Source organism: Streptomyces sp. NPDC002790 (genome assembly GCF_040295505.1).
Lineage (GTDB): Bacteria > Actinomycetota > Actinomycetes > Streptomycetales > Streptomycetaceae > Streptomyces.
The window spans coordinates 1-50,986 of sequence record NZ_JBEOVM010000042.1 but is presented as its reverse complement, the minus strand read 5'-3'; the positions used below and the strand labels follow the sequence as shown (position 1 = coordinate 50,986).

At 69.7% G+C, this 50,986-nt stretch carries 50 protein-coding genes and 1 pseudogene; 18 read left to right on the top strand and 33 right to left on the bottom strand.

Features of this window, described 5'->3' with window-relative positions; translation table 11 throughout:
- Positions 1-107: 107 nt before the first annotated feature.
- Entirely contained in the window at positions 108-1,190 is a 1,083-nt protein-coding gene (sepH, locus tag ABT004_RS20210) for a septation protein SepH (protein ID WP_351338586.1), read from the bottom strand.
- Positions 1,191-1,709: 519 nt separating this feature from the next.
- On the opposite strand from sepH, the gene ABT004_RS20205 reads away from it, so the two are divergent.
- Positions 1,710-3,038, top strand: coding sequence for a hypothetical protein (locus tag ABT004_RS20205; protein WP_351338584.1), 1,329 nt, complete (start codon positions 1,710-1,712; stop codon positions 3,036-3,038).
- A 31-nt stretch (positions 3,039-3,069) separates the two neighbouring features.
- Here ABT004_RS20205 and ABT004_RS20200 read toward each other — a convergent pair whose 3' ends face one another.
- Both ABT004_RS20200 and ABT004_RS20195 read right to left on the bottom strand, forming a co-directional pair.
- The gene (locus ABT004_RS20200) at positions 3,070-4,428 is read right to left on the bottom strand and encodes a D-arabinono-1,4-lactone oxidase (RefSeq protein ID WP_351338581.1); all 1,359 of its coding nucleotides are present in this window, start codon (positions 4,426-4,428) and stop codon (positions 3,070-3,072) included.
- Complete coding sequence (locus ABT004_RS20195; RefSeq protein WP_351338578.1) at positions 4,349-5,635, bottom strand: MFS transporter; 1,287 nt, start codon at positions 5,633-5,635, stop codon at positions 4,349-4,351. The genes ABT004_RS20200 and ABT004_RS20195 overlap by 80 nt, the downstream gene beginning before the upstream one ends.
- 106 nt (positions 5,636-5,741) lie before the next feature.
- Here ABT004_RS20195 and ABT004_RS20190 point away from each other — a divergent pair, with 106 nt between their 5' ends.
- Complete coding sequence (locus ABT004_RS20190; protein WP_351338576.1) at positions 5,742-6,881, top strand: ferrochelatase; 1,140 nt, start codon at positions 5,742-5,744, stop codon at positions 6,879-6,881.
- Between the two features lie 85 nt (positions 6,882-6,966).
- On the top strand, positions 6,967-7,743 hold the full coding sequence (locus tag ABT004_RS20185) for an inositol monophosphatase family protein (RefSeq protein WP_351338594.1): 777 nt from the start codon (positions 6,967-6,969) through the stop codon (positions 7,741-7,743).
- Between the two features lie 113 nt (positions 7,744-7,856).
- Here the strand turns inward: ABT004_RS20185 and ABT004_RS20180 are convergent, their stop codons facing one another.
- A complete protein-coding gene (locus tag ABT004_RS20180) occupies positions 7,857-8,030 on the bottom strand; it encodes a hypothetical protein (RefSeq protein WP_351338573.1) in 174 nt (57 codons plus the stop codon).
- Positions 8,031-8,371: 341 nt separating this feature from the next.
- Between ABT004_RS20180 and ABT004_RS20175 the strand changes: the two genes are divergently transcribed.
- The 4 genes from ABT004_RS20175 to ABT004_RS20160 all read left to right on the top strand — a co-directional run bounded on the left by ABT004_RS20175 (position 8,372) and on the right by ABT004_RS20160 (position 11,947).
- Positions 8,372-9,025, top strand: coding sequence for a response regulator transcription factor (locus tag ABT004_RS20175; RefSeq protein ID WP_266714992.1), 654 nt, complete (start codon positions 8,372-8,374; stop codon positions 9,023-9,025).
- 7 nt (positions 9,026-9,032) lie between these two features.
- Positions 9,033-10,274: a sensor histidine kinase gene (locus ABT004_RS20170; protein ID WP_351338571.1), complete on the top strand. Its 1,242-nt coding sequence runs from the start codon at positions 9,033-9,035 to the stop codon at positions 10,272-10,274.
- Positions 10,275-10,701: 427 nt separating this feature from the next.
- The gene (locus ABT004_RS20165; RefSeq protein WP_018535993.1) at positions 10,702-10,998 is read left to right on the top strand and encodes a DUF4193 domain-containing protein; all 297 of its coding nucleotides are present in this window, start codon (positions 10,702-10,704) and stop codon (positions 10,996-10,998) included.
- A 13-nt stretch (positions 10,999-11,011) separates the two neighbouring features.
- Positions 11,012-11,947 carry a hypothetical protein gene (locus tag ABT004_RS20160; RefSeq protein ID WP_351338568.1) on the top strand — a complete coding sequence of 312 codons (936 nt, stop codon included), beginning with the start codon at positions 11,012-11,014 and terminating at the stop codon, positions 11,945-11,947.
- 29 nt (positions 11,948-11,976) lie between these two features.
- On the opposite strand, the gene ABT004_RS20155 is transcribed toward ABT004_RS20160, so the two are convergent.
- Positions 11,977-12,426 carry a DUF3093 domain-containing protein gene (locus ABT004_RS20155; protein WP_351338565.1) on the bottom strand — a complete coding sequence of 150 codons (450 nt, stop codon included), beginning with the start codon at positions 12,424-12,426 and terminating at the stop codon, positions 11,977-11,979.
- 58 nt (positions 12,427-12,484) lie between these two features.
- Between ABT004_RS20155 and ABT004_RS20150 the strand changes: the two genes are divergently transcribed.
- The 7 genes from ABT004_RS20150 (at position 12,485) to ABT004_RS20120 (ending at position 19,180) form a co-directional block, all read left to right on the top strand.
- Positions 12,485-13,069 carry a PaaI family thioesterase gene (locus ABT004_RS20150; protein ID WP_351338563.1) on the top strand — a complete coding sequence of 195 codons (585 nt, stop codon included), beginning with the start codon at positions 12,485-12,487 and terminating at the stop codon, positions 13,067-13,069.
- A 5-nt stretch (positions 13,070-13,074) separates the two neighbouring features.
- Positions 13,075-13,629 carry a dUTP diphosphatase gene (dut, locus tag ABT004_RS20145; protein WP_451190191.1) on the top strand — a complete coding sequence of 185 codons (555 nt, stop codon included), beginning with the start codon at positions 13,075-13,077 and terminating at the stop codon, positions 13,627-13,629.
- A 1-nt stretch (position 13,630) separates the two neighbouring features.
- Complete coding sequence (locus ABT004_RS20140) at positions 13,631-14,404, top strand: DUF3710 domain-containing protein (protein WP_351338560.1); 774 nt, start codon at positions 13,631-13,633, stop codon at positions 14,402-14,404.
- A 197-nt stretch (positions 14,405-14,601) separates the two neighbouring features.
- The gene (locus tag ABT004_RS20135) at positions 14,602-17,244 is read left to right on the top strand and encodes an ATP-binding protein (RefSeq protein ID WP_351338557.1); all 2,643 of its coding nucleotides are present in this window, start codon (positions 14,602-14,604) and stop codon (positions 17,242-17,244) included.
- Entirely contained in the window at positions 17,241-17,924 is a 684-nt protein-coding gene (locus ABT004_RS20130) for a response regulator (protein WP_351338555.1), read from the top strand. Before ABT004_RS20135 ends, ABT004_RS20130 begins: the two co-directional genes overlap by 4 nt.
- A 65-nt stretch (positions 17,925-17,989) precedes the next feature.
- Positions 17,990-18,403: an OB-fold nucleic acid binding domain-containing protein gene (locus ABT004_RS20125; RefSeq protein ID WP_351338553.1), complete on the top strand. Its 414-nt coding sequence runs from the start codon at positions 17,990-17,992 to the stop codon at positions 18,401-18,403.
- 3 nt (positions 18,404-18,406) lie between these two features.
- On the top strand, positions 18,407-19,180 hold the full coding sequence (locus ABT004_RS20120; RefSeq protein WP_351338551.1) for a DUF3159 domain-containing protein: 774 nt from the start codon (positions 18,407-18,409) through the stop codon (positions 19,178-19,180).
- 68 nt (positions 19,181-19,248) lie between these two features.
- Here ABT004_RS20120 and ABT004_RS20115 read toward each other — a convergent pair whose 3' ends face one another.
- Together ABT004_RS20115 and ABT004_RS20110 are read right to left on the bottom strand one after the other, a co-directional pair.
- Positions 19,249-19,920: a potassium channel family protein gene (locus ABT004_RS20115; protein ID WP_266715002.1), complete on the bottom strand. Its 672-nt coding sequence runs from the start codon at positions 19,918-19,920 to the stop codon at positions 19,249-19,251.
- Positions 19,920-20,591: a potassium channel family protein gene (locus tag ABT004_RS20110; protein WP_351338548.1), complete on the bottom strand. Its 672-nt coding sequence runs from the start codon at positions 20,589-20,591 to the stop codon at positions 19,920-19,922. The genes ABT004_RS20115 and ABT004_RS20110 overlap by 1 nt, the downstream gene beginning before the upstream one ends.
- Positions 20,592-20,861: 270 nt before the next feature.
- Here ABT004_RS20110 and ABT004_RS20105 point away from each other — a divergent pair, with 270 nt between their 5' ends.
- The 4 genes from ABT004_RS20105 to ABT004_RS20090 all read left to right on the top strand — a co-directional run bounded on the left by ABT004_RS20105 (position 20,862) and on the right by ABT004_RS20090 (position 26,006).
- Positions 20,862-22,907 (top strand): APC family permease, encoded by a 2,046-nt coding sequence (locus ABT004_RS20105; RefSeq protein WP_351338545.1) that lies wholly within the window; start codon positions 20,862-20,864, stop codon positions 22,905-22,907.
- A 134-nt stretch (positions 22,908-23,041) separates the two neighbouring features.
- Complete coding sequence (locus ABT004_RS20100; protein ID WP_351338542.1) at positions 23,042-24,370, top strand: class I SAM-dependent RNA methyltransferase; 1,329 nt, start codon at positions 23,042-23,044, stop codon at positions 24,368-24,370.
- A gap of 267 nt (positions 24,371-24,637) precedes the next feature.
- The gene (locus ABT004_RS20095; RefSeq protein ID WP_351338540.1) at positions 24,638-24,925 is read left to right on the top strand and encodes a hypothetical protein; all 288 of its coding nucleotides are present in this window, start codon (positions 24,638-24,640) and stop codon (positions 24,923-24,925) included.
- Between the two features lie 193 nt (positions 24,926-25,118).
- Positions 25,119-26,006 (top strand): endonuclease NucS domain-containing protein, encoded by an 888-nt coding sequence (locus tag ABT004_RS20090; RefSeq protein ID WP_351338537.1) that lies wholly within the window; start codon positions 25,119-25,121, stop codon positions 26,004-26,006.
- Between the two features lie 290 nt (positions 26,007-26,296).
- On the opposite strand, the gene ABT004_RS20085 is transcribed toward ABT004_RS20090, so the two are convergent.
- From ABT004_RS20085 to ABT004_RS19960, 26 genes and pseudogenes are all read right to left on the bottom strand, one after another.
- Positions 26,297-27,403: a hypothetical protein gene (locus ABT004_RS20085; RefSeq protein WP_351338534.1), complete on the bottom strand. Its 1,107-nt coding sequence runs from the start codon at positions 27,401-27,403 to the stop codon at positions 26,297-26,299.
- A complete protein-coding gene (locus ABT004_RS20080) occupies positions 27,400-32,010 on the bottom strand; it encodes a coiled-coil domain-containing protein (RefSeq protein WP_351338532.1) in 4,611 nt (1,536 codons plus the stop codon). Before ABT004_RS20080 ends, ABT004_RS20085 begins: the two co-directional genes overlap by 4 nt.
- A gap of 2 nt (positions 32,011-32,012) precedes the next feature.
- The gene (locus ABT004_RS20075; RefSeq protein ID WP_351338529.1) at positions 32,013-32,789 is read right to left on the bottom strand and encodes a hypothetical protein; all 777 of its coding nucleotides are present in this window, start codon (positions 32,787-32,789) and stop codon (positions 32,013-32,015) included.
- Entirely contained in the window at positions 32,789-34,411 is a 1,623-nt protein-coding gene (locus ABT004_RS20070) for a hypothetical protein (protein WP_351338527.1), read from the bottom strand. The genes ABT004_RS20075 and ABT004_RS20070 overlap by 1 nt, the downstream gene beginning before the upstream one ends.
- Before the next feature lie 327 nt (positions 34,412-34,738).
- Complete coding sequence (locus ABT004_RS20065) at positions 34,739-36,094, bottom strand: SPDY domain-containing protein (protein WP_351338524.1); 1,356 nt, start codon at positions 36,092-36,094, stop codon at positions 34,739-34,741.
- A gap of 53 nt (positions 36,095-36,147) precedes the next feature.
- On the bottom strand, positions 36,148-37,263 hold the full coding sequence (locus tag ABT004_RS20060) for a DnaB-like helicase N-terminal domain-containing protein (protein ID WP_351338523.1): 1,116 nt from the start codon (positions 37,261-37,263) through the stop codon (positions 36,148-36,150).
- Positions 37,263-38,525 (bottom strand): DNA cytosine methyltransferase, encoded by a 1,263-nt coding sequence (locus ABT004_RS20055; RefSeq protein WP_502966962.1) that lies wholly within the window; start codon positions 38,523-38,525, stop codon positions 37,263-37,265. Before ABT004_RS20055 ends, ABT004_RS20060 begins: the two co-directional genes overlap by 1 nt.
- A complete protein-coding gene (locus tag ABT004_RS20050) occupies positions 38,525-39,400 on the bottom strand; it encodes an adenine nucleotide alpha hydrolase family protein (RefSeq protein ID WP_351338589.1) in 876 nt (291 codons plus the stop codon). The genes ABT004_RS20055 and ABT004_RS20050 overlap by 1 nt, the downstream gene beginning before the upstream one ends.
- A 97-nt stretch (positions 39,401-39,497) precedes the next feature.
- Positions 39,498-39,950, bottom strand: coding sequence for a hypothetical protein (locus ABT004_RS20045; RefSeq protein WP_351338518.1), 453 nt, complete (start codon positions 39,948-39,950; stop codon positions 39,498-39,500).
- Positions 39,943-40,731 (bottom strand): tryptophan synthase subunit alpha, encoded by a 789-nt coding sequence (trpA, locus tag ABT004_RS20040; RefSeq protein WP_351338515.1) that lies wholly within the window; start codon positions 40,729-40,731, stop codon positions 39,943-39,945. Before trpA ends, ABT004_RS20045 begins: the two co-directional genes overlap by 8 nt.
- A gap of 91 nt (positions 40,732-40,822) precedes the next feature.
- Positions 40,823-41,638 (bottom strand): hypothetical protein, encoded by an 816-nt coding sequence (locus ABT004_RS20035; protein WP_351338514.1) that lies wholly within the window; start codon positions 41,636-41,638, stop codon positions 40,823-40,825.
- Positions 41,639-41,709: 71 nt separating this feature from the next.
- A complete protein-coding gene (locus tag ABT004_RS20030; protein ID WP_351338511.1) occupies positions 41,710-42,474 on the bottom strand; it encodes a hypothetical protein in 765 nt (254 codons plus the stop codon).
- Between the two features lie 81 nt (positions 42,475-42,555).
- On the bottom strand, positions 42,556-44,343 hold the full coding sequence (locus ABT004_RS20025) for a type IV secretory system conjugative DNA transfer family protein (RefSeq protein WP_351338509.1): 1,788 nt from the start codon (positions 44,341-44,343) through the stop codon (positions 42,556-42,558).
- A gap of 50 nt (positions 44,344-44,393) precedes the next feature.
- Positions 44,394-44,882, bottom strand: coding sequence for an SPDY domain-containing protein (locus ABT004_RS20020; protein WP_351338506.1), 489 nt, complete (start codon positions 44,880-44,882; stop codon positions 44,394-44,396).
- Positions 44,883-44,894: 12 nt separating this feature from the next.
- Positions 44,895-44,990 (bottom strand): annotated as a pseudogene (locus tag ABT004_RS20015) (DUF317 domain-containing protein); the annotation flags it as partial.
- Positions 44,991-45,031: 41 nt separating this feature from the next.
- Complete coding sequence (locus tag ABT004_RS20010; RefSeq protein ID WP_351338504.1) at positions 45,032-45,154, bottom strand: hypothetical protein; 123 nt, start codon at positions 45,152-45,154, stop codon at positions 45,032-45,034.
- Between the two features lie 5 nt (positions 45,155-45,159).
- Positions 45,160-45,759, bottom strand: a complete 600-nt coding sequence (locus tag ABT004_RS20005) for a hypothetical protein (RefSeq protein WP_351338501.1) — start codon at positions 45,757-45,759, stop codon at positions 45,160-45,162.
- Between the two features lie 66 nt (positions 45,760-45,825).
- The gene (locus ABT004_RS20000; protein WP_351338498.1) at positions 45,826-46,653 is read right to left on the bottom strand and encodes an SPDY domain-containing protein; all 828 of its coding nucleotides are present in this window, start codon (positions 46,651-46,653) and stop codon (positions 45,826-45,828) included.
- On the bottom strand, positions 46,650-46,997 hold the full coding sequence (locus ABT004_RS19995; RefSeq protein ID WP_351338495.1) for a hypothetical protein: 348 nt from the start codon (positions 46,995-46,997) through the stop codon (positions 46,650-46,652). Before ABT004_RS19995 ends, ABT004_RS20000 begins: the two co-directional genes overlap by 4 nt.
- 50 nt (positions 46,998-47,047) lie before the next feature.
- On the bottom strand, positions 47,048-47,872 hold the full coding sequence (locus tag ABT004_RS19990; protein WP_351338492.1) for an SPDY domain-containing protein: 825 nt from the start codon (positions 47,870-47,872) through the stop codon (positions 47,048-47,050).
- Positions 47,869-48,675 carry an SPDY domain-containing protein gene (locus ABT004_RS19985; RefSeq protein WP_351338489.1) on the bottom strand — a complete coding sequence of 269 codons (807 nt, stop codon included), beginning with the start codon at positions 48,673-48,675 and terminating at the stop codon, positions 47,869-47,871. Before ABT004_RS19985 ends, ABT004_RS19990 begins: the two co-directional genes overlap by 4 nt.
- Complete coding sequence (locus ABT004_RS19980) at positions 48,672-49,061, bottom strand: hypothetical protein (RefSeq protein ID WP_351338486.1); 390 nt, start codon at positions 49,059-49,061, stop codon at positions 48,672-48,674. The genes ABT004_RS19985 and ABT004_RS19980 overlap by 4 nt, the downstream gene beginning before the upstream one ends.
- Before the next feature lie 29 nt (positions 49,062-49,090).
- Positions 49,091-49,384 (bottom strand): hypothetical protein, encoded by a 294-nt coding sequence (locus ABT004_RS19975; RefSeq protein ID WP_351338483.1) that lies wholly within the window; start codon positions 49,382-49,384, stop codon positions 49,091-49,093.
- Entirely contained in the window at positions 49,374-49,727 is a 354-nt protein-coding gene (locus tag ABT004_RS19970) for a hypothetical protein (protein WP_351338481.1), read from the bottom strand. The genes ABT004_RS19975 and ABT004_RS19970 overlap by 11 nt, the downstream gene beginning before the upstream one ends.
- Positions 49,724-50,128, bottom strand: coding sequence for a hypothetical protein (locus ABT004_RS19965; protein WP_351338478.1), 405 nt, complete (start codon positions 50,126-50,128; stop codon positions 49,724-49,726). The genes ABT004_RS19970 and ABT004_RS19965 overlap by 4 nt, the downstream gene beginning before the upstream one ends.
- Positions 50,129-50,206: 78 nt before the next feature.
- A partial coding sequence (locus tag ABT004_RS19960; protein ID WP_351338476.1) for a hypothetical protein occupies positions 50,207-50,986 on the bottom strand: 780 nt, incomplete at its 5' end.

The following is a 50,986-nucleotide window of genomic DNA, read 5'->3' as shown; positions in this document are numbered from 1 at the left end:
GCCCCGGCCCCCCCAACCCCCCCCCCGCGCGGGGGGGCCCCGCCCCCCCCGCCCGGCCCCCCCCCCCTCTGCGTACAAGAGCTTGCTACTCGTGACGCAAGAAGTGACTACTCCTGCTTCTTGCGGCGCGTACCGAAGACGATCTCGTCCCAACTCGGCACCGCGGCGCGGCGGCCGGGCCGTACTCCGTCGGCCTCGGCCTGGCGGTCGGTGGTGCCGGTGAGGCGGTCACGGTGGCCGGCGACGGCGCGCGGCATCAGGATGTCCGCGTACGCCGATCCGGCCCCGGCCGACGCCGCGGGCGCCGCCGGCTCCTCCACCTCGGCGGCCGCGGGCGGCTCGGGCTCCTCCTGCGGCGGCTCGGGAGCCACGGCGGGACGCTCGGGCACCGCGAGGTCGCCGCGGTAGCTGGGCACGGCCTCCAGGAGGCTGGTCAGCGAGTCGCGCTCCGGCGGGGCCGACGAGGTGATCGCCGGCAGCTCGGTCTCTTCGGGCTCCGGCTCCACGGGCGGCGCGGGCCGCTCGAGCTGCCGGTCCAGGGCACGGTCGAGGGGGCGGTCCCTGGGCAGCCGGGCGATACGCGGCACGAACGGGAACGTGGGTTCGGGCGTGCCGATGTCCTCGGACTCGCCGATCAGCGAGCGCGCCTCGTCGTCCACGGCCTGGACCAGCCTGCGGGGCGGGTCGTACGTCCAGCTCGCCGAGTGCGGTTCGGCCGCGACCCGGTAGACGAGCAGGACTTCCCACGTGCCGTCGTCCCGGCGCCAGGAGTCCCACTGGACCGAGTCCTTGTCGGCGCCGCGCAGCACGAGGCGCTCCTGCACCGCCTCGCCCAGCTGGGGCCCGGCGTTCTCGCCGGGGCGGCGCACGGGGGTCTTTCTGGCACGCTCGGCCATGAACGCGCGCTCCGCGAGCACGGGGCCCTCGAATCGGCGCACCCGGTCGACCGGGATGCCGGCGAACTGCGCGACCTCTTCCGCGGTCGCGCCTGCCCGTATACGCGCCTGAATGTCGCGCGGGCGGAGGTGGCTCTCCACCTCGATCTCGATCTGGCCGAGGCGCGGACGGTCGCCACGTACGGCGGCCCGGAGGCGCTCGTCGATCGGCAGCGTGTACTCCGTGCTGTCCGCAGCCTTCAGCACCAGCCGTGTGCCGTCGTTAGAGACGGCCACGACACGCAGTTCGGGCATGGGGACCTCCCGGGTGGTGCCTGCCGACGTCACGTGCGTCGCTGCTTCCGCTAGTCGAGTGTGGCCTGCCCGGGTGCAGCCTGCCACAACCTTGCCGAGTTGCCCGGCGTGTCGGGCATGGGCCCTGGTACGCCGTTATGGCACGGTTACCTATTCGCAACGCTAAGTGACGGACACCGTCACCCTGTGCAGCGAACCCCCTCCCCACGGTCCTGGCAGGACTCGAGCACCCTGGCGGGAGACCGGGCCCAGGGCTGGCAACAGTACTCCATTCGGGCCACTTGCGTGGATCGGCACGCTGTTGAAGTTCTGTCGGGGAGCGGGAGTTGGGGCTGGGATTCTCCGACCCTGGCGGGTGATGTGTGGGGTCCGCGTGTTCTGCTTCACGAAACCTCCGGAACCGGAACTGATTCCTCCTCCGATACGTCCTTTCTCTTGTGTCCTAGGGAGTTCGCTTACTCTTGGGAGCTTCGTTGGTGCATGGGTGGTTTTGTCGAGAAGGGCGGGAAAGTTCCGATCATGGGCAGGAAGCCGGAGATCTCCGAGGACATATCCGAGGACATGGAGGAAGAGCCCAAGGGGAAGCGGCTGGATCTGAGCGTCCCGCAGGTGGCGGGCAGTGCGATCGCCGCCGTCGTGGCCGCGAAGCTCGCCTCGGGGCTCGGTGTCTACGGGACGATCCTCGGCGCCGGCGTGGTCAGTGCGCTCGCCACTTGCGGTGGCACGCTCTTCCAGCACTTCTTCAAGCGCACCGGAGAGCAGATACGTGACGTCAAGGACGTCGTGAAGCCGAAGACCCGGCAGGTGCCGGTGACGGCGGAGGGCAGGCCCGTGCCCCGTACGTTCCGCTCGGACTCCTCGATGGGCGCCACGAGTTCCATGGTCACGGGTTCCGAGCCGCCCGCGGCGCGACCGGCCGTGACGGCACTGCCGACCACCACGACCTGGGGGACACGGAAGACCCCGGCCGCGGATGCCGATGAGACGACGGCGTTGCCGCAGGCCTCCGCCGTCGAGCAGGTCACCGCCATGGAGCGGGTCTCCACCACCGCCACCGAGGGCACCCAACTGCTCGACACGGGCGCCGTGGCCGACCTGCTGCCCGACGAGGACACCGACAAGACGCGACTGCTGGGCACCGCGGGTGCGGCCGCCGCGGCCGATCCCGAGAAGACCCAGCTGATCAAGCCGGAGACGGTCGACGTGGCCACGCGGATGCTGCGCGTCCCGGACGGTGAGGACGTCGACGGCGGCGCGGACCTCGACGACGAGTTCACCGGGGGCGACGAGTTCACCGAGGGCACCGTGCACCGTTCGGGCATCAAGAGCTGGAAGCGGCCGCTGATCGCCGCGGCGCTCGTGTTCGGCGTCACCATGGGCGGCATCACGACGTACGAACTGGTGTCGGGCAACACCTTCGGCGGTGGGAGCGGCGGTGGCACCACCATCGGCGACGCCTTCAAGGGGCGCAGCTCCTCGTCCGGCGGCGACACCACTCCGGACACCACCCCGGCGCCGTCCGACAGCGGTGACACCGGCTCGGACACCGGTACGCAGCACAACGACGACTCAGGCACCACCACCCCGGACCCGAGCGCCACCCCGACGAACGGTGACACCGGCGGTTCGGACAGCGGCTCGGACTCCGGTTCGGACAGCGGCTCCTCCCACTCGGGCTCCGATTCGGGCTCCGATTCGGGCTCCGATTCGGGTTCCGACACCGGTTCGGACTCCGGTTCGGACTCGGGCTCCGACAACGGCTCGGATTCCGGTTCGGACAGTGGCAGCACCACCAACCCGACCACCGCGCCCACACCGGGCTCGGACGCCCAGCCGCAGTCGGAGTGACCCGATGCACGCCCCTCCGGGGGCCGGCGGGTCAGTCGCCGAGGACCCGCCGAAGATAGGCATTGCCGAACACGCGGTCCGGGTCCAGGCGGTCGCGCAGCGCCGTGAACTCGCCGAAGCGCGGGTACGCGCGCGTGAAGTAGTCCGCGTCGCGCGTGTGTATCTTGCCCCAGTGCGGGCGCCCCTCATGGGCGGTGAGGATCTGCTCGGCCGCGGTGAAGTACCGGTGGTACGGCGTCCCCTTGTACATGTGCACGGCTACGTAGGCGGTGTCGCGGTCGGACGCAGTGGACAGCGCGATGTCGTCGGCCGGGGCGGTGCGGACCTCCACGGGGAAGCTGACCCGCAGGCGCGAGCGGTCGACCAGGGACTTCAACTCGCGCAGTGTGTCCACCAGGGCCGCGCGCGGAAGCGCGTACTCCATCTCCACGAAGCGCACGCGGCGCGGTGATGTGAAGACCTTGTAGGGGATGTCCGTGTATGTCCGGGAGGACAGTGCCCGGCTGGAGACCTTGGCGATCGACGGGATCGTGGCGGGCACCGCGCGGCCGATCGAATTGGCCACCTGGAACAGGCCGTTGGAGAGCAGCTCGTCCTCGACGAAGCCGCTGAGCCTCGAGACGGGGGCCTCCGGGCCCGCGCTGCGGTTGTTGCGCTTGGTGTTGCAGCTGCCCGTGTGCGGGAACCAGTAGAACTCGAAGTGCTCGTTCTCGGCGTGCAGCTCCTCGAAGTCCGTGAGCACCCGGTCGAGGGACATCGGCTCCTCGCGCGCGGAGAGCAGGAAGATCGGCTCCACGGCGAAGGTGATCGCCGTGATGATGCCGAGGGCGCCGAGACCGATGCGGGCGGCCGCGAAGACGTCGGGGTTCTCCTTCTCGGAACAGACGAGGAGTTCTCCGCTCGCGGTGACCAGCTCAAGTCCCTTGATCTGCGCGGCGATCGACGCGGAGTCGCGGCCCGTGCCGTGCGTGCCGGTGCTGGTGGCGCCGGAGACCGTCTGCTCCATGATGTCGCCCATGTTCGTGAGCGAAAGGCCCTCGCGGGCCAGGGCCATGTTGAGTCGCTTGAGCGGTGTACCGGCCTCGACCGTGACGGTCCCGTTCACCCGGTCAATGCTGCGGATCCCGGTCAACAGTTGAGGGCGTATCAACACCCCGTCGGTCGCGGCCGCCGCGGTGAAGGAGTGGCCCGAGCCGACGGCCTTCACCTTCAGGCCGTCCTCCGCGGCGCCGCGTACCGCCGCTGTCAGCTCCTCGACGGACGCGGGCGTCACCTCGCGCACGGGGCGTGCCGTGACGTTCCCCGCCCAGTTACGCCAGGCTTGGCTGCTCCTCCGGCTGCCCGTCCGCGTCCCCGGCGTGCCCGGCGTTCCCGTCTGCGACCTGCTCATTGGTGCTTCCTCCCCGCTGCGGAACAACCGGCCGCTTCAGCCGGCGATAGCCGAGGAGCCCGACGACGACCGCGACGGCGCCGGATACCCCCGGCACCGCGTACCCGGCTCCCGCCCCGGCCGCGTCGATCACCCAGCCGGCCACGGAGGAGCCGAGCGCGACGCCGACCGAGAGTCCGGTACTCACCCAGGTCATGCCCTCGGTCAGCTTCGCGCGCGGTACGTGCTGCTCGACGAGGGCCATCGTCGTGATCATCGTCGGTGCGACGGACAGGCCCGCGACGAAGAGCGCCACGGCCAGGAGTGGCAGGTTCCCGACCAGTTGGAGGGGGATCATACTCACGGCCATCGTGACGACACCCACCAGCCACCTGGGAGCGGGCGCCCCCTTGAAGTGCAGCAGGCCGAACAGGGCGCCCGCGAGGCAGGAGCCGGTCGCGTAGACGGCGAGCACCACGCTGGCCATCGACTTGTGGCCGAGGTCCTCGGCGTAGGCCACCGTGACGACGTCGATCGACCCGAAGATCGCCCCCGTCGCGACGAAGGTCGCCACCAGAACCTGCAAACCACGCGCGCGGAGCGCCGATCCGCGGGTGTGCTGTTCACGCGGGTGCGGTACGGGTTCCGTGGCTCGCTGCGACGTCAGCCAGAAGACACCGGCCGCGAGGAAACAGCCCGCCAGAAGGGGGCCCGCCTCCGGGAACCACACGGTGGACAGTCCGATCGAGATGATCGGCCCGAACACGAAGCACACCTCGTCCAGCACCGACTCGAAGGAGTACGCGGTGTGCAGCTGCCGCGGGACGTCTCCGTAGAGGGCCGCCCATCGTGACCGGATCATGGAGCCGACACTCGGGACGCAGCCGACGAGCGCCGCGCACGCGAACAGGGTCCAGTCCGGCGCCGTGTACTTCGCGCACAGCAGGAGAGCGGTGACGGCGGCGAGCGAGACCAGAGTGGCGGGCCGCAGCACCCGGCGCTGTCCGTGCCGGTCGACGAGTCGGGAGATCTGCGGCCCGATCAGCGCGGCGGACAGGGCGACTGTCGCGGACAGGGCGCCGGCGAGCCCGTAGCGACCGGTCAACTGGGAGACCATCGTGACGATGCCGATGCCCATCATGGACAGGGGCATCCGGCCCAGGAGCCCGGCCGCGGAGAAGCTCTTGGTTCCGGGCAGGGCGAATATGGCGCGGTAGGGGCTGGGCAACTCGACTCCGGTAAGGCGTAAAAGCAGTGGATACAGCTTACGCGTGTCACGGCCCGGGCGACACGCGGTTTTCCGCCTGTCAGTGCCGGGTGGGAGGATCGAAGACATGCCAGACGCGCACGCTGCCAGCCTTGATGCCCGCCCCTACGATGCCCTGCTGCTGCTCTCGTTCGGTGGTCCGGAGGGCCCCGACGACGTCGTCCCGTTCCTGGAGAACGTGACGCGCGGCCGGGGCATCCCCAAGGAGCGGCTCAAAGAGGTCGGGCAGCACTACTTCCTGTTCGGCGGGGTCAGCCCGATCAACGACCAGAACAGGGCGCTGCTCGACGCCCTGCGCAAGGACTTCGCCGAGCACGGCCTGGACCTGCCGGTCTACTGGGGCAACCGGAACTGGGCGCCGTACCTGACGGACACGCTGCGCGAGATGGTCACCGACGGCCACCGCCGCATCCTCGTCCTCGCCACCAGCGCCTACGCCTCGTACTCGGGCTGCCGCCAATACCGCGAGAACCTCGCGGAGTCGCTCGCCGCGCTGGAGGCCGAGGGCCTGGAACCGCCGAAGATCGACAAGCTGCGGCACTACTTCAACCACCCCGGCTTCGTGCGCCCCATGATGGAGGGCGTCTTGAAGTCCCTCGCCGACCTCCCCGAGGACGTCCGCGCCGGCGCCCACATCGCCTTCACCACGCACTCCATCCCGACCGCTGCGGCCGACACCTCCGGGCGGCCCGAGGAGCACGGCGACGGGGGCGCGTACGTGAAGCAGCACCTGGATGTCGCGCAGCTGATCGCCGACGCGGTGCGCGAGGAGACCGGTGTCGCCCACCCCTGGCAGCTCGTCTACCAGTCGCGTTCCGGCGCCCCGCACATCCCGTGGCTCGAGCCCGACATCTGCGACCACCTGGAGGAGCGCCACGCGGCGGGCGTCCCGGCCGTCGTCATGGTGCCCATCGGCTTCGTCTCCGACCACATGGAGGTCCTCTACGACCTCGACACCGAGGCCGAGGCGAAGGCCGCGGAGCTGGGTCTTCCAGTGCGCCGCTCCGCCACCGTGGGAGCCGACTCGCGCTTCGCGGCCGCCGTACGGGAGTTGACCCTGGAACGGGCCGCGACCGAGAGCGGCAGGAACGTCACACCGTGCGCCCTGGGCGCGCTCGGCGCGAGCCACGACCTGTGTCCCGTGGGCTGCTGCCCCGCCCGCGCCCCCAAGCCGGCCGCCGCCGGCGCCGACAGCCCGTACGCGTAAGGACAGTGACGTGACCGACTCCCAGGCCCCCAGGGCCACCGAGGCTGCCCACACCGCAGGCGACCTCACGTCCCTCAAGGCGGAACTGCTCGAGATCGCCCTGGAGGCGGCGGCGCGGGCCGGCGTGTTCCTGCGCGACGGCAGGCCCGAGGACCTCGGTGTCGCCGCCACCAAGACGAGCGCCGTCGACGTCGTCACCGAGATGGACATCGCCTCCGAGAAGCTGATCACCGACTACCTGGCCGAGCGCCGCCCCGACGACGGGGTGCTCGGCGAGGAGGGCTCCTCCGTGGAGGGCACCAGCGGCGTCCAGTGGGTGATCGATCCCATCGACGGCACCGTCAACTACCTTTACGGACGCCCGGATTGGTCCGTCTCCATCGCGGCCCGCAAGGACGGCGAGACGCTCGTCGGCGTCGTCGCCGCCCCGATGCGCGCCGAGACCTACCGCGCCGTCCTCGGCGAGGGCGCCTTCGTGAACGACCGCCCCGCGCACCCGCGCGTGGCGCCGCCCCTCGAGCAGGCGCTGGTCGGCACCGGCTTCGGCTACCTGGAGTCGCGCCGCGCCCGCCAGGCCGAGGTCCTCGGTCAGCTGGTGCCGCGCGTGCGCGACATCCGGCGCGGCGGCTCGGCCGCGATCGACCTGTGCGACGTGGCGCTCGGGCGCATGGACGCGTACTACGAACGCGGCCTGAACCCCTGGGACTTCGCGGCCGGCGACCTCATCGCGCGCGAGGCGGGCGCCCTCACCGGAGGCCGTCCCGGAGAGCCGCTCTCCCCGGAGCTGACGATCGCGGCGCCCCCCGGCGTCTTCGAGCCGCTTCAGAACTGGCTGGAAGAACTCGGCGCCTGGCACGACTGAGCGCCCCGGCCAACGGCTCACAGCCAACGGCCAACGGCTCACGCACTCGCGGAACGCGAAAGGGCCCCGGCGCCCGCCTGGATCAACCAGGCGCCGGGGCCTTCGTACGTGCGTCAGACGCTCGAGGCGTGAACCTCCACGCCGTGCTCGGCGGCGAGGCGGCGGAGGTCGTCCAGTTCGCCCTGCTCGACCTCGGCAAGGAAGTCGTCACCGGTCTCGCGCGCCAGCGTCAGGTCGGTCTCGGCCGCCTTGATGCGCTGCAGAAGTCCTGCGGTGAATGCGTCCATGGTTGCGCCCCCTCATCCTGGGTCGTGGGTCGATGGCACGGGGGTGTGCCCTTGGAAGGGGCGATCACGTCCCGAGGCAGCCCTGGCGGAGGGCGGTCTCTACAGCGGCTCGTGGCATGCCACATACAAAGCGTGATCGCGGATGTACAGCCGTCCTCCCCAAGCTCCCTTCCGGAGAAACCTCGGCCTACGCAGAAAAAATCCCGCATTCCCCGGGGCCCCGTCCGTCTTACAGCCGGTTTATGGCCGAAAGGGGCAGGATGGTGACCACAGCCCCACACCCGACCTGCCCGCGTGCCCGAGAAACGCGCCGGTGGGCGACCAGAGGAAGGACAAACGACGTGCGCGTACTCGTCGTCGAGGACGAGCAACTGCTCGCCGATGCGGTGGCCACCGGACTCCGCCGGGAGGCCATGGCCGTCGACGTCGTGTACGACGGTGCGGCCGCCCTGGAGCGCATCGGCGTCAACGACTACGACGTGGTCGTCCTCGACCGCGATCTCCCGCTTGTGCACGGCGACGACGTCGCCCGCAAGCTCGTCGAGCTGGGCATGCCCACCCGCATCCTCATGCTGACCGCCTCCGGCGACGTCAGCGACCGCGTGGAGGGCCTGGAGATCGGGGCGGACGACTACCTCCCCAAGCCCTTCGCGTTCAGCGAGCTGACGGCCCGTGTGCGGGCTCTCGGGCGACGTACGAGCATGCCGCTGCCACCCGTGCTCGAGCGCGCGGGGATCAAGCTCGACCCGAACCGCCGTGAGGTGTTCCGGGACGGCAAGGAGATCCAGCTCGCTCCCAAGGAGTTCGCGGTCCTCGAGGTGCTGCTGCGCAGTGAAGGCGCCGTCGTCTCGGCCGAGCAGCTCCTGGAGAAGGCCTGGGACGAGAACACGGACCCGTTCACGAACGTCGTGCGGGTCACCGTGATGACCCTGCGCCGCAAGCTGGGCGAGCCCGCCGTCATCGTCACCGTGCCCGGCTCGGGCTACCGGATCTGATCCCTAGATGGCCGCCGCACCCGCGCCACCCTCTCCGGCGCCACCGAAACCGACATGGAAGCCCGGGACGAAGACGGAACCGCCCTTCCCCTGGCTCCGCCCGACCATCCGGATACGCCTCACACTGCTGTACGGCGGCATGTTCCTCATCGCGGGCATCCTGCTGCTCTCGATCATCTACCTCCTGGCCGCGCAGGCCCTCGACGTGGGCGGCGACCTGCCGTTCAAGGTCACCGACGGGCATGTCATCAGCGCCAGCTGCAATTTCCCGACGGGGAACATCTCGGCGAGCGAGCTGAACGATCTGATGAACGGCTGCGTCAACAAGCAGCGCCAGCACGCTCTCGACGTGCTTCTCAGCCGCTCCCTGATGGCCCTGATGGGCCTCGCCGTCATCGCTTTTGCCTTCGGCTACGCCATGGCGGGCCGTGTCCTGTCCCCGCTCGGCCGGATCACGCGCACCGCGCGCAGGGTCGCCGGCACGGACCTGACGCGCCGCATCGAGCTGGACGGACCGGACGACGAGCTGAAGGAGCTGTCCGACACCTTCGACGAGATGCTGGACCGCCTGGAGCGCGCCTTCACGGCGCAGCAGCGCTTCGTCGGCAATGCCTCCCATGAGCTGCGTACGCCGCTCGCGATCAACCGCACCCTCCTGGAGGTGCACCTCTCCGATCCGGGCGCCCCTGTGGAGCTCCAGCAGCTCGGCAAGACACTGCTCGCCACGAACGAGCGCAGCGAGCAGCTCGTGGAGGGCCTGCTGCTGCTCGCCCGCAGCGACAACCAGATCGTCGAGCGCAAGCCCGTGGACCTGGCGGAGGTCGCCTCGCAGGCGATCGACCAGGCCAGGTCCGAGGCCGACGAGAAGGGCGTGGAGATCCGCGGGGAGTGCAAGGAAGCGGTGATCCAGGGCAACGGCGTGCTCCTGGAGCGCATCGCCCTGAACCTCGTACAGAACGCGGTCCGCTACAACATCCCCGAAGGGGGATGGGTGGAGGTGGACACGGAGGCCCAGCACGGCCAGGCGGTCCTGGTGGTCGCGAATACGGGTCCCGTGGTCCCCGCCTACGAGATCGACAACCTCTTCGAACCATTCAGGCGGCTGCGGACCGAGCGCACCGGCAGCGACAAGGGCGTGGGCCTCGGGCTCTCCATCGCCCGGTCCGTCGCGCGCGCCCACGGCGGCCGCATCACAGCCGAGCCACGCGAGGGGGGTGGGCTCGTGATGCGGGTCACCCTGCCGATCTAGCTCGGTTCAACGTGCGTGCGGCGCATGGATCTGACATGCTTCCGCCGACGCGCTGGGGACGTTCGCTTTTGGCTGAATTTTCCGGACCTGCGCCGGAGATTGTCGTGTGTGATCGATCACATGGGCTTTTTTTCGGCCGTCCACTCTCCGTGATCGCAAAAGCCGTGTGAAAGCCGGGAAAGTCCGGGTTTTCGGGCGCCTTGATCACGGGAAGTACACGGGGTGGCGCCTGTGCAGTGCGGCAATCGGACCGTGTACGGTCCCGTTCGCCACCCAAGACGATCACTCGTGAGGGATCCAGTTGGGTGTCGATTGAGTAACAGACCTTGATGTGAGGCAAAATCTCCGCCTCAGGTCGGGCACAAGTCCGGCCTCTCATGCGTTACGGCGCTTGAGACACCGAAGACACCCAGAGGGGGAGAGCGACATGGCAACGGATTACGACACCCCACGCAAGACCGATGACGACCTCAACGAAGACAGCATTGAGGAACTGAAGTCGCGGCGTAACGACAAGTCGGCGTCGAATGTCGACGTGGACGAGTTCGAGGCGGCGGAGGGCCTGGAGCTTCCGGGCGCCGACCTCTCGAACGAGGAACTGGCCGTCCGTGTCCTGCCCAAGCAGCAGGACGAGTTCACCTGCATGAGCTGCTTCTTGGTGCACCACCGAAGCCAGCTCGCGCGGGAGAAGAACGGGCAGCCCATCTGCCGCGACTGCGACTGAGGGCGGGTCGGGCATGACCAGCTCGACCCCGCCCTGGAAGCGCCGCTCCCGCAACAAGAAGGACCGCGGGGCGGCTCAAGGCCCGTCAGAGGCCGTGCGTGACGACGAGCGAGGCTCTTTCCCAGGAGCACCAGGTGCTGTACCCGGTGCCCCCGGAGAAGACGCCTCGCTCGAATCGGCGGACGATCACGCGTCGACGGGCGAACTGCCGGTGGCCCCGGCGGCCGGCGGTGACGGTGCGCGCAGAGGCGGCGCCGTCGCGAGAAGTGCCAGAACAGCCAGAACGGGGCTGGCCAAGGGCGGCGCGGCCGCCAAGGCCTCGATCGGCTATCTCGCCGATCGCATCATCGAGATCGCGCCGCGGGTTCCCGTGCGGGACCTGGCGACCCTCCGCAAGCAGTTCCCCGGTCTCGACCCGGAACAGCTCGCGGACAAGCTGGTCACGGGCGCGGCCGCAGCAACATCCACCGTGGGTGCGGGAGTCGGCGCCGCCGCGATGCTGCCCGTACCGCCCGCGATGCCGACCGAACTGGCCGCGGAGGTGACCGGCGTGGCCGCGATCGAGCTCAAGCTGATCGCCGAGCTGCACGAGGTCTACGGACTGCGCCCGCCAGGGGCCCTGAAGGCCCGTAGCGGCGCCTACCTGACCGCATGGACGGAAGAGCGCGGCATCGACGTGGCGAAGCCGACCACGGTCAACGCAGCGCTCGGCGGGCAGATGAAGCGCGAGCTGCGGCAGCAGATCATGAAGCGGATGGTGCGGAACCTTCCGAGCCTGACGCCGTTCATGATCGGCGCGGCCGTGGGAGCGTTCATGAACCGGCGTGACACCAGAAAACTGGCCGACCGGGTACGCCAGGACCTGCGGCGACACCAGGTCCCCTGGGAGGCGCTGAACGAACAGTCGCCCCTGGAGGAGCCGCCCGACGCCCTGGAGATCGGGGCCTGACCCCGCCCTCGCCGGGCGCGGCCCGGAGTTCAGGCGCGGCTCAGAGCCTTTGCCAAAGCTTCAGGGTCGCGCGTCGACAGGTAGACGTACGGCGTCGGGTCCGACGGATCCGTGATCTCCGCCCGCACCGCGGTCGTGACATAGCTGCGCAGCAGCATGAAGGCGCGCGGGTCGGCCTTGTACGTGCGCCACGCGCGTGCCTCCTCCGCGTCCAGCACGTGCACCTCGCCGAGCGCGGACAGCGGGATCTTCGCGTCGCCCGCGACCAGCGAGTCGGCCACGACACGGACCCGCGCCGAGCCGTACGAGCTGGTGATCACGGCCGCGACGACCAGTCCGACGACGAAGCCGCCGAGCAGTGGCAACGGGCCGAAGGGCAGCATGATGATGGCCCCGACAACCCCCACCATGAACGTGATCAACCACCACGTACGGGGCGCGGTGAGTCGTTCGTCGTAAGGCGTCGTCGAGAGCTCCATGGGGTCAAGCTTGGCACGATGCGTGCACTGATAGGACGCGCGGGTAAGGTCTGCGGCTGTGAGTGGTACTTCTGCAGCTCTGACGCCCCCCGCCGACGCCATAGCCCCGGTGCGGCACCCCGACGCGCCCGCCCCCGGCGAGCTCCTCGGCGCGCACTACGGACACTGTTTCGGCTGCGGCGGCGACCAACCGCACGGGCTGCACCTGGAGGCGCGGGCCGGTGAAGGCGTCACCGTCACCGCCGAGTTCACCGTGCGCCCCGCGCATCAGGGCGCGCCGGGTCTCGCGCACGGCGGGGTCCTCGCTACCGCGCTCGACGAGACGCTCGGCTCCCTGAACTGGCTGCTTCAGGCCATCGCCGTGACCGGCCGCCTGGAGACCGACTTCGTGCGGCCCGTTCCCGTGGACACGGTGCTGTATCTGTCCGCCGAGGTGACGGCCGTCGCCGGCCGCAAGATCTACTCGACCGCGACCGGCCGGATCGGCGGCCCCGACGGGCCCGTGGCGGTGCGTGCCGAAGCCCTCTTCATCGAGGTCAAGGTCGACCACTTCATCGAGAACGGCCGCCCGGCAGAGATCGAGGCGGCCATGAGCGACCCCGACCAGGTCAGGCGCGCCCGCGCCTTCGAGGTGAACCCGTGAGCATTGTGTCCGGCGGCCCCGGCAGCGAACTCGGCGTGCTCCTGCGGCGCGTCGACCCCGACGTGCCGCTGCCCTCGTACGAGCACCCCGGCGACGCCGGAGCGGATCTGCGTACCACCGAGGCGTGCGAACTCGCGCCCGGTGAGCGGGTCGTCCTGCCCACCGGTGTGTCGGTCGCCCTGCCCGAGGGGTACGCGGCCTTTGTGCACCCCAGATCCGGCCTCGCAGCGCGCTGCGGCGTGGCTCTGGTGAATGCCCCAGGGACGGTGGATGCCGGGTACCGTGGGGAGATCAAGGTGATCGTGGTGAATCTCGACCCGCGCGAGAGCGTGCGGTTCGAGCGCTTCGACCGGATTGCCCAACTGGTGGTCCAGCAGGTCGAGAGGGTCCGCTTCCAGGAGGTCGCGGAGCTTCCCGATTCGGTGCGGGCCGGAGGGGGCTTCGGGTCCACCGGCGGGCACGCTGCCGTGGGTGGCCCGACCGTTGCCGACAGTGGCGCGGACGGTCAAAAGGGTGGGAATCGATACGCTTCGGTCGTATCCGACCGGGAAGGACAGTGACGTGTTCGGACGTCGTAACAAGAACGGCGCCGCCGAGGATGCGGCCGGCGAGGCCGAGCAGTTCGCTGAGAACGCTGACAGCGTCGGCAGCGTCGACTCGGACGAGCAGGAGTCGGACCGCGTCCGGCTCGAGCCCGAGCCCCGTCCCGACGGTCCCTGGGACGCCTCCGAGGTCCGCGAGCCCGGCGAGGGCCGGGTCGACCTGGGCGGAGTCTTCGTCCCCGGCGTGGAGGGCATGGAGCTGCGTGTGGAGGTCGCGGGCGACGCGATCGTCGCGGCGACCGTCGTCCTCCAGGACAGCGCGATCCAGCTGCAGGCCTTCGCCGCCCCCAAGAAGGAGGGCATCTGGGGCGAGGTCCGCGAGGAGATCGCCTCCGGCATCACTCAGCAGGGTGGTGTGATCGACGAGGTCGAGGGCTCGCTCGGCTGGGAACTGCGTGCCCAGGTGCCGGTGCAACTGCCGGACGGCACGGGCGGTTTCCAGGTCGTGCGCTTCATCGGCGTGGACGGCCCGCGCTGGTTCCTGCGCGGCGTGATCTCGGGCCAGGGTGCCGTGCAGCCGCAGGCGGCCGGTCTCCTGGAGCAGATCTTCAAGGACACCGTCGTGGTGCGCGGCGAGGGCCCGATGGCCCCGCGTGACCCGATCGTCCTGAAGCTCCCCGACGACGCGCAGATGGTCGCCGAGAGCTCCCAGGGTGAGGGCCAGGAGCCCTCGCGCTTCTCCGGCGGCATGGGCCAGCTGGCCCGCGGCCCGGAGATCACCGAGGTGCGCTGAGGCGCTCACACAGCCGTACGAGGCCGGGGTCGCGCATCCGTCAGGGTGCGCGGCCCCGGTTTCGTGCATCAGGGGGCATCAGGGGGCATCAGGGTTGCGTCAAGGCCACCCGTCCGGCCGTCATCCGCCCCATTTGCGCAGATCGCAGGCCGTAGGCTCGACGCTGCGTGGAGCAGTCACCGGAAGACAATGAGGCCATGGGACGCGGGACGCGGGGCAAACTACGGATCTACCTCGGTTCGGCACCGGGCGTCGGCAAGACGTACGCGATGCTGTCGGAGGCGCACCGCCGGGTGGAGCGGGGCACGGACTGCGTGGTGGCGTTCGTCGAGCATCACGACCGGCCGCGCACCGAGGTGATGCTGCACGGCCTGGAGCAGATCCCGCGCCGGGAGCTCGCGTACCGGGGGACGGTCTTCCACGAGATGGACGTGGACGCCGTGCTGCGGCGCGCCCCGGCCGTCGCCCTCGTCGACGAACTGGCCCACACGAACGTGCCCGGGTCACGCAACGCCAAGCGCTGGCAGGACGTCGAAGAACTGCTCGGTGCGGGCATCGACGTCATATCGACCGTCAACATCCAGCATCTTGAGTCGTTGGGCGATGTGGTTGATTCGATCACTGGTGTACGTCAACGGGAGACGGTCCCCGACGAGGTCGTCCGCCGTGCCGACCAGATCGAGCTCGTCGACATGTCGCCCCAGTCGCTGCGCCGCCGCATGGCCCACGGCAACATCTACAAGCCCGACAAGGTCGATGCGGCACTCTCCAACTACTTCCGCCCCGGAAACCTCACCGCACTGCGGGAGTTGGCGCTCCTGTGGGTCGCCGACCGGGCCGACGAGTACCTCCAGGAGTACCGGGGCGAGCACAACATCCGCTCCACGTGGCAGGCCCGCGAGCGCATCGTCGTCGGCCTGACCGGAGGACCCGAGGGCCGTACGTTGATCAGGCGCGCGGCGCGGCTCGCCGAGAAGGGCGCGGGCGGCGAGGTGCTCGCGGTCTACATCGCCCGCAGCGACGGCCTCACCGCCGCCTCGCCCAAGGAACTGGCAGTCCAGCGCACCCTCGTCGAAGACCTGGGCGGCACGTTCCACCACGTCATCGGCGACGACATTCCCGCCGCCCTTCTGGAGTTCGCCCGCGGCGTCAACGCCACGCAGATCGTCCTCGGCTCCTCGCGGCGCAAGACCTGGCAGTACATGTTCGGCCCCGGCGTCGGCGCGACCGTCGCCCGCGAGTCCGGGGCCGACCTCGACGTGCACATCGTCACCCACGACGAGGTCGCCAAGGGGCGCGGACTGCCCGTCGCCCGCGGCGCCCGGCTCGGCCGGTCCCGAATCGTGTGGGGCTGGCTCACCGGCATCGGCGGCCCCGCGCTGCTCGCGCTGGGCCTCACGCACGCCAACAGCGACCTCGGCCTCGCCAACGACATGCTGCTGTTCCTGTCGCTGACGGTCGCCGCCGCCCTGGTCGGCGGACTGCTCCCGGCGCTGGCGTCGGCGGCCTTCGGCTCCCTGCTGCTCAACTACTTCTTCACGCCGCCGCTGCACCTGTGGACCGTCGCCGACCCCCGCAACATCGTCGCCATCGTGATCTTCGTGGGCGTCGCGGTGTCCGTGGCCTCGGTCGTCGACACCGCGGCGCGGCGCACCCACCAGGCGGCCCGGCTGCGCGCCGAGTCCGAGATCCTCTCCGTCCTGGCGGGCAGCGTGCTGCGCGGCGACACCAGCCTGGAGGCGCTCCTCGAACGCGTACGGGAGACCTTCGCGATGGAGTCCGTGGCGCTCCTGGAGCGGGAGGGCGACACCGCGCCGTGGACCTGCGCGGCGAGCGTCGGCGCGCAGTCCCTCGGCCGGCCCGAGGACGCCGACGTCGACATGCCGGTCGGAGACCACCTGGCGCTCGCCCTGACCGGGCGCGTGCTGCCCGCGGAGGACCGGCGCGTGCTCGCCGCCTTCGCCGCGCAGGCCGCCGTCGTGCTCGACCGCCAGCGCCTGCAGTCCGAGGCCGACCAGGCGCGGGCGCTCGCCGAGGGCAACCGCATCCGTACGGCCCTGCTGGCCGCCGTCTCGCACGATCTGCGGACGCCGCTCGCGGGCATCAAGGCGTCGGTGTCGTCACTGCGCTCCGAGGACGTCGACTGGTCGCCCGAGGACCAGGCGGAACTGCTCGCCGGGATCGAGGAGGGCGCCGACCGGCTCGACCACCTGGTCGGGAACCTGCTCGACATGTCGCGCCTCCAGACCGGCACTGTCACCCCGCTCATCCGCGAGATCGACCTCGACGAGGTCGTGCCGATGGCGCTGGTCGGTGTGCCGGACCCGGACCTCAGCGTCGACCTGGACGTGCCCGAGACGCTGCCCATGGTCAGCGTCGACAAGGGGCTCCTGGAGCGGGCTGTCGCCAACGTCGTCGAGAACGCGGTCAAGTACAGCCCACCCGACAAACCCGTCCTCGTCTCCGCGAGCACGCTCGGCGACCGTGTGGAGCTGCGCGTCGTGGACCGCGGGCCCGGAGTACCGGACGACGCCAAGGACCGGATTTTCGAGCCCTTCCAGCGCTACGGTGACGCTCCGCGCGGCGCCGGTGTGGGCCTCGGGCTCGCCGTGGCGCGCGGCTTCACGGAGGCCATGGGGGGCACGCTCGGCGCGGAGGACACTCCAGGAGGCGGCCTCACCATGGTCCTCACCCTGCGGGCCGCGACCCGCACCACTCCTCAGGACGCGGTCCGGGAGGCCGTACAAACAGCCGTACAAACAGCCGTACCGACAGCCGTACCGACAGCCGGGCAAGCAGCCGGTCAGGACGCTGGACCCCAGAGAGGCAGGCACGCATGACCCGGGTGCTCGTGGTCGACGACGAGCCGCAGATCGTGCGCGCCCTCGTCATCAACCTGAAGGCGCGCAAGTACGAGGTGGACGCCGCCCACGACGGGGCGCAGGCGCTGCAGCTCGCCGCCGCCCGCCACCCCGACGTGATCGTCCTCGACCTGGGCCTGCCCGACATGGACGGCGTCGAGGTGATCAAGGGGCTGCGCGGCTGGACCCGCGTACCGATCCTCGTGCTGTCCGCGCGGCATTCGTCCGACGAGAAGGTCGAGGCGCTCGACGCGGGCGCCGACGACTACGTGACCAAGCCCTTCGGCATGGACGAGCTCCTCGCCCGGCTGCGGGCGGCGGTGCGGCGGGCCGAACCCACGGGCGGGACCGAGGACGAGGGGATCGTCGAGACCTCCGACTTCACGGTCGACATGGCCGCGAAAAAGGTCAACCGGGGCGGGCACGACGTACGGCTGACTCCGACCGAATGGCATCTCCTGGAGGTCCTCGTCCGCAATACGGGCCGCCTGGTCAGCCAGAAGCAGCTGCTGCAGGAGGTGTGGGGGCCCTCGTACGGGACGGAGACCAACTATCTGCGGGTGTACATGGCGCAGTTGCGACGCAAGTTGGAGACCGATCCCTCGCACCCGCGGCACTTCGTCACCGAACCGGGGATGGGCTACCGATTCGAGCGGTGAGGCCCGCGAAAACGGGGTACACCAGCGGGTACGACGCTGTCACAGGGCCCAGGTACGCTTCGAGTATGAGTGCTGTTCCGCGTTCCGACAGGGCGTCGTCCGAGAAACCGGCGGGCCGGTTCCGTCGCATGCTCGACAGGCTGTCCAGCTCCCAGGAGGACCTGGAGTCGGAGGAGCTGCGCGAGGACTCGGAGACCACCGGCTGCACGCGCATCGGCGACTGTGCGGACCGGCAAATGGTCACCGTAACTGGTACGTTGCGCACGGTAACCCTGCGGCCACGCGCTGGAGTTCCCGCGCTGGAGGCGGAGTTGTTCGACGGCTCGGCCGCCGTGGACGTGGTGTGGCTCGGCAGGCGCTCGATCGTCGGGATCGAGCCGGGGCGCAAGCTCATAGCTTCGGGACGGATCTCGATGAGTCGGGGCCGTAGGGTGCTGTTCAATCCGAAGTACGAACTCAGACCGCTCGGACGGGAGTAGCCGGTGACGTCCCTCGACAAGCCGACCGACCGCGAACACACAGGCCAGGACGTGACGGACGACGACGTGACGGACAAGGCCGTGACGGAGGCCGCGCTCTTCGAGGCCTTCGGCGGCGTGCGGGGCATGGTGGAGACCGTCCTGCCGGGCCTGCTCTTCGTGAGCATCTTCACGGTCAACAAGGACCTGCACATGTCGGCCATCGCGGCCGTCGCGGTGTCCCTGGTCCTCGTCGCCGTGCGCCTCGTCATGAAGGACACCGTCAAGCACGCCTTCAGTGGCGTCTTCGGTGTCGCCTTCGGTGTCGTCTTCGCGATGATGACGGGCAACGCCAAGGACTTCTATCTGCCGGGCATGCTCTACACGTTGGGGCTCGCGCTCGCGTACATCGTCACGACGCTGTGCGGGGTGCCCCTGATCGGCCTGATCCTCGGGCCGGTGTTCAAGGAGAACCTGTCCTGGCGGACCCGCAACCCAGGCCGCAAGAAGGCGTACGCGAAGGCGAGTTGGGCCTGGGGGCTCATTCTCCTGGCCAAGTGCGCGATCCTGTTCCCGCTGTACCTGTGGGGGGACACGACCCAATTCGGCTGGGTGCTCGTCGCGTTGAAGATCCCGCCGTTCCTGCTGGCCGTGTGGCTCACGTGGGTGTTCCTCGCGAAGGCGCCCGCGCCCATCGACGTGTTCGCGGAGATGGAGGCGGAGGAGGCTGCCGCCAAGGAGCGGGAGGCCGGGACCGTGGACGCGTCGGGGCGCGCGCGGCACCGCCGCGAGGCCTGAGGGCCACAGAGCCCGAAAACCTGAAAGCCCCCGGCGAGCAGGACTCGCCGGGGGCTTCCACGTTGGTGCTACGCGTCCTCGCGCCGCACCGACAGCAGGTCCTCCAGCTGCTCCTCGCGCGCCTGCGCCGCGACGAACAGCAGCTCGTCGCCCGCCTCGAGGGAGTCCTCCGCGCTGGGGGCCAGGACGCGGGTGCCGCGGATGATCGTCACCAGGGACGTGTCCTGCGGCCACTGGACGTCGCCGACCCGCGTACCGGCCAGGGCGGACTCCTCCGGGAGGGTCAGCTCCACCAGGTTCGCGTCGCCGTGGCTGAAGCGGAGCAGGCGGACGAGATCGCCCACGCTGACCGCCTCTTCGACGAGCGCCGACATGAGCCGCGGCGTCGAGACGGCCACGTCCACGCCCCACGACTCGTTGAACAGCCACTCGTTCTTGGGGTTGTTGACGCGGGCGACGACCCGCGGGACCCCGTACTCGGTCTTCGCGAGCAGCGAGACGACCAGGTTGACCTTGTCGTCGCCGGTGGCCGCGATGACCACGTTGCAGCGCTGCAGCGCCGCCTCGTCCAGGGACGTGATCTCGCAGGCGTCGGCGAGCAGCCACTCCGCCTGCGGCACGCGCTCGACCGAGATGGCCGTCGGCGCCTTGTCGACGAGGAGCACCTCGTGACCGTTCTCAAGGAGCTCGCCCGCGATCGAACGGCCGACCGCCCCGGCTCCGGCAATGGCGACCCTCATCAGTGACCGCCTTCCTCATCAGGGCCCTCGGCGAACGCCGCCTCGACCTTCTCGACGTCGTCCGTGCGCATCATCACGTGCACGAGGTCGCCCTCCTGGAGCACCGTCTGCGACGTCGGCAGTATTGCCTCGCCGAGCCGGGTCAGGAACGCGACGCGCACGCCCGTCTCCTCCTGGAGGCGGCTGATCTTCTGGCCGATCCAGGACTCCGACGTGTGCACCTCGGCGAGCTGGACGCCGCCGGTGGGATCGCGCCACAGCGGCTCGGCGCCGGACGGCAGGAGGCGCCGCAGCATCTGGTCGGCGGTCCAGCGGACCGTGGCGACCGTCGGAATGCCCAGGCGCTGGTAGACCTCCGCACGGCGGGGGTCGTAGATGCGCGCCGCCACGTTCTCGATGCCGAACATCTCGCGCGCCACGCGCGCGGCGATGATGTTCGAGTTGTCACCACTGGAGACCGCGGCGAAGGCGCCGGCCTCCTCGATGCCCGCTTCGCGCAGGGTGTCCTGGTCGAAACCGACTCCGGTGACGCGACGGCCGCCGAAACCCGAACCCAGGCGACGGAACGCCGTCGGGTCCTGATCGACCACGGCGATCGTGTGGCCCTGCTGCTCCAGGGTCTGGGCGAGTTGGGACCCTACTCGGCCACAGCCCATGATCACGATATGCACGGCCCTACCCCGCACTCCTCATAGGCCTTTTGACCTGCGTAAACGTCCTGCTCATGGCTCTCTCTCGCGGCTTGGTCCGCCCGGTGCGGCTTGATCTCGGGCACGGTGCGGGCAGCATTGCGGCTCGCGCTCGGGACCACCGTATCGGCTCTGTAAGAGAACTCGTCCTCCGCGTCGGCGGGGAGATCGTCGGAGGCGTGGCACAGAGCACGAAGCTGAATGGGGGTGGTGGGTGGGCGGCCCCCGGTTCGAACGCTTACGATCCTCTCCGTGTCCAAACTGACCGACGTGCCCAAACGGATCTTGATCGGGCGCGCTCTGCGCAGCGACCGGCTCGGAGAAACGCTCCTGCCGAAGCGCATCGCCCTCCCCGTTTTCGCCTCCGACCCGCTGTCCTCCGTGGCGTACGCGCCCGGCGAGGTCCTGCTGGTCCTCTCCATCGCGGGCGTGTCGGCGTACCACTTCAGCCCCTGGATCGCGCTCGCGGTCGTCGTGCTGATGTTCACGGTCGTCGCCTCCTACCGCCAGAACGTCCACGCCTATCCGAGCGGTGGCGGCGACTACGAGGTGGCCAACACCAACCTCGGTCCGAAGGCCGGGCTCACCGTCGCGAGCGCGCTGCTCGTCGACTACGTCCTGACCGTCGCCGTGTCGATCTCCTCCGGCATCGAGAACCTCGGCTCCGCGATCCCCTTCGTGGTCGAGCACAAGGTGATGTGCGCGGTCGTCGTGATCGTGCTGCTCACCTTGATGAACCTGCGCGGTGTGAAGGAGTCGGGGAAGCTTTTCGCCATTCCCACGTACGTCTTCGTGGCCGGCGTCTTCATCATGATCGCCTGGGGTGCGTTCCGCGGGCTCGTCCTCGGCGACTCCATGCACGCGCCCACCGCCGACTTCCACATCAAGGCGGAGCACCAGGGCCTCGCGGGCATCGCCCTGGTCTTCCTGCTGCTGCGTGCCTTCTCCTCAGGATGTGCGGCGCTCACCGGCGTCGAGGCGATCTCCAACGGCGTACCGGCGTTCCGCAAGCCCAAGTCGAAGAACGCGGCGAGCACGCTCGCGCTCATGGGCGGCCTCGCCGTCACCATGTTCTGCGGAATCATCGTGCTCGCCCTTGTGACCGATGTGCGGATGGCCGAGAACCCGGCGAAGGATCTGATCCACAACGGTGCGGCGGTCGGTGCCGGCTTCGTGCAGGACCCGGTGATCTCGCAGGTCGCCGAGGCCGTCTTCGGCGGCGGCAGCTTCATGTTCCTGGTCCTCGCGGCCGCCACCGCCCTCGTGCTCTTCCTCGCGGCCAACACCGCGTACAACGGCTTCCCGCTGCTCGGCTCGATCCTCGCCCAGGACCGCTACCTGCCGCGCCAGCTGCACACCCGCGGCGACCGCCTCGCGTTCTCCAACGGCATCGTGCTCCTGGCCGGCGCGGCGGCCCTCCTGGTCGTCATCTACGGGGCCGACTCGACGCGCCTGATCCAGCTCTACATCGTGGGCGTGTTCGTGTCGTTCACGCTCAGCCAGATCGGCATGGTGCGGCACTGGAACCGGCACCTGGCCACGGAGCGGGACCCCGCCAAGCGGCGCCGCATGGTCCGCTCGCGCGCGATCAACACGTTCGGCGCGTTCCTGACCGGCCTGGTCCTCGTGGTCGTCCTCCTGACGAAGTTCACGCACGGTGCCTGGGTCGCGCTGCTCGGCATGTGCATCTTCTTCGTGACGATGACCGTGATCCGCAAGCACTACGACCGGGTCGCCGAGGAGATCGCCGCCCCGGAGACCCCGACGGACGACAGCGTGCGCCCCTCGCGCGTGCACTCCCTCGTCCTCGTCTCGAAGATCCACCGCCCGACGCTGCGTGCGCTCGCGTACGCGAAGTTGATGCGTACGGACACCCTTGAGGCGTTGAGCGTCAATGTTGATCCAGCCGAGACGAAGACGTTGAGAGAGGAGTGGGAGCGTCGAGGTATCGACGTGCCGCTCAAGGTTCTTGACTCGCCGTACCGGGAAATCACCCGGCCGATCATCGAGTATGTCAAGAACCTCCGTAAGGAGTCCCCGCGCGACGCCGTGAGCGTGATCATCCCGGAGTACGTGGTGGGTCACTGGTACGAGCACCTGCTGCACAACCAGAGCGCGCTGCGGCTGAAGGGCCGGCTGCTCTTCACGCCCGGCATCATGGTGACGTCCGTCCCGTATCAGCTGGAGTCCTCCGAGGCCGCCAAGAAGCGGGCCCGCAGGCGGTCCGAGTGGAACGCGCCGGGTGCCGTGCGGCGCGGTCCGGTGGAGAAGCGCCCGAAGGAGCCCAGCTCGAAGTAGTCCCTCCACAGGAGGACCTGCCCTGGTGAGCGGCCGGGCGACAGCCACGTAAGCTGGTGGGCTGTTGTCCGGCCGCTTTCATATGTGGCCCGCGATGCCAAAAGATCTTCCCCCTTACGTACTGGAGCCCCGCCATGCAGGCAGAACCGACGAAGTCACTGGTGGGGGAGGAGTACGAGGTCGAGGTCGGCCCCGTCGCGCACGGCGGTCACTGCATCGCGCGTACGGCCGAGGGTCAGGTCCTTTTCGTACGGCACACGCTGCCCGGAGAGCGGGTCGTGGCGCGGGTGACCGACGGCGAGGAGGGCGCGCGTTTCCTGCGGGCCGACGCCGTGCAGGTCATCGAGGCGTCCAAGGACCGCGTCGAGGCGCCGTGCCCGTACGCGGGCCCCGGCCGCTGTGGTGGCTGCGACTGGCAGCACGCCAAGCCCGGCGCCCAGCGGCGTCTCAAGGGTGAGGTCGTCGCCGAGCAGTTGCAGCGGCTCGCGGGTCTCACGCCCGAGCAGGCCGGCTGGGACGGCACGGTGATGCCGGCCGAGGGCGACAAGCTTCCCCCGGGCGAGGTCCCGCAGTGGCGTACGCGCGTCCAGTACGCGGTCGACGCCGACGGCAACGCGGGACTGCGCCGCCACCGCTCGCACGAGGTCGAGCCGATCGAGCACTGCATGATCGCTGCCGAGGGCGTGTCCGAGCTGGGCATCGAGAAGCGGGACTGGTCCGGCATGGAGTCGGTCGAGGCGATCGCGGCCACTGGTTCGAACGACCGGCAGGTGATCCTCGCGCCGAAGCCCGGCGCCCGCCTTCCGCTGGTCGAGCTGGACAAGCCCGTCTCCGTGATGCGGGTCGAGGAGCACGACGGTGGCGTCCACCGCGTCCACGGCCGCGCGTTCGTGCGTGAGCGTGCCGACAACCGCACCTACCGTGTCGGCAGCGGCGGCTTCTGGCAGGTGCACCCGCAGGCCGCGGACACGCTGATGCGCGCCGTGATGCAGGGCCTGCTGCCGCGCAAGGGCGACATGGCGCTCGACCTGTACTGCGGCGTCGGCCTCTTCGCGGGCGCGCTCGCGGACCGGGTCGGCGACAAGGGCGCTGTCCTCGGCATCGAGTCCGGCAAGCGCGCGGTCGAGGACGCCCGGCACAACCTGGAGGCCTTCGACCGCGTCCGCATCGAGCAGGGCAAGGTCGAGGCGGTCCTGCCGCGCACCGGCATCTCCGAGGTCGACCTCGTCGTCCTGGACCCGCCGCGCGCGGGCGCGGGCAAGAAGACGGTCACCCACCTCACGACGCTCGGCGCCCGCCGCATCGCATACGTCGCCTGCGACCCGGCTGCCCTCGCGCGGGACCTCGGGTACTTCAAGGAGGGCGGGTACAAGGTGCGGTCGCTGCGGGCGTTCGACCTGTTCCCGATGACCCATCATGTGGAGTGCGTGGCGATCCTTGAGCCCGCCGCAAAGGGTGCCTGACCTGCGGTTTCTCCGAGTGTGCATTATGTGCGCTGTGGGCGTTACGGGCGATATCTTGACGCATATTCGACGCACGTTGGGCCCTTCTGACGCACGTTTGACGCACGCCGGGCCCGAAACCTGACAGATCGTCAGGCGCGTAAGAGTCGCCTCTAAGCCTGGATGGTTTCAGGCGCGGAGGCGCCTTTTGCGTACTCACTGAGGGCTGCGGGGGCGGACCTGGGCAGGCGCCCCCCGCCCTGAGCCTGGGAATGCCACACTCATCCCATGGCTGAAGGTGACACGGATTTCTTCCCCGGCGGCGGCCCCACCAGCAGGATCATTGTCTCCCTCACCGTCGGAACCCTGCAGGCCATTCGCGAGCGGGTGGGCAAGCGCGGCGTATCCGCGTACCTGGAGAAGGCCGCACAACGCCAGCTCGAGCGCGACAATTTGAACGACCTGATCGCCGAGTTCGACCAGGCCAACGGCCCGGCCGATCCCGAGGCCGTGGCTATCAAGCGAGCCAAGCTCACCGGAAGTGCCCCCTTCCCCGATTTCAGGGAAGCCACGTGACTGGCGCCTCATCTTGGACAGTGAGCGCTTGGCACCACTCAGCTAGCACAACACCATCCGCACGGCTTGCGTGTAAGACGAAGGCACCGAGCGCCAAGTGCTTGCTGTGGCGCGGGACGAGAGAGGCTTCCCTGGCGGAAATAACCCTGCGGTCTGCGACGTTGATGTCTGGCATCGTGCTCGTGCAGGGGGAGTGGTGGGGCTGAAGCTGTTCAATACGCAGAGCGGCGTGACCGAGGTCGTGCCGGGTCTGGCTAAGGTCGAGGCGGATGTACAGGACCTCGTCGAGGCGCACATGGAGACGATGCTCGGCGTCACGTTCCTCGCTAGCGAGTACGTCATCGACTGTGTCGACGGAGGGCGGATCGACTCGCTGGGCCTCGACGAGAACGGTGCACCCGTGATCGTCGAGTACAAGCGCGGCACCGACGCAGGTGTGATCAACCAGGGCCTCTACTACATGGCCTGGCTGACGAACCACAAGGACGCCTTCCGGAACCTGGTTCGCGACCGGCTCGGGGTGGCGGCCGCGTCCCAGATCCTGTGGAGCGCACCCCGGCTGATCTGCGTGGCTGGCGACTTCACCCGCTACGACGCGCACGCCGTACGCGAGCACCGGCGCAGCATCGACCTGGTCCGCTACCGGTACTACGGCAGTGACCATTTCGGCCTGGAGACCGTGGCGTCGGTCACCGGGCAGTCGGCCGCTTCCCGGCGGGTTCGCCGGCGCGGGGTGGGGCTGCCGACTGCCCGTCGGCAAGACGGCGCGGTGACCGAGCTGGCCGAGGCGGTCGACGAGGTGCTGACCGGCCTCGGGGCCGGCGTCACCCGGGTGCAGCGCAAGCAGTACGCGGCCTACCAGCGGCTGCGGAACTTTGCCTGCGTGCTCGCGCCGCAGCAGACCAAGCTCCTCGTTTACCTCAAGGCGGACCCAAAGGAGGTCGGCCTCGTTCCGGGCTTCACCCGGGACGTGACGGGGCTCGGTCACCACGGCACTGGCGACCTGGAGCTGCAGCTGCGCAACGAGCGGGATCTGGAGCGTGCCCAGGACCTGTTCCGTCTCAGTTACGCCGCAGCGTAGCGGGCCGTTGGCGGCGCGGTCGTGTACGGCCGGGGTGCGTAGTTGTGGGCTGCTGTCGTGGTGCTGCCTTTCGATGCGGCGGTCAGTGAGTGGCGGTGGAGCTATAAGAATGCGGCGGATCCCCGGTTTCGGTAACCGGGGATCCGCCGCTATATTCCGCCTCATTGCTCCTGCGCGGGAATACGCACTCGGTCCCAGCACGGCCCACTGGTCATCTGGCAGATCCCTCGCCTCATACCTGGATCATCATGGAATGAGGCGAGACACGGATCCCAGCTCCAGAGACACGGCTAGTTGTACGGCGTGCCCGCGTCGGCGGCGACAGTGGCGAGTTGTTGCCGCAAGTTGCCATTGATTGGTGTGAGGACCTGGCGCAGTGCGGTGAGTAGTAGGGCTTCCTGGCGGACAACGGTTCCGTTGGTAAGTATGCCAATTGCCTCGTTGGCGAGTGGTGAGGGCAGCCAGGCGCTGACGGTGTGGGCGGCTTCGGGAGTGACTACAGCGGTCTTTCGGTGTGCGCATTTGAGGAGTGCTGCGTAGAGCCCGTCTGCTGGGGTGAGCGGGGGGAGGCCGATCGACACTGATCGCTGGCTGGCGAGGATCACGCAGTGAAGACCGTCGTAATCGAGGTCTCCGTAGTACAGGATCTCCGTGAGCGTCCGGCCTGTTTCGGCGAGGCGGTCCGGGAGCGTGGTGATGCTGGAGGCGATGCGGTCGCCGTCGCCGAAAGCGAGCCAACCCACTTCGTTGGGGTGGGGCCAATTTCGCAGAATGCGGCGGAGGTTGTCGAAGGCGGCTGTGTTCTCGACGATCAGAAGCCAGGGCGCCGCCCCGAGCTCGATGATGTTCAGAGGCTCTGGGGTGAGGTAAGCCCGTAGGTGGTCCTTGATGCTCAGGAAGCCGCCGAGTACCCATTTCGAGTCGTGAATGCCGTCGAGGTGTTTCTCGTCGCCGAACAGCTCGAAGGCACGGTCGCGGAGCGGTACCAGTTCGCTGCTGGCTCCGTCGGCGAGGAGGAAGCCGTTGAGGCGGGTGAACAAGTGATGGTCGTGCGGGCTAAGTCGGAGGCCGTCGAGGAACGACAGCGCTGCTACCCAAGATCGGGTAGGGAGTCGGCTGACGGCTGGACGGGGCGGGTCAATACGCTCGGCCCATTGGGGCAGGGGCGGAAGCGCCGTGTGGTCCCAAAGCTTCCGGGTGACGGGCAGCTTAAGGGCGCCGGTGTCCCGGAGAACAGCGAGAGCGTCGGCAAGGAACTGACGCCGTTCGGGCGCGGTGAGGAGTGCCGGGTTCGAGGTGTACGCGGCGGCGGCCAGGTCGTCGAAGGGAACCCGTTTCCGCGGGTGCGCGTTCAGCCGGTCCAGCAGAATCTTGTCGAGCGTGCGTGGCGTGGTCATGCGCCGTCTTCCCCATCCCGGTCATCCGCTTCCGCGGAATCGTCCGACTGGTCGTTGTCAGACTCGGCGAGCGGGAACCGGTACAGCCGTGCGGCACGGATCCCGTCGGAGCGGGCATCGATGATGCCGGCGCTGACCGCATCCCCGTAGCGTTCCGACAGCTGGACGAGGCGGTGGCCGCTGCGAGCGTCGTGCGCGTTGTTGCGCAAGCGCAGGATGAGCGGGAAGCGGCCGACAGCGTCGAGGTCTTCCACACCCGTGGTGTAGATGAGTTGGACACCATGAGTGGCGGCGACGGTGCGCTGGAGGTCGATGAACGGCACGTAGTTGGACTTGCCCATCGGGTTGTCCAGCAGCAGGGTGCCGACACCGCCGGGAAGCCCGCTGTTGCGGTTGGCGGCACGTACCTGCGCCAGGCAGCAGTACAACAGCACGGACACGGTCAGGAGTTCACCGCCGGAGAACTTCTTGATCTTCGTGACGTCGACGGGGTCCATGACCGGCACGGGGTGGGGCTTGAGGACTTTGGCGGTGATGCTTCCGCTGCCGCCCAGGGCGGCGAGGACCAGACGCTTGGCCAAGTCGAGCGCGGGGGGTAGGACATTGGCGCTGCTGGAGTGCTTGGCAGCGACGTTGGCGACCAGGATGTCGACGCAGGTGGATATGCGGTGGGTGAGGGTCTCCTCGCTGCCCCAGTCGGCGAGTTTGAGCGTAAGGAAGGGCTTGCCCGACCAGGCGCCCAGTCCGGCAGGGAGCTTGGAGTGCCGGGCGACCTGGTGCAGCATCGCCACGATGGTCTTGGTGAGGGCCGCGCACTGCTGTACCAGGAGGAGCTGGTCCTCGGTGAGTTGATCGAGCAGCTTGGTGATGCGCTTCTCGCGGAGCTCGATCTCCGGGAGCAGTTCGGGCAGGGATGCGTGCAGCTGTGCGGGGTCCTCACTGAGTCGGGCGACGATCTGTGCGTCGACGGCATCGGTGTACTGCCGGTCGGCGGCTAGTTGTTGTACGTGGCGGGTGGAGTTGGCGAGTTTGCGGGTGGCTTTTGCCAGGGTCGCCTGTGCGGCGGTGATGGTTTCGGTCAGCAGATCCCGCAGCTGGTGAGCCTGTTCCTCGGTCAAGGCGGACGCGCCTTGGGCTGTAATGCCGCAGTGCTCGGTGAGCCAGGCGTCGGCATCCGCGGGCGGTTCCTCGGAGATGGGCGACCATTGAGTGGCCAGCGCATTGAGACTGGCCTGGAGTACTTGGTGGGCGCCGGACAAGGAACTCGCGGTCAGCGCTGCTGTGTTGGCCTTGTCCTTGAGGGCGTGGTGCTGCTCGGTGTAGGCGGTGTGGTCGCGATCGGCCTGCTCGGCCTCCTTCCGGGTTTCTCGTGCTGCGGTCTCAGCCGCTTCGGGCCCAGAGAAGTCGGCCAGAGAGGCTGACGCGGTTGCTGTGTCGCCGAGCTTGTGGCTGGCGGACGCTTCGGCCTCTGCGGCCTGCTCGGCCCGCATGGCGCTGCGTGTTGCCTGCTCGCCAGCTTCACTGGCATCGTGCTCGGCCTGCTCCACAGCGTGGTCACGGCGGTCCGGGGCTTGGGCCTCGGGACGTGCGGCGAGCTCGGCGGTGAGTGCGCGGGTGGCGTCGTCCAACGCGGCCAGGGCCTTGTTCGCCGTCTCCAACCGGCCAGCGGTGATGGCAAGGTCGGTGCGCAGCTGGGTATCTGCAGTGTCGGACTCATAGGCGGTCCGGGCGTTGGTGAACCGTTCCTGCAAGGCGTCCAGGGAGGAGCGCTCCAAGGTTCGCTGGTTCAGGCTCACGTCCGGGTCCTCGGGCGCCAAGGTGGCGAGCTTGCGCAGTGCGCTTCGGTATCGTTTCAGATCCTGCCTGCAGAGTGTCTCGTCGCGCCGGTGACGCTGCTCGGCTTTGCGGGCGTCCTTCTTGTTGCTGGTGGCCAGGCGTGCCCGTTCCTGCCGGTCGGCTTGGTGTTCCTGTACAGAGGCAAGTTGTTCTCGCAGGTCGCTGGTGCGCTGTGCCTGTTCAGCTACCTGCCGGGCTCGTTCCTCGCTGGCTGCCACCTTCCGCAGGCGACCGGCGGCCTCAGCAATCTGCTGCTGGATCCGGTCGCGTTCGGACAGCACCTGCCGACGACTCATGTGCTGGGCGTCGAGCTTGTCCTTCCAGCCGTCTCTGCGGGATTCGGCCCGGTCCAGGGACTCCTTCAGCGGTTGGCGAGGGGCAGCCCCAAAGGCTTCCAGGTGTGCGGCCAGTTCGCGGACCAGAGACTGGTCGCGATCCTGGGCAGTGGTGATGTGCTGACAGTGTTCTGCGCTTTCGCTGATGCGGGTCCGGAGCCGTACCTGTTCCTCTTCGGCGGCCTGGGGCTCCAGAGCTGCCCTCTGGACGGGGAAGACGGCATGGACATCGGCGTGGTCCGTGTCAGTGAGGCGAGCACGGGCGGTGGCGCTGTCGCAGACCGAGATCACTGAGCGAGTGCTCACACCGGTAGCAGCGATTTGACGGCGCAGATCCTGGTCATCGACGTCACCAAGGACGACGATGCCGCCGACGACGTCGGGGGCGGTGGCGATCGCGGCGGCGTGCTGGCGGGGAGGCAGGGATTCTCGCAGGAACTGAAGACCGCTGACCGCTTCCACCGAGATGTCAGCCGCCTTGAGTGCGGCCAGGGCGCGCTCGGTCTCCAGGGGCGCGGGGAGATAGCCCTCGGTCTCCAGGCAGGCCAGGGCTCGCCGGTCGGCGGCTACTGCGAGCTGCTCGGCAATCAGTGCGTCCCGCGCACGCGTGATCTCCTGGTCCAGCATCTTCAGCAGGGGATAGCCGGCGACATCGAAGTCCAGGCTATTCCCTGCGGCTACTTCGTCGTCCAGCAGCGCTAGTTCGGCCAGCCGGGGGTGTCGGGCCAGGCGCTCCTGCTGTGCACGGAGCTGGCTCCAACGGTCCCAGATCCGGTCGTACTCGTTGGCTGCCTCCCGCCAGTGCCTGTCAGTCGTATCCCGGTCACCGGCCAGTTCCGCGAGCTGTTCAGCCAGTTCCTTGAGGCGCACCTGACCACGCGTCAACTGGGTTTCCAGCTGGGCATTGTCGGCTGACCAGCGGACGTGGGCCTCCTCCGGAGTCTCCTCCTGCTGCAGTAGGCCGTCCGTACGGGCCTGAGAGATCAGGGCGTCGATCTTCTTGAGGGACTGCTGCAGGCGGGCAACGCTACTGCGGGCCTGCTCCGCAGCGACCAGGTGCTGCGTCTCGGCCTGGTCCGCCGTCTTCCCCTCGCGTTCGGCATCCTTGACGCGCTGCGTGAGTTCCGCGGACTCGGCCTCGCGCTCCTCGATGACCTGGGTGAGCTTGGCGCGCAACATGGCGCCGGCACTTTCCACCGCTTCCCGCAGCGGGGCAGCATCGTGAACACGACGGGTGAGCAGCCTATTCAACTCGGCCTGCTCGCGCTCCAGGCCCTCGCGCTCCAGGTGGATATGAACCGACTGCCAGGCTCTCATCTGCGCTTCGGTCTTCTCCTTGGCTGCTTCGGCCCGCTCTTGGTCGGCACGGCGGGCCTTGGCGGTGAGAACCGCAGCCGCGAGGTCGAGAACATCGGCCCGCTGCCGGCGCTCTTCGGCGCGGCAACGCGCCTGTTCGGCCTTCTGTTGCGCCTGGCTGGCACCGGCGGCCAACGACGCCTTCTGAGCGGTGAGGGCATCGTGACGGGCACTGATCCATGTACAGGCCAGCTCGCCGGCCGCGTGAGCGGCGGCCATCTGCGCATGGAGGGCCGCCGTGTCGGCAACCGCCTGCTGCAATGGCCGCAGACGGGTGATAGCGGCGGTCAGGAAGCGTAGTTCGAGTTCACGGGCGGGCCGCTTGGCCAGTCGTTCTGCTTGGTCCTTGAGGTTGGCGCGCACGGTCGTGGGCTGGGTGGGATCGACGACCAGGTCGATGAGGAGCTCCAGGAACCCCTCGGCGCTGTCGAACTGGAAGAGTTCGGTGATCGCCCCCTCGTCGAGGTTCATCCGGCGCTGCACCTGCAGCAGCCGTGGGTCGAGCCCGCGGTTGGACAGCATCTTCTCCCACGTGGTGTGGTTGCCGTCGTTCACGATCTGCAGGTCCAGGTGGTGATCCGCCTGCATCAGCTGTGTGAGGGCCTTGAGGTAGTCGCTCTTGCTGCGCCAGCCGCCCAGCGTGTGCACGGGCAGGGTGGTGAGGCCGGTGGTCCCGGAGGGGCGAAGGGTGTACCAGGCGCGCTGGAGTTTGTCCCAGGCGTCGTCGTCGTTGGCCGGGCGGTGTCCGTCGGGCCACTGGTAGACGGCGCCGGTGACCAGCGCGGGGATCCCGAAGGGAGAGGCATCGTCCTCCCATTCCGCGATGACGTGGGCGGGTTTGCCTTCCAGGACGTAGTCGATAAGGCCCTTCTTCTTCGTGTAGCCGATAAAGTCGGCTTTGCCGGGCAACAGCAGGTTGAAGAACAGTGCGAGCAGGCTGGACTTGCCGCCGCCGTTGCGCAGCCAGATGATGGCGTCGCTGATCTGCCCGTTGAGGTCGGTGATGTCCAGCACGGTGCCGTTGAAGCGGGCGTCCTTGTGGCCAATGTTTTCCAGCCGGATCCGGCGCAGTCGCAGCATGTTTAGTTCTCCTCGGCGGCAGCAGGGTGGGGGTCGGTGTCCGCGATCTGCTGACGGCGTACATCGGTGATCTTTTGGAAGGCGGGCAAGGCAGCGGCGCCGGCGACCTGCAGGCGGAAGCTGTTCAGCAGCCGGTACTCCAGCGGTCCCAGGGCTCTGGCCTGTTGGGCGTAGCCCTGCCCGACGAGCCACTCCAGGACGGCCTTGATCTTGCCGAGACTGGAGGATGCGGCCAGTTGCCCGGTCTTGGTCAGCCGGTGCGGGGACAGCGCGTCGTACGAGTTCCAGGCGGCCTGGGCGGCGGCTGCTGCGGGCAGCAGCCCGGCGTCATCCTCGGCTTCCTCGCGGAGCCGGTGGATCAGGTGGCGGACGAACGCGTCGATCTCCTTTACCGAGACCCGCTTGATCGTCTCCTCTTCCAGATCGGCGGCGGTGGGGTAGGCGTGCGCGGCGATCGCCACATGGATCAGCCCGTAGACCAGCCGGTCCTTGGGGTCGCGCATCTTGGCAGGCAGGTCGGTGAGCCTGAAGGCGAACAGTCCCCCGGTCATGGCCGACACTCGCAGGCCCTCCTCGGCGTGGGCCGTGATGACGTTCAGCGTCATGCCCTCAGCGATGGCATCGGCCACCTCCCGGAAGGCGGGCGAGGACCGGTAGCGCTCCAACAGCTCGTGGTAATCGGCGTCACCCAGCGGTTTGCGGCGGGGCTGGCACGCGTAGCGCACCAGCCTGGCGGCATCGGTTATCTGCTGGGTACGCGGGGCGGCGGTGGTGCTCATCAAGCGGCCTCTTCTGTTGCAACGTGGCGTACGGCGGGCACGGGAAGGGCGAGCAGGTCGCTGCCCTGGTGGGTGGCCGAGGTAAGGGAGGTGCCGTCGTCCAGCACGATGAGTTCGGAGGCCATCAGGCTTCTCAGTCGGACGGCCGGGTCCGGGTCGGCGGTGTCTGCTTCGGCGTCCTCGGGGTTGGGCGCGAAGGCCCGCAGCACGCTCAGCGCCACCAGGTCGGTGACCACGGGGCCGAAGGGCGTGGCGTCGGCCAGCAGCTGCGACAGCCGCACCGGCCCGCCCAGGGCCCGGGTGAGGACGGTGAGTGCCTGTTCCCAGACGATGCTGTCGAAGGCCGGTGCCGTGTCCAGTCCGTCGTCGATGATCTCTACGTCTTCGTTGGGGAACGCGGCCAGGTTCTCCCGCGGCGGAGTGAGCAGCATCGGATACAGGTCAGCCAGGACCGGCAGGGCGCCGACGACTGGACCGCACACCGCCTCGGCGAACGCCTCCGCGACGTCCAGGGCCTCGGGCCAGTCCAGGTTCAGCAGCGGGGTGAAGACGTCTTCCTTCATCGCGACCGTGTGCAGCTGCGCGGGGGGCCGGAATCGCTGGGCCGCCTGGGCGTCCAGGAAGGTCGGTTCCGCGCGCATGACCTGCCCGTGAAGTTCCGAGTGGCGTGTGTAGGCGCGCTGCAACAGGTCCAGTACCCGTCCGCAGGCTTGCCGTACTTGGTCATCTCCGAAGCCGCTGTGGGCCTGGCGCAGCCGGTCGATGAGGTCACCTTCGGCTGCAAGACGTTCAGTGAGGTGCTCGCGCGCTTCGTTCAGCAGCTCGGGTGCCCGCTGGTTCCAGTCGACCGATGCGACGTCGCGTTCCGTCGCCACCAGTACGGTGCGCACCCGCTCGGCATAGGCGACTGACAGACGCAGGCTTTGAGCCGCGCTCTGTTCAGCCCGGCTCCACTGGCCGCCCTCGATCTGGCGACGCAGCACCGTGTCCATCGCCGCCTGCGCATCTTCCACCGCCAGGTCCAGACCGCTCAACAGCACATTGATTGCCTCGCTGCTGGCCCGGACCACGGGATTGCCGGAGCGGTGCGGCTCCTCGCGGACCAGATGGAACCGCACTGGCTGCATCTGGTGACCGTCACGGAAATCGCTGCAATCAACAGTGAAATCGGCGCCACCGGCGTCGTCGTTGAGCAGGCCCCGCCACACGAACCGGGCCACGGCCATGTGCTCGTAGTGGGGACGGTCCGGCGCGGACCGCTCAGCCATCCCGCTCAAGAAGCGCACGATCTCCTCGGTGGTGGCCTCATCCTCCAGCCCTTGTCGCGAGACCACAGCATCCAGCGCCGCCAACGCCAAACTCACCAGGTCATACCGCTGCCGCGGGAACGGCTGCGGTCCCGGGCGTCGTGCCAAGTCGTGCAGCGTTCCCGAAAGAGCGAGGGACACCCGCCGCCGCATGAACCCGGGGGCGCGGACCAACTCCTGCCACTCGGGCGCGGCCACCGCAGACTGCCCGAGCTCAGCGAACAGATCACGCTCGTCCGCCGTCAGGTCCTCCGAATCGTAGGTATCTGGATCCACGCGATATGGATCTTGCTCCTCATTCTTGTTATATGCCATCGTTTCTGTATAACAGCCATATCTGACATTACTTCTCGCACGGGTCTAGATATGCCCTGTGACCTGGGAAGACTCCGGAGCGCTCACGCATCATCGCGGCGTCGGCTTACGGGGGCGGAGCTCGCGATGGCAAAGCGAGCCAGAACGAGCGCGGCCACGATTAGCGTCGCGCTGACTGCTGCTGCGCATTCGTTGGCGATCTTCGACAGGTCTGGCGGCCCCGGCGTGCACGACGAAAACATCCAAGCTGCTGCATCGCGGGTACACGCGCGGGGTTCGGGTTTTCGGGCGAGGTGCACGCGAGGGCGGATGTTCCCCGCGATGGCGTCAGCGTGTCCTGGATGGGGCAGCGGCCCGCAGAGGTGCAGCGGGGGACGGGGCGCGCAGGCGGCTCTGCGGACCGGTGCCGGCGCGCGGCCCGTCGAGACCGACGGCCATTTCAAAGGCCACGTCCTGGAGCACGGCGGCGGCTGTGCGTGGGGAGAAGTGCACTGCCCACCCCGGTCTGCCGTGGTTGCCGTCTCTCCAGAAGGTCCAGGCCGGCAGGTCAGACTGCTGAGCGTTCGCTGCCAGGGCGTCGAACTGGACGCCGCCGGGGGGATCGCCTGGTGCCTGCCAGCGGATGAAGCGGCCGTCGACGGCGTGCTCCCAGCCGGCGTCGGCCAGCGGACGGGTGGCCTCCCGGATGGTGGTCTCCGTGATCTCACTGCCCGCCGCGATCTCGGCCGCATCGGTGGAGGCAAGGCTGTCGAGCAGCACTCGCATGATCTCTACGGGGACCACGGTGTTGGCGGTGGCGTGCCACCGGCGTTCGCCGACCGGGCTCTCGTACGCCGCGATCTTCCACTGGGTATCGCTAGGGTCCGCTTCGTGGATGAACTCGGCTCGCAGGACGAGGGATTCGTGGACGGCGTGCGTGGTGTCGTCGGACCAGGTGCGCCACTTCTCCCACGTTCCGTGCGCTTCGAGGAAGTCGTTCAGGAGTGTCTCGTGGTCAGTCCCGCCCGCGTCGGTCACGGCACAGTCGGCCGTTCTCGTGGGTGGTTGGGCGTCGGCCGCCTTGCTTTCGGATTCCGACGGGCTGCGTGCCTGCTCGGCTTCGAGTTCGGTGTCCGTAGCCGGGGCGGGGCCGGGGCGTACGGCGTCGCCGTAGAGGCGTTCGAACTCGGCGATAGCAGTGGCGGGGCCTCCGAACTGGCCTGCTTCTACGCGGAGGTGGTTCTCGCCGTGGAGGTGGACGCTCGGTCCGTCGCGGTAGGTGCCGACGGCGACGGTGGTCCAGCCGTGGGCGTGGGCGTGGATGACCAGGCGACCGGAGCGTATGTCGTCGTAGATCTTCTGGGCATCGTTGGAAACCTCGCGCACTTCGTCGGGCGTGCACCAGTGCATGGGGTAGTTGGCCCAGGTCCATTCGGTGTTGATCTCTTCACGGAGCCGGGGTGTGATGTCCACGGCGACGCCTTCCGCGCGTAGGGCGTGTGCGGCCTGGTCGGCGTAGTAAGGCTCCTCGCGGTCGATGCGGGCCATGACCATCATCGTGTCGTCGAGGGGCACGAATCCGTGGAGGGCGAGCAGGGCCCGCACCGTGTGGGTGGGGGTGCCCGTCATGGTGGCGGTGACGGCGCTGGGGCGGCCGTTGAGCAAGTCGAGGCGGAGGTGCAGGTCTGCTGTGGGGCTGGGCAATCTGGTCTCGTTTCACGGCTCCGGCCGGCGTGGGCCGGCCGGAGCGGGTGGGGTCATCGGAGTGCTCGGGCGCTGGGAGCTGTAGTTCGCGGCGGTGGGCCGGCTCGTGAGACGGCCGGGCCGCGTGGCGCGCGAGGCGTTGGCGGAGGGCTGGTGCTGCGTGTCCAGCGGGTGCGCAGGGTGGTGAGGTCGGCCAGGGTGCGGCGGCTTCCGGTGATCAGCTGGTGCGGGGTGTTGGCCGAGTCCTGGGCGTAGGCGGCGATGCGTGTGCCGACATCGGCTGCGCGGTCCAGCAGGGCGCGTTGGAGAACCCGCTCACCCCAATACGCGGGTGAGCCCACGGGCGTCGAGACCAGGTCGATCAGGTCGCGGGGGTCGAGGCCGTCGGCGAGGAGTCCGCGGTGCTGGGCCTCCCAGAGCACGGTGACGGCGTCCACCGGCTCCCCGTTATGGACCAGGGCGGTCAGGCACTGCCACAGGGCGGCGTGTAGGGGCACGGTGAAGTCGTCCGGCTGCAGCCAGCGCATGCCCTTCAACTCTGCCGGGTGCGCGGTGGCCGTGGCGAGGAGGAGCCGTTCCTCGTCGACGGCTTCCTCACCGCGGCGCCCCGCCCCCGTAGCCGGTATTGCGGTGCGGGGCAGGGAGCCGGGGTGTGAGGCAAAGCGCCCGGCGAGCGTGTCCAGGAACTGGCCGAGCGTGTCGGCCTGGGCCAGGGTGATGGCCACCGGATGGGGCAGGGTGGTGTCGGCGGCGGTCTGGACGAGGCGTTCGGCGTGCATGAGTACCGTGCGGCGGGCGTGATCGGCCTCGACCATCCGCGCGTACGACGTGGCGTGCTTGGGCCAGGGGCAGACCTGGATGAGGGTGTGCAGATAGGAGGCGGTGAGCCCGGGAGCATGCGGGCGTGCCGCATCGAGCACGGCGTTCAGCCAGGCCGGGCTGGATCGGTGCGTGTCCGGCTCGGGCGGCGTAAGGTCGCGCATCGCCTGCCAGAGGGCACCGTGGGCATGGTTGCTGAAGTGGCCGGAGTCCAGGGCGTCGATGTCGTGGAGCCGGTGGGGTTCGAGGAGGAGCGCGCCGAGCAGGGACTGCTCGGCATAGTGCACGGGGCGCGGCGCGTGCACGTCGTCCACGTCGTCCTCGTACGGGTCGGACCGGTACTGCGCCATCAGGCGGCCAGGGCGAAGTCGTCGGGATGCAGGGTCTTGCCCAGGTGCGGGGCCAGGAGATGGGCGGCGAGCCGGGGCGGGACCGCGTTGCCGATCTGGGAGAACTGCTGGCCCTTGTTGCCGGCCCAGGGGTAGTCGGCGGGAAAGGTCTGCAGCACTCCGGCCTCTTCAGCCGTGATCCGAATGGACTCCGGCACCGGCTGCTGGTCCTCGGTGTCGCTGGGCGCGGGCGCGGCGACCCAGACGCACTCGTTCGCGCGGTGGCCGAAGAAGAGAGTGCCGGCCGGTTCCTCGATGGAGCGGACGGTCGCGTTGGACTGGTTGTTGCTGCGCAACGACCACGACCACCGGTGTGCCTCCCCGGTGAACGTCGGCGCGGGCGCATGCGTCGGCCGGCCTTCCCTGGCCCCGTGGCGCGCAGCCCATCCCGCTCCTTCCCCGCGAGACTGCAGGACCACGCTGCTCTGGGGCTTCCAGGTACCGCGGTCGCGCGCGTCGCTGAGGGTCTTGCGCGACCCGGACGGGAAGGGCTCGGGCCCGCCTCCCGGCCCGCCGCCGGCGCACACGGTCGGCACGGGGCGGTCGGTGGCGCCCCAGCCCAGGGCTTCGGCCATGGACACCCACTGCGCGCGGCCCGGCCCGAACAACGACTCCGGTTCGCCGGCCTTGGCGTGAGTGGGCGGTGGCGGCTCGGCGGTGCGGGTGCGCGAAGCGAGCAGGATCGCCCGCCGCCTGGTCTGCGGCACCCCGTAATCGGCCGCGTTCAGGATGCCGGTCCACACGGAGAAGCCCCAACTGCGCAGGATCGCGGCGTACTGGCGCCACAGCGGCAGCACGCCGGGGACCTCCTCCATGGCGATCCATTCGGGCTGGCCGTGCTGGTGGAGGGCGTGGAGGTAGCGCATGGGCTCGGCGGCCAGCAGGGAGCGCTCGTCCTGGCAGGCGGCCAGGAGCTTCGCCCGGGTGTCGCGGCCGGTGGCGAGATCGGCGACGGCCTGGTGGACGAGGGGCTGGTCGAGGAGGCCGAGGCGTTTGCCGGCCATCGACCACGCCTGGCAGGGCGGGCTGGCGATGAGCCCGGTCGTCCTGCCGAGGAAGGGCCACACCGGATACATCGCGACGTCCGTGCGGATGGTCAACTGCCCCGCTGCGGCACGGGACTTGCACGCCCACTCGTCCCATTCCAGGCCGACGTCGCGTACGCCGAGGACGGTCAGTGCGTGACTCCAGCCGCCCGGTCCGGCGAACAGGTCGAGCACGATCACGTGGCCAGCCCGAAGTCGTCGCGAGTCAGAGCGTCGGCGTCGCCGCGGCAGGCCCACGGCGAGCATCCGTCGGCGACGCCTTCCTCCAGCTCCGTGGCGTCTTCGCCGCTGCCCAGTTCCTGCTGCAGGGCAGCCCACTCGGCGGCGGTGACGTGATCGATGGGGGCCTCGCTCAGGGGCATCCGTGAGCGATGCAGGAAGGCTTGGCCGAGCAGGCGGTTGCCGCTCGCGTTCGCACGGGCGTTGCCTTGGCGGATGGCGGCATCGAACTCGACGACGTCCGCCCATTCCTCGGGCGAGGTGTCGCGGATATGGCGCCACTGCGCGTTGCCGTGGAACGGGCATCCCAGGCAGCTGCTCTTGGGGGTGTCGGCGAGGCCCAGCGAGGTCAGGTAGCGGACGCAGTCGGTGCGCGACCAGCCCATGTCGATGAGCGGGTGCCGGTTGCGCATGTACTTCACGTCCGCGTCCTTGGCGCGGTGGAACTCGTCGGTGGAGATGCCGACCCACTGCTCGACGAACACCTCCCGCGGGATGCGTGCGGGGTAGGGGTAGCCGAGCAGTTCGCGGACTTGTCGCTTTATCGGCTTTATCTTGTACTCGCCTGTGCACTGCCGTCGGGTCATCCCGGGCCGGCCGTCCTGGTTGAGGATGTAGAGCGGCATGGAGGCGAACCGGTGATCGGGGTCGAGGGCGTCGTCGCGAATGCGGCCGGTGGACACGCGCAGGACGGAGATACCCGCCGGGGCGGCGATCTCGCGCTCCAGACGGTCGAGGTGCGCGTACACCGAGCGGGGTTCCCATCCGGTGTCGGCGAAGATCGCGTAATCGACCTTGGGGAGGAGGACACCCTCGGCGGACAGGGCGAGCAGGGTGCTGGACTGGACTCCGGCGCCCAAGGACAGGGCGCGGAACTGGGGCTGTTGGGTGATGGTCGGTCCCTGAAGGGTGTGAGGTCTGGGAGCCGCTTCAGCACGCCGGCGGCATGGGCGCGGCGGAGGGCCGGAGCTGGTCTCGGGGCGGGGATGGGAGCCCGTCGAGCAGGTCGGCGGCGGAGGTGATGAACTGCTGCGGTGTGGGGCGCAGGAGTACGGGCGGCGACGTCGTGGCGTCGCGGCGGCGGCACTCATTCTCGACGGCGCGTGCTAGTGCGGCGGTCAGTTCCGCGCTCGCGTCCTGGGCGGTCTTGGCGGTGCGCGCCAGATGGCTGAGGTGGAGCAGGTGCGCCTGGCTGTGTGCCGGTTCCCGCTCCAGATCGAGGAAGAGGTGGAGCGCGGCGGCGGCGAGTGCCTGGGCCTCGACGATCCGGGCCGTCAGCACCCGGGCGCCGTCGGTGGGGGTGCGGCGCAGGCGCTGCCGCAGCGCGTGTGCGTCGGCCGCGATCTGACCGAGGGCCTCGTGGAGGCCGGCGGGGTCAGGCATCGATCCGGGACTGCTGCAGGGCCTGGGCGAACGCTGCGGTCACGGCGGCGGCCGGGGCCGGATCCGACAGCAGAGCCCGGACGATCGGCGTGCCGATGACGACGGCATCGACCAGAGGCGCCACGTGGGCCGCGAGGCCGGGGCTGGAGATGCCCACCCCCGAGACCACGGGCAGCGGACTCGCCGCACGCAGTCGCTCGGTGAAGGCTTCGAGTGCCGCCAGGTCGAGGGGGCCCTGGAAGCCGGTGAGGCCGCTGCTCGCGGGTGCGTAGAGCCAGCCGGACGCACCCTCGACCGCTGCGGGAAGGTCGGCGTCCGAAGTGGCGCGCGGGATGAGATGCGGCGTGCTCAGGCCGGCGTCGTGTGCAGCGTGGTGCCAGCGAAGCGCTTCGCCGCGGGGCAGGTCGACGACCATGACCCCCGCAGCACCCGCGTCGGCGAGCAGGCGAGCCAGCCGTTCGGGACCGTGGCGGCGAACGGGGTCCCAGTACGTCATGACCACCGTCGGGCGCAGCGAAGCGGCGTGTGCGACGGCGCGGGCGGTGCGGTCCAGGACGTTCCCCTTGACCAGGGCGCGCTGGTAGGCGGACCGGATGAGGCGGCCATCGAGGGCCGGGTTCGCGCAGGGCAGGCCGATCTCGAACAGGTCGGCTCCGGCCTGGGTGAGGTGGTCGAGCTGACGGCGCTGGACGTCCGGGTCATGGACGCCAGCCGGGATGAACACCCCCAGCGCACAGAGGGATTGAGTGAGGGGAGTGTGGAGGTGCGTGGCGGTGGCCACAGTGTGTCCTTCGAAGGAGAGGGGCGGTCTGGTCACCGGCGCCGGCCATACCGCGGGGAGACCATGACCCTGTCGTCGGGCGCGTACGCGGTCACCGGTGGGCTCCCTGCGCGACCGCGACCGCGACCGCGGCCTTGGGCGGGGTGGCAACTGCGGTACGCAGTGCGGCGTGGGGGCACGGCCGGGCCAGGGCCTGCTGCCCCTGCTCGGTCACGGTGATCTTCTGGCCGATCACTAGCGACGTTCTGGTGTCGCGGATGACGAGTCCGCGTTTGGCCAGGGCTCGGAAGGTGGCGATGGAGACACGTGTGCCGTCGTCGGTGGCGACTCGGGTCACGCCCAGTCCGCGGGTGGTGCTCTCGTACAGACGGCCCCCGCCGTTTAGGGCGGTGAGGGCGTCGTACTGGGTCGGCGTAAGCGCGGGACCCGCCGTCTGCTGTACGGCCGCCGGGTTGTGCTCCTGTGCGCTGGTCAGGTCTTCGGTGATGCCGTGGGCGAGGTAGTGGCATCCGATCGCGCACAGGTCGAGCTGGTGGACGGCATCGTCGAGGTGGCCGTTCATTTTCGGGATGGCCTCGGCGTGACGGACGGTGCGTACTGCCTCGTCGTCGGCCAGGTAGCCGGCGAACTGCGCGCCCTCGTAGGGGTTGGCGAGCACGACGTGGGCCAAGTCGGCGCCGGCGAGCGATGACGAGGACACGACCGAGGCCAGCAATTCCAGGCTGGCCCGGCTGCCGGCGATGTTCGTGTACGTGCTGTTGTCGAGCGCGGTCAGCCGCACCAGGGCGGTTGCCGTGAGGTCCTGTGCTTGGAAGAGCAGGGGGCTGACGTGGCGCAGCGCGTCCGTGCCGGGCGTGTAGGAGATGTCGCGTACGCGCGCCTTGAGGGCGTCGAAGTCGTACGCCAACTGCCGGAGCTGGCGGACTTGTTCGTGCAGGTCGAGTGGGGGCGTGGGGATGGGAGGGCTCCTGTGCTGGTTCAGCGGCTTCGGGTGGTGGCCTGCGCGGCGGCGGGCAGAGGGCGGGGCGTGGTTCCGGGCGCGGGGCGCGGCCCGCCGGAAGGCGCGTCGATGACCGAGGCCAGCGTGGTGATGCCGGCCGCGGTGAGGCGTACGCGGTCCGGGGGCGGCCCTCCGACGTAGGCGGCGGGCGCCGAGCGGGCGGTTCTCTCGGCCAGGCCCTTGGCCTCCAGAGCGCGCAGGGTGCTCATCAGCACCCTGGGCTCGCGGGAGCGGGTGAATTCGCGGCCCAGAGAGCTGCTGGCCACGACGTGTCCGCAGGCGATCTCGGCCAGGGCAGTGCGGTGCGTGGCGTTCAGCTGGTCGTCGGGGGCCGGTGCGGTGACCCAGCGGCGCCGACGGGTCTCGCCGGCCAGCGTCACGGCGCAGCCGACAGCGGCTTCCGGGGCCAGCGCGGTCAGCTCGCGAGCGGTTGCCACGTTGAGGTCCCCCGAGGCATCGGCAAGGAAGGCGAGCTGCCTCAGCCGCGAAACCGTCTCGGTCAACTCGACGCTCTCATAGAGCCGTTCGCCGTGGATCGCCTTGATGGCGGACTGGGTGTCGGCGGCCAGACGCCGCGCGGAGGCAGCGTGGGCTTCTGGTGCGGGAGAGGCCGTGGCGTACAGGAGAAGGTCGAGGGCGTCGTTGTGCTGGGTGTACTGGTCGGCCAGGTGGAGGAGCCGTTCGACGGGCGTGGGCGGTGGCGGCACGTCGAAGAGCAGGGATTCGGCGGGCGGCTCGGTCATGAGCGACACCGCGCATGTGGGCAGGGGTGGATGGGACTTGCCTCCCGGTGGGTGGGGTACGGCGGTCGGCCTCGGGAGTGCTTAGGCGGCAGGGCCGAAGTCGCTCTGCTTCGGGGCGGCCTTGGCGATGGCGCGGGCGGTGATGCCCTCGGAGGCGCGGGCGGAGGCAGCGGAGAGTTCGGCGGCGCCGGGCTCGAGATACCAGGGGCGCAGGTCGAGCATGGCCGCGCGCATGCCGGTGGCGAACGCGAGCGCGGTGCCCTTGGGCAGGGCGCGGATGGCGTCGGCGGCCAGGATGCGTTCTTGCCGCATGGACACGGAGGTGGACTTGCCGGACTCGGAGTGCGAGGTGGAGGTCGTCTCGACGTCGTGGTCGCCGATCAGGCGGGACAGCTTGTCGGCGAAATCGGGGTCATCGATTCCGGAGCCGATGACCTTGATGGTGGAGGCGGACCACATGGCGTCCATACCCGCGTCGCCCCAGACTTTCTGGCCCTGTCGGTAGGACTGGAGGATGGTGATCGGGATGATGCCGCGGCTGCCGAGGTGGCTGTACAGGTCCGGAAGGTCGCTGATTTTGCAGACGTTGGCGGCCTCGTCGAGGATCGCGAGCATCGGCGGATCCAGGCGTCCGCCGGCCCGCTCGGCCTGCGCGGTCGCGGATCGCATCACGCTGTCCGCGCACGCGGCGATCAGGGCGGACGCTCCACCGCCGCCGTCCTTCGACAGCAGGTAGAGCGTGTCCGTCGAGGTGACGAACGTCCTCGGGGTGAACTCCGGCACGTCCTTCTGCGGGGTCACCCAGGCGGCGATCTGCGAGTTCAGCAGCGCGGCGGCGTACTGGCGGGCGGTCTCGTAGATGCCGTCCCTTGTTTCGGGCGGGCCTTCCACGGTGCCCTTGAGCTGGGCGGCGACCGCGGCGAAGCCGTGGTCGCGCAGGATGTCGAGCGGGGTGCGGTCTGCGGGGAAGGCGAGCCAGGCCATGATGTCGGTGATGGGCCGCTCGTCGAGCGCGGCGGCCAGAAGGAGCTGGCTCAGGATGTTGCTGCCGGCCTTGGACCAGAAGTCGCCCTGCTGGGAGGCGTCTACGCTCGCAGCGAGGAAGTGCCCGGCCAACCGGCCGGCTCCGTCGAGGGTTTTGGCGTCGGCCAGGGGGTTCCACCACATGGCCCGTTCGGCGTGGGCGATCTGCTGCGGGTCCATCGACCAGGTCCGGCCGACGGCTGCCCGCGCGTCGAGGGTTGCGGTGTAGGCGTCGCCCGCGGCCTTGTTGGAGGTGAGCAGGACCGGGCCGGGCGCGTTGAGGATGGAGGGGATCGCCAGCGAGGTGGTCTTGCCGGACCGGGGCGCCATGATGGCGACGGCGACGTCCTCGTATCCCATGCGCACCTCGTGCTTCGTGCTTTGGAGATTGCCGAGGAGGATGCCGGTGTCGGCGGCGGCGATGTGCTTGGCGTCTTTCAGGCTCGGGCGCAGGGAGCGTGCCTTGTCGGTGATGGCCTTGGCCATCAGCGGCTCGATGTCGCGCTGTTTGGCCATGCCGACCACGCGCTTCTTGCGTCCGCTGCCGCCGCGGTGCCGCTGGTAGAGCATTGCGGCGGTGATGCCGAGCGCGACGAGTACGGCGACGGGCAGGATGCGCGTGCCGATCAGCAGGGACGTGTCGCTCAGGTCCGGCCACAGCTGATCGGGGTGCAGGAGGGCCTGAACGGGCTGGTAGGGGGCGGCGTGCGAGGAGGTGGTCCAGGCGGTGAGATTCCCGCCGAGCCAGGCGAGGTTGGACAGGGGCACGGCGACCGCGATGACGCCGAGGAGGACCTTGAAGGCTATGTCGTAGCCGTCGGTGGACGTGGAATTGGGCTGGGGCAAGGGCTGTTCCAGGTACGGGGAAGGAAGAGGGGCCGGTCGCGGCGGGCAGGTCAGCGTGCGTGGCCTCGTGCCGGTCCGGGCGGCGCGGGAGCGACGCCGGTCGCGCGACGGTGCCGCTCGGCGAGGGCGGTGATCCGTCGCTCCAGGGCGAAGGCAACGTCGGTCGCGGCGACGTGACGAGTGTCCACGCTCATGCGGTCGCGGGCCCAGCCCGGGATGCGGCGAGGGTCACGCATGGCGGGCGCGGGGTCGGCGAGCGCGCGGGTCACAGCGGTGATGAGGTGCAGCGGCGTGGTCCCGGTGAACACGGCCCGCCAGATCGTCGGGTCCCGGACGACGGCCGTCTCGACGTGCCACAGGTCGCTGCCGTGAGTTCCAAGCCGCTCCACGCGCGTGATGCCGTCGGGGGCGGCGAGCCCGCCGAAGTGCCGGGGCGTTTCCCATCCCGCTTCCTGCAGCAGGGCAAAGGGGTCGGACGAACCTGCGGGCGGCCCGGACGGGTCGGACAGTGCGTCGGTGAAGGCGGCGATGATCTCCACGGGGGTGCGGCTCTGGAAGGTGACCGCCCAGGCGGGGTGATCCGCGGTACGAGCCTGCCGGATGGTCCACCAGTCCGGATCGTCCGGATCGCCGGGAGCGAGACGCAGTTGCGTGAGCTGGTCCGGGCTGGTGAGCAGGACGTGCGGTATCAGCGGGTCCCACCCGTAACTCCAGCCGGAGACCCGGTGCAGCGGCCGGTGACCCAGCCGGGATCGCCGATCCCCGCGAGGTAGCGCGGGGCGATGAACGCCTGCTCGACGGTGTCGCTCACGCCCGTCACCGCCGGGCCCTGGACGGCGTGGCGGCGGCCCGGTGTTCGGGCGCCGTCGCGGTCAGGGTCGGCGCGGGTGTGCTGGAGTGCCGCTGCGCCAGCGCGTTGACGGCGAAGAGCGCCTGGCCGTGGATGGCCCACTGGTCGAGGTAGGACCAGGCTTCTGCGTAGCTCTCGGCGAGCGGTTCGTCGTACGCCTTCGTACCGGGCTGTGCGCTCTCGGGGAGCGCGGCCTCTGCCGCGTGCCAGTCGTTGTGGACCGCGTAGAGGCCCTGCGTGGCATCCCGCAGTTCTCGAACCTGCCAGCCGTAGCGCCGGGTCCGGTCGGTGGGCGACAGCCGGGCGAGCTGTCGTTCGGCGACGTGCACGAGTTCGTCGGCGTGGTGGTACACGCGGCCGAACGCGGACAGGGTGTCGGCGTCACGTTTCTGCTGCCGCAGGCCGTACGCGTCCTCGTCGTATGGCTGGAACGTCTGGGGGTCGGAGTGCCGCTCGGAGTAGTGGTCCCAGTCAGCGAGGATCTGCCGGCTGTGCCGCAGGTAATAGGCGAGCTGGCGCAGATAGAGCAGGTGCGCCGGGCCCGCGGGTTCGAGTGAAATGGTCAAGGAGACTCTCGGGGCAGATAGGTGTGAGGGGCGGGGGTGTGGAGCGGCAGGGACCGCTCCACACGGTCAGCGGCTCCGGGCCGCAGATCTGGATGCCTCGGCGTCGGGCGCCGCGGCAGGCCGGGTTGTCGGCGCGGCACTGCGGCGGGCCTTGCGGGCGCTGGGCCTGATGGCCGTCAGCCGTGCTTCGCGGGCAGCGGCCAGCTGTTCGCCCTGGGCGCCGCGTTCCACCTGCGTGACCAGGTGCGAGTGCGGGACGTCGTAGTGGCCACGGGAGACGGGCGTGGGGTCGACGAGGGCGGTGGCGAAGCCGGCGAGCAGGTGGCGCGGGGTGCGGTCGTCGAAGTATCCGTGCCACAAACGGCGGTGGCCGCCGAGCCCGGTGGGCAGCGCGACTTCGGCCTTCCAGCTGAAGTAGTCGCCGGTCAGCGTCCCTGACCGCTCAATGCTGGTGATGCCGTCCGGATGGTGCGCGCGCTCATTGCCCCGCTCGTCGCGCTCGTAGGACCAGCCCGCTGCTTGCAGCGTTGGCCAGATGTCCACTTCGGTCGCGGGCTCCGGCTGCAGGAGCCCGTCGGTGAATCCGGCGAGGATCTCGGCGGGCGTGTTGCCGCCGAACGACGCATGCCATCCTGCCCACGCAGTCGATGCGATCCGCCACCAGGAGCCGTATGCTTCCGGGGTGGGCTCCAGGACGAGCGTGTGCTGGTAGTCGGGGCTGGCCAGAACCACGTGGGGAAAGTCCGGGTCGCCGAAGTTCTTCCACCCGCCGGCCCGCAGCGCCTGGGTGACATGGCGCGGGTCGCCGGGACCGGCGAGGTGGCGGGGCGTGGTGTCCCACCAGATCCGCGACCAGGGATCGTCGGCCGCGCTGGCGATATAGGGACGTGTCACGACGCCGACGGGCCGGGGGACTCACCAGCGCGAGCGTGCAGACGCTGTACGTCCCAGTGCAGGACGTGCCAGTCGGTGGCGTCCTGGGCGGCTTCCCGGAGCCCGGCAACGATCAGGTGCATCTTGTCGCTCTCCTCCTTCGCCTCCTGGGCGATGAGGCGTGCGGCGTTGCGCAGGATGTCGCCGAACAGGATGGGGACGCCGGTGTCCTCGTCGAGGAGTTGGGCGAGCAGCGGCAGCACGTCGGCTACGGACGGATTGGTGTGCAGGTAGTTCTGGACCTGGGCCAGGGTGGCGGTCGCCTGCGCGACGTCGTCGGCGCTGGGCGCGGAGGGGTTGGGCATCAATGTCCTTGGGCGAGCGAGAGGTTGAGGTCGTACGGGCCTGCCCCGGGTCAGCGGCGCCGCTTGTGGCGGGCCGGTCCGGGAGGAGGCGATGCCGGGGCGGGTGCGTCCGTGCGGGCGGGGTGAGCGGCTTCGATGCGCCGCAGATGCTGCAGGCGGTGCTGTTCCGGTGTGACGGAGCTGCGACGCGAGTCGAGGAAGCCGAAGGCGTGCCGCGGTTCCTGCCCCTCCCAGCGCAGCAGCGGGGCGGGATCGGTGAGCGCGTCGATGAACCCGGTGAGCGCCGCGGGCGGCGCGGCTTCGTCGATGGAGGCGTTCCAGATCCACCGGTGCTGCTTCTCGGAGAGTGGCACCGAGACCTGAACTGCCCAGCGATGGATGGGCGTTTCGGCGAGCGAGGTTTCGCGGGACAGGTAGGCGGTCTCGTCGGGGGACAGTGCGGTGCGCTGTCGTCCGGCCAGCTGCATGGTCCACCCGCGGCTGGCCGCCAGACGCCACAGCTCGGCCTCCGGCTGGGGCCCCGTGCTGTGCAGAGCGTCGATGAAGCCCGCGATGATTTCCACCGGGGTGTGGATGCCGAACTGGGCCGACCAAGCGTGGCCCTGGGCCGGGTGGACGCGCCAGGACGGCATGAACTCGTCCTGTGCGGGTTCGAGGGTGAGATGCCACTGGTGGTCGGGGCTTTCCAGCAGGACATGCGGATAGCCCGGGACCGAGTGGTTGCCCCAGCCGGACGCGAGCAGCTGCTCGGTCACGTGTCGGGGGTCGCCCCCGCCGGCCAGGTGGCGCGGCGACACCTCGTTCAGCCAGCGGATTGCGTTGACGCGGTGCAGGGTGGGCCCGTTGACGCGGGAGTAGAAGCGTTCGTGGCTCACCGCATCCGCCCCGACTTGGCGTACGGGCGGGCGCCGGGGGCTTGAAGGCGCGCCTTGTTGGTGGCGAAGGTGTTGCTGGCCCAGGTGGCGGCGCGGGCCGCGGTGATCCGGGCCTGCTGCCATGCACTGAGCTGCGAGGGAAGCACGGACACCGAGGTCGTGCGGATTCTCTGTGAGGGCGGGACGTGACCGAGGGGCCGCATTGCCGGCTGCGGGTCGGCGAGCGCGGTGCTGAACGCTTCCACCAGGTGCATGGGCGTGGTCGGCGTGAACGTCGCCTGCCATACGGTGCCGTGCTCGTTGCGGGCGCCGGCCCACCAGTGCGCCTGTCCCGGAGCGTCCTGGTGGAAGCGGACGGCGGCGTCACCGTCGGGGCTGCGGGCGGTGAAGTGCTGTCCGCGCTCGGTCTCCCAGCCCTGCGCTTCCAGCGGCGCCCACACGTTGGGGGCGTGGGCGGAGCGCGGGCGGGTCAGCGCGTCGGTGAGGCCGGCCACGATCTCGACGGGGACCTGCCGTCCGAGCGTGGCGTGCCATGCCTCCTGCGTCTTGGTCTGTTTCCCGCTGATGGCCCAGCCGCCGGGCTGGGTGAACGGGTCGTACCCGATGCGCACGGACTTGTCGGGGCTGTCGAAGACGACGGGGCCGCCGGTCTTGGATTTGTCCTTCCAGCCCGCCGCGCGCAGGTACTCGGTGACGTGGCGCAGGTCGCCGCCGCCGGCGAGGTGGCGGGGCTCGACGAGGTAGTGCTGCTGGGCCTGCTGGCCGGCGGTGCCCCAGCCGGACCACTGTTGGTTCTTCTTCACCGGCGCCGCCGGATGACCATCGCGGAGGCGACCGGCACGGTGGCCGCTCTGCTGGAGGGCGGGGTGGGCGCGGCGACCTGCTTGATGGTGCCGGTGTGCTCGTGGAGGTCAGCGCCCACGTCGTTGAGTTCGTTGGCGGCGCGGCCCAGCGCGAGCCAGACCTCGGGCGGCAGGACGCCGCGCTCGGAGTGGACCTTCGCGAAGCGCGAGCCGGTGGAGACGAGGTTGGTGACCTCGCCGAGGAGGCCGGTGTCGTAGTCCAGGACGGTGGCGAGGATCTGGGCGGCCTCGTGCGGCGGGGCCTGGGCGAGATGCTGGCGGAGCTGTTCGATCTGTGCGGTGATGGCTTGGGCGAGCTGTACGGAAGGGAGGGGCGAGTCGGTCATGGGCCTCCTGAACAGGCCGGTTCGAGGTGCTAGTCGTGGTGGCGGACGCGGTGGCTGTCGATGAGGAGGAACATGTCGCGGCGGCGGGCCTCGTCGAGGGCTGCCTCGGGGCGTCCGCCCGCCAGCGGGATGGCGCGCTCTCGGCTGCCGACGGTGACGGCGCGCAGGTAGCGGCGGAACAGGGCGGTGACCAGGCGGGGTTTGCGGCTGGCCGTGATGGGCGGGGGCGTGCGGTCGGGCTCGTGGGTGACGGCGGGCTCCTGGGGAGGGTTGGGGCCGGCCCCTGAGTCCGGGGCCGGCGGCGGTTTGGGGTCAGCGCGCACGGCGTGCTCGTGCGGCGGGTGGCGCTGGTGGCCGGTGTGCTGCCTGGTCGGCGAGCGCGGCGCGGTAGGCGCTGCCGCCGAAGAGTCCCGCGTCGATGTCGACCCGGAATCCGGCACGGGCCAGCAGAGGCGCGGCCCGGTCTGCCAGGGCCTTCATGGCGATCTCGTCCATCTCGTCGGGGACTTGATGCCAGACGTCGTCTGCTGCAGCGTGCCGGTCGAGACCGAGGCCGTCGAGCAGGGCCAACAGGTTCTCGGGGGCGCCGGCGCGGGTGTCGGCGTAGATCGTCCCGTCGCGGTGGTAGAAGGTGACGTCGACGTCGTGGTCATCGGCGAGGCTCACTGGCGGTGGCTCCCGGCCGGACGCCAGCCCGCAGGCACCGCGGCTGCGGTGCTCGGCGGGGTCGGGGCGCGGTGGTCGCGCACGGCCGTTGCGGCGTTGGTGTAGGCGGCGGCGTCCCAGACGTCATCGGAGATGTGGACCACGTATCCGGCCTTGTGCAGCCACGGCACGGCATGGGTGGCGAGCTGCTTCTTCGCGTCCTCGTCGAGATGGGCGGGTGCTTCGTGCCAGACGTAGATCGGCCCGGGGGTGGACAGGGTCCGGCGCTCAAAGCCGAGGGTGTCGAGGAGGGCGAGCAGCGGCTCGGGCGCGCCGGTCGGGGTGTCGGCGTGCACGGTGTCGGTGAGGGGTTTGCGGTAGATCGTGACGTCGGTGCCGTCGTCGTCAGCACGGTTTCCCACGTGCGGTTACTCCTGTGCGGTTCTGGGCTATCGCCGTCGCGCAGACGGCGCGGACGAGGTGGTCCTCGCTGCGGGGCGTCATCGGCCCCGGTGCGGGGAGGTGACGGACGGGCTCGGCAGCGCGACAGCTGTGGTGCCGAGCGCAGGCCGTGCCTTCTGGGTGGGCAGCACAACGCCTAGGCCCAGTTCGGAGAGCCGATCTCCGACGGCTTGTACGGAGGCGGCCTGGCGGGCGGTGTCCTCGCCCGACAGGACGAGGACGTCTCGCGTGGTGTCGAGGACGAAGCCGTGGTCGGTGAATACCTGGGTGACGTCGGCTCGGACAGGGTTGTCGACCACGAGTGCGCCGTCCGACCAGGTCATGACCAGGCGTTCTGGAGTGGAGGCTGCCCGCGGGAGCTGCTCGGCGTTCCTGAAGACCTGGTGGGCTGCGACGTAGTAGCGGGGCAGGAGGTCGACGGTGATGTGCTCGGCCGCGCTGAACGGGTCGGCGTCGACGGCGATTCCGTCGGGCTCGCGTACGCCACGGAATGCCTCGGCCGGTTGGTGGGAGGGGGCCATGGCGGCGATGAGGTATCCCTGGCCGTGGCCCAGCGGGTCGGCGATGAACAGGCGGGTGCCGTCGTGGCGCTGCAGCACGGCGCAGTGGTCCACGGTGTGCTTGGCCAGCGCGTCGGCGACGTCGTTCATGTCCCACACGGCGTCGGTGAGATCGATGTGGTCGTTGTCGCCGCCACGGTCGGGGTGGTACGTGCTGGTCCAGGTGCCGGGCAGTTCGCCGGCGAGGACGGCAGCGAACGAGCCGAGGCTGGTGTCGGGGATGGGGTCGTGCATGGGCTCCTCGGAAGGGATGGGGAC

Excerpts from the sequence above, each read along its gene's own strand:
- ABT004_RS20085 (WP_351338534.1), bottom strand. The coding sequence starts at position 27,403 with ATGACCACGCCACGCACGCTCGACAAGATTCTGCTGGACCGGCTGAAC.
- ABT004_RS20070 (WP_351338527.1), bottom strand. The coding sequence starts at position 34,411 with ATGGCATATAACAAGAATGAGGAGCAAGATCCATATCGCGTGGATCCA.
- ABT004_RS20165 (WP_018535993.1), top strand. The coding sequence starts at position 10,702 with ATGGCAACGGATTACGACACCCCACGCAAGACCGATGACGACCTCAAC.
- ABT004_RS20115 (WP_266715002.1), bottom strand. The coding sequence starts at position 19,920 with ATGAGGGTCGCCATTGCCGGAGCCGGGGCGGTCGGCCGTTCGATCGCG.
- ABT004_RS20060 (WP_351338523.1), bottom strand. The coding sequence starts at position 37,263 with ATGGCGCAGTACCGGTCCGACCCGTACGAGGACGACGTGGACGACGTG.
- ABT004_RS20125 (WP_351338553.1), top strand. The coding sequence starts at position 17,990 with ATGAGTGCTGTTCCGCGTTCCGACAGGGCGTCGTCCGAGAAACCGGCG.
- ABT004_RS20135 (WP_351338557.1), top strand. The coding sequence starts at position 14,602 with ATGGGACGCGGGACGCGGGGCAAACTACGGATCTACCTCGGTTCGGCA.
- ABT004_RS20075 (WP_351338529.1), bottom strand. The coding sequence starts at position 32,789 with ATGAGCACCACCGCCGCCCCGCGTACCCAGCAGATAACCGATGCCGCC.
- ABT004_RS20045 (WP_351338518.1), bottom strand. The coding sequence starts at position 39,950 with ATGCCTGACCCCGCCGGCCTCCACGAGGCCCTCGGTCAGATCGCGGCC.
- ABT004_RS20155 (WP_351338565.1), bottom strand. The coding sequence starts at position 12,426 with ATGGAGCTCTCGACGACGCCTTACGACGAACGACTCACCGCGCCCCGT.
- ABT004_RS20095 (WP_351338540.1), top strand. The coding sequence starts at position 24,638 with ATGGCTGAAGGTGACACGGATTTCTTCCCCGGCGGCGGCCCCACCAGC.
- ABT004_RS20180 (WP_351338573.1), bottom strand. The coding sequence starts at position 8,030 with ATGGACGCATTCACCGCAGGACTTCTGCAGCGCATCAAGGCGGCCGAG.
- ABT004_RS19995 (WP_351338495.1), bottom strand. The coding sequence starts at position 46,997 with ATGCCCAACCCCTCCGCGCCCAGCGCCGACGACGTCGCGCAGGCGACC.
- ABT004_RS20160 (WP_351338568.1), top strand. The coding sequence starts at position 11,012 with ATGACCAGCTCGACCCCGCCCTGGAAGCGCCGCTCCCGCAACAAGAAG.
- ABT004_RS20205 (WP_351338584.1), top strand. The coding sequence starts at position 1,710 with ATGGGCAGGAAGCCGGAGATCTCCGAGGACATATCCGAGGACATGGAG.
- sepH (WP_351338586.1), bottom strand. The coding sequence starts at position 1,190 with ATGCCCGAACTGCGTGTCGTGGCCGTCTCTAACGACGGCACACGGCTG.
- ABT004_RS20030 (WP_351338511.1), bottom strand. The coding sequence starts at position 42,474 with ATGACCGAGCCGCCCGCCGAATCCCTGCTCTTCGACGTGCCGCCACCG.
- ABT004_RS20170 (WP_351338571.1), top strand. The coding sequence starts at position 9,033 with ATGGCCGCCGCACCCGCGCCACCCTCTCCGGCGCCACCGAAACCGACA.
- ABT004_RS20200 (WP_351338581.1), bottom strand. The coding sequence starts at position 4,428 with ATGAGCAGGTCGCAGACGGGAACGCCGGGCACGCCGGGGACGCGGACG.
- ABT004_RS20080 (WP_351338532.1), bottom strand. The coding sequence starts at position 32,010 with ATGCTGCGACTGCGCCGGATCCGGCTGGAAAACATTGGCCACAAGGAC.
- ABT004_RS19980 (WP_351338486.1), bottom strand. The coding sequence starts at position 49,061 with ATGACCGACTCGCCCCTCCCTTCCGTACAGCTCGCCCAAGCCATCACC.
- ABT004_RS20130 (WP_351338555.1), top strand. The coding sequence starts at position 17,241 with ATGACCCGGGTGCTCGTGGTCGACGACGAGCCGCAGATCGTGCGCGCC.
- ABT004_RS20100 (WP_351338542.1), top strand. The coding sequence starts at position 23,042 with ATGCAGGCAGAACCGACGAAGTCACTGGTGGGGGAGGAGTACGAGGTC.
- ABT004_RS20190 (WP_351338576.1), top strand. The coding sequence starts at position 5,742 with ATGCCAGACGCGCACGCTGCCAGCCTTGATGCCCGCCCCTACGATGCC.